Source organism: Pseudomonas sp. MF08817 (genome assembly GCF_059862705.1).
In genome coordinates this window covers 55,031-112,701 of record NZ_JCBCUY010000017.1, presented here as the reverse complement: position 1 = coordinate 112,701, position 57,671 = coordinate 55,031, and the positions used below count along the sequence as shown (strand labels likewise).

At 62.3% G+C, this 57,671-nt stretch carries 50 protein-coding genes (2 of these 50 running past the window's edge); 34 read left to right on the top strand and 16 right to left on the bottom strand.

Annotated elements, in window-relative coordinates; genetic code table 11:
* The 14 genes from AC19YR_RS12865 to AC19YR_RS12800 all read left to right on the top strand — a co-directional run.
* Positions 1–13, top strand: the final stretch of a protein-coding gene (locus AC19YR_RS12865) for an NAD(P) transhydrogenase subunit alpha part 2 (protein WP_003187010.1). It extends 311 nt beyond the left edge of the window; the window shows 13 of its 324 coding nt (coding positions 312–324); the start codon falls outside the window, past its left edge; it ends in the stop codon at positions 11–13.
* Positions 13–1,449, top strand: a complete 1,437-nt coding sequence (locus AC19YR_RS12860) for an NAD(P)(+) transhydrogenase (Re/Si-specific) subunit beta (protein ID WP_095110349.1) — start codon at positions 13–15, stop codon at positions 1,447–1,449. The genes AC19YR_RS12865 and AC19YR_RS12860 overlap by 1 nt, the downstream gene beginning before the upstream one ends.
* Before the next feature lie 181 nt (positions 1,450–1,630).
* Positions 1,631–3,124, top strand: coding sequence for a succinyl-CoA:acetate CoA-transferase ScpC (gene scpC / locus AC19YR_RS12855; protein WP_095110347.1), 1,494 nt, complete (start codon positions 1,631–1,633; stop codon positions 3,122–3,124).
* 319 nt (positions 3,125–3,443) lie between these two features.
* Positions 3,444–3,659, top strand: a complete 216-nt coding sequence (locus AC19YR_RS12850) for a DUF1127 domain-containing protein (protein WP_095110346.1) — start codon at positions 3,444–3,446, stop codon at positions 3,657–3,659.
* 369 nt (positions 3,660–4,028) lie between these two features.
* Entirely contained in the window at positions 4,029–4,346 is a 318-nt protein-coding gene (locus AC19YR_RS12845) for a DUF2388 domain-containing protein (RefSeq protein WP_095110344.1), read from the top strand.
* Positions 4,347–4,439: 93 nt separating this feature from the next.
* Entirely contained in the window at positions 4,440–4,748 is a 309-nt protein-coding gene (locus AC19YR_RS12840; protein WP_095110343.1) for a DUF2388 domain-containing protein, read from the top strand.
* A 27-nt stretch (positions 4,749–4,775) separates the two neighbouring features.
* Positions 4,776–5,096: a DUF2388 domain-containing protein gene (locus AC19YR_RS12835; RefSeq protein ID WP_095110341.1), complete on the top strand. Its 321-nt coding sequence runs from the start codon at positions 4,776–4,778 to the stop codon at positions 5,094–5,096.
* Positions 5,093–7,054, top strand: a complete 1,962-nt coding sequence (locus tag AC19YR_RS12830; RefSeq protein WP_500598710.1) for a DUF7844 domain-containing protein — start codon at positions 5,093–5,095, stop codon at positions 7,052–7,054. Before AC19YR_RS12835 ends, AC19YR_RS12830 begins: the two co-directional genes overlap by 4 nt.
* A gap of 230 nt (positions 7,055–7,284) precedes the next feature.
* Positions 7,285–8,748 (top strand): hypothetical protein, encoded by a 1,464-nt coding sequence (locus tag AC19YR_RS12825; RefSeq protein WP_500598708.1) that lies wholly within the window; start codon positions 7,285–7,287, stop codon positions 8,746–8,748.
* Positions 8,736–10,211, top strand: coding sequence for a hypothetical protein (locus AC19YR_RS12820; protein WP_500598707.1), 1,476 nt, complete (start codon positions 8,736–8,738; stop codon positions 10,209–10,211). The genes AC19YR_RS12825 and AC19YR_RS12820 overlap by 13 nt, the downstream gene beginning before the upstream one ends.
* Before the next feature lie 30 nt (positions 10,212–10,241).
* Entirely contained in the window at positions 10,242–10,655 is a 414-nt protein-coding gene (locus AC19YR_RS12815; RefSeq protein WP_095110333.1) for a hypothetical protein, read from the top strand.
* Positions 10,656–10,748: 93 nt separating this feature from the next.
* Positions 10,749–14,435, top strand: coding sequence for a tubulin-like doman-containing protein (locus AC19YR_RS12810; RefSeq protein ID WP_500598706.1), 3,687 nt, complete (start codon positions 10,749–10,751; stop codon positions 14,433–14,435).
* 17 nt (positions 14,436–14,452) lie between these two features.
* Positions 14,453–15,454 carry a hypothetical protein gene (locus AC19YR_RS12805; RefSeq protein ID WP_095110328.1) on the top strand — a complete coding sequence of 334 codons (1,002 nt, stop codon included), beginning with the start codon at positions 14,453–14,455 and terminating at the stop codon, positions 15,452–15,454.
* Positions 15,455–15,502: 48 nt separating this feature from the next.
* Entirely contained in the window at positions 15,503–16,207 is a 705-nt protein-coding gene (locus AC19YR_RS12800; protein ID WP_095110325.1) for a hypothetical protein, read from the top strand.
* A gap of 271 nt (positions 16,208–16,478) precedes the next feature.
* On the opposite strand, the gene AC19YR_RS12795 is transcribed toward AC19YR_RS12800, so the two are convergent.
* Positions 16,479–16,880, bottom strand: coding sequence for a GFA family protein (locus tag AC19YR_RS12795; protein WP_095110376.1), 402 nt, complete (start codon positions 16,878–16,880; stop codon positions 16,479–16,481).
* A gap of 323 nt (positions 16,881–17,203) precedes the next feature.
* On the opposite strand from AC19YR_RS12795, the gene AC19YR_RS12790 reads away from it, so the two are divergent.
* From AC19YR_RS12790 to AC19YR_RS12750, 9 genes are all read left to right on the top strand, one after another.
* Positions 17,204–18,511, top strand: a complete 1,308-nt coding sequence (locus AC19YR_RS12790; RefSeq protein ID WP_095110321.1) for a CitMHS family transporter — start codon at positions 17,204–17,206, stop codon at positions 18,509–18,511.
* A gap of 86 nt (positions 18,512–18,597) precedes the next feature.
* Positions 18,598–19,365: a TerC family protein gene (locus AC19YR_RS12785; protein ID WP_095110319.1), complete on the top strand. Its 768-nt coding sequence runs from the start codon at positions 18,598–18,600 to the stop codon at positions 19,363–19,365.
* Positions 19,366–19,605: 240 nt separating this feature from the next.
* The gene (locus AC19YR_RS12780) at positions 19,606–21,264 is read left to right on the top strand and encodes a Na/Pi cotransporter family protein (RefSeq protein ID WP_500598704.1); all 1,659 of its coding nucleotides are present in this window, start codon (positions 19,606–19,608) and stop codon (positions 21,262–21,264) included.
* A gap of 44 nt (positions 21,265–21,308) precedes the next feature.
* Complete coding sequence (locus AC19YR_RS12775) at positions 21,309–22,691, top strand: M16 family metallopeptidase (RefSeq protein WP_500598703.1); 1,383 nt, start codon at positions 21,309–21,311, stop codon at positions 22,689–22,691.
* A gap of 263 nt (positions 22,692–22,954) precedes the next feature.
* A complete protein-coding gene (locus AC19YR_RS12770; protein WP_095110315.1) occupies positions 22,955–23,998 on the top strand; it encodes a DUF5924 family protein in 1,044 nt (347 codons plus the stop codon).
* 56 nt (positions 23,999–24,054) lie between these two features.
* Positions 24,055–25,200: an ABC transporter permease gene (locus tag AC19YR_RS12765; RefSeq protein ID WP_095110313.1), complete on the top strand. Its 1,146-nt coding sequence runs from the start codon at positions 24,055–24,057 to the stop codon at positions 25,198–25,200.
* Positions 25,194–25,994, top strand: coding sequence for an ABC transporter ATP-binding protein (locus tag AC19YR_RS12760; protein ID WP_500598716.1), 801 nt, complete (start codon positions 25,194–25,196; stop codon positions 25,992–25,994). The genes AC19YR_RS12765 and AC19YR_RS12760 overlap by 7 nt, the downstream gene beginning before the upstream one ends.
* Before the next feature lies 1 nt (position 25,995).
* A complete protein-coding gene (locus AC19YR_RS12755) occupies positions 25,996–26,934 on the top strand; it encodes an MlaD family protein (protein WP_095110311.1) in 939 nt (312 codons plus the stop codon).
* Positions 26,931–27,569 (top strand): ABC-type transport auxiliary lipoprotein family protein, encoded by a 639-nt coding sequence (locus AC19YR_RS12750; protein WP_500598700.1) that lies wholly within the window; start codon positions 26,931–26,933, stop codon positions 27,567–27,569. The genes AC19YR_RS12755 and AC19YR_RS12750 overlap by 4 nt, the downstream gene beginning before the upstream one ends.
* 99 nt (positions 27,570–27,668) lie before the next feature.
* Here the strand turns inward: AC19YR_RS12750 and AC19YR_RS12745 are convergent, their stop codons facing one another.
* From AC19YR_RS12745 to AC19YR_RS12725, 5 genes are all read right to left on the bottom strand, one after another.
* Positions 27,669–28,898, bottom strand: coding sequence for a nucleoside recognition domain-containing protein (locus AC19YR_RS12745; RefSeq protein ID WP_500598698.1), 1,230 nt, complete (start codon positions 28,896–28,898; stop codon positions 27,669–27,671).
* Between the two features lie 107 nt (positions 28,899–29,005).
* A complete protein-coding gene (gltP, locus tag AC19YR_RS12740; RefSeq protein ID WP_095110306.1) occupies positions 29,006–30,337 on the bottom strand; it encodes a glutamate/aspartate:proton symporter GltP in 1,332 nt (443 codons plus the stop codon).
* 660 nt (positions 30,338–30,997) lie between these two features.
* The gene (locus AC19YR_RS12735) at positions 30,998–31,462 is read right to left on the bottom strand and encodes an inhibitor of vertebrate lysozyme family protein (protein ID WP_500598696.1); all 465 of its coding nucleotides are present in this window, start codon (positions 31,460–31,462) and stop codon (positions 30,998–31,000) included.
* Positions 31,463–31,464: 2 nt separating this feature from the next.
* Positions 31,465–31,629: a DUF1328 domain-containing protein gene (locus AC19YR_RS12730; RefSeq protein WP_003170804.1), complete on the bottom strand. Its 165-nt coding sequence runs from the start codon at positions 31,627–31,629 to the stop codon at positions 31,465–31,467.
* Positions 31,630–31,701: 72 nt separating this feature from the next.
* A complete protein-coding gene (locus AC19YR_RS12725) occupies positions 31,702–31,989 on the bottom strand; it encodes a hypothetical protein (RefSeq protein ID WP_095110303.1) in 288 nt (95 codons plus the stop codon).
* A gap of 440 nt (positions 31,990–32,429) precedes the next feature.
* Here AC19YR_RS12725 and algB point away from each other — a divergent pair, with 440 nt between their 5' ends.
* Both algB and AC19YR_RS12715 read left to right on the top strand, forming a co-directional pair.
* Positions 32,430–33,776: a sigma-54-dependent response regulator transcription factor AlgB gene (gene algB / locus AC19YR_RS12720; RefSeq protein ID WP_095110301.1), complete on the top strand. Its 1,347-nt coding sequence runs from the start codon at positions 32,430–32,432 to the stop codon at positions 33,774–33,776.
* Positions 33,777–33,786: 10 nt separating this feature from the next.
* A complete protein-coding gene (locus AC19YR_RS12715) occupies positions 33,787–35,577 on the top strand; it encodes a KinB sensor domain-containing domain (protein ID WP_500598695.1) in 1,791 nt (596 codons plus the stop codon).
* A gap of 3 nt (positions 35,578–35,580) precedes the next feature.
* On the opposite strand, the gene AC19YR_RS12710 is transcribed toward AC19YR_RS12715, so the two are convergent.
* The 7 genes from AC19YR_RS12710 to AC19YR_RS12680 form a co-directional block, all read right to left on the bottom strand.
* Entirely contained in the window at positions 35,581–37,200 is a 1,620-nt protein-coding gene (locus tag AC19YR_RS12710; RefSeq protein WP_500598693.1) for an EAL domain-containing protein, read from the bottom strand.
* Positions 37,201–37,272: 72 nt separating this feature from the next.
* On the bottom strand, positions 37,273–38,055 hold the full coding sequence (locus AC19YR_RS12705; RefSeq protein ID WP_095110297.1) for an N-acetylmuramoyl-L-alanine amidase: 783 nt from the start codon (positions 38,053–38,055) through the stop codon (positions 37,273–37,275).
* Positions 38,056–38,157: 102 nt separating this feature from the next.
* The gene (locus tag AC19YR_RS12700; protein ID WP_500598691.1) at positions 38,158–40,197 is read right to left on the bottom strand and encodes a GGDEF domain-containing protein; all 2,040 of its coding nucleotides are present in this window, start codon (positions 40,195–40,197) and stop codon (positions 38,158–38,160) included.
* Positions 40,194–41,072 (bottom strand): endonuclease/exonuclease/phosphatase family protein, encoded by an 879-nt coding sequence (locus AC19YR_RS12695; RefSeq protein ID WP_095110294.1) that lies wholly within the window; start codon positions 41,070–41,072, stop codon positions 40,194–40,196. The genes AC19YR_RS12700 and AC19YR_RS12695 overlap by 4 nt, the downstream gene beginning before the upstream one ends.
* A gap of 12 nt (positions 41,073–41,084) precedes the next feature.
* Entirely contained in the window at positions 41,085–41,720 is a 636-nt protein-coding gene (gene dsbA / locus AC19YR_RS12690) for a thiol:disulfide interchange protein DsbA (protein WP_095110292.1), read from the bottom strand.
* Positions 41,721–41,912: 192 nt separating this feature from the next.
* Positions 41,913–42,539 (bottom strand): c-type cytochrome, encoded by a 627-nt coding sequence (locus AC19YR_RS12685; protein ID WP_095110291.1) that lies wholly within the window; start codon positions 42,537–42,539, stop codon positions 41,913–41,915.
* 47 nt (positions 42,540–42,586) lie between these two features.
* Positions 42,587–42,877, bottom strand: a complete 291-nt coding sequence (locus AC19YR_RS12680; RefSeq protein ID WP_095110289.1) for a c-type cytochrome — start codon at positions 42,875–42,877, stop codon at positions 42,587–42,589.
* Positions 42,878–43,067: 190 nt separating this feature from the next.
* Here AC19YR_RS12680 and yihA point away from each other — a divergent pair, with 190 nt between their 5' ends.
* Positions 43,068–43,709, top strand: a complete 642-nt coding sequence (yihA, locus tag AC19YR_RS12675; RefSeq protein WP_095110288.1) for a ribosome biogenesis GTP-binding protein YihA/YsxC — start codon at positions 43,068–43,070, stop codon at positions 43,707–43,709.
* 414 nt (positions 43,710–44,123) lie between these two features.
* On the opposite strand, the gene polA is transcribed toward yihA, so the two are convergent.
* Positions 44,124–46,928, bottom strand: a complete 2,805-nt coding sequence (gene polA / locus AC19YR_RS12670; protein WP_095110286.1) for a DNA polymerase I — start codon at positions 46,926–46,928, stop codon at positions 44,124–44,126.
* 74 nt (positions 46,929–47,002) lie between these two features.
* Between polA and AC19YR_RS12665 the strand changes: the two genes are divergently transcribed.
* Entirely contained in the window at positions 47,003–47,293 is a 291-nt protein-coding gene (locus AC19YR_RS12665) for a DUF2782 domain-containing protein (protein WP_095110284.1), read from the top strand.
* A 60-nt stretch (positions 47,294–47,353) separates the two neighbouring features.
* Complete coding sequence (locus tag AC19YR_RS12660; protein WP_500598688.1) at positions 47,354–48,304, top strand: homoserine kinase; 951 nt, start codon at positions 47,354–47,356, stop codon at positions 48,302–48,304.
* Between the two features lie 97 nt (positions 48,305–48,401).
* On the opposite strand, the gene AC19YR_RS12655 is transcribed toward AC19YR_RS12660, so the two are convergent.
* The gene (locus AC19YR_RS12655) at positions 48,402–49,331 is read right to left on the bottom strand and encodes a zinc ABC transporter substrate-binding protein (protein WP_500598687.1); all 930 of its coding nucleotides are present in this window, start codon (positions 49,329–49,331) and stop codon (positions 48,402–48,404) included.
* Between the two features lie 57 nt (positions 49,332–49,388).
* Between AC19YR_RS12655 and AC19YR_RS12650 the strand changes: the two genes are divergently transcribed.
* The 5 genes from AC19YR_RS12650 to AC19YR_RS12630 all read left to right on the top strand — a co-directional run bounded on the left by AC19YR_RS12650 (position 49,389) and on the right by AC19YR_RS12630 (position 54,432).
* Entirely contained in the window at positions 49,389–49,871 is a 483-nt protein-coding gene (locus tag AC19YR_RS12650; RefSeq protein WP_095110279.1) for a Fur family transcriptional regulator, read from the top strand.
* Positions 49,871–50,644, top strand: coding sequence for a zinc ABC transporter ATP-binding protein ZnuC (gene znuC / locus AC19YR_RS12645; protein WP_095110278.1), 774 nt, complete (start codon positions 49,871–49,873; stop codon positions 50,642–50,644). The genes AC19YR_RS12650 and znuC overlap by 1 nt, the downstream gene beginning before the upstream one ends.
* Positions 50,637–51,425, top strand: a complete 789-nt coding sequence (gene znuB, locus AC19YR_RS12640; protein ID WP_095110276.1) for a zinc ABC transporter permease subunit ZnuB — start codon at positions 50,637–50,639, stop codon at positions 51,423–51,425. The genes znuC and znuB overlap by 8 nt, the downstream gene beginning before the upstream one ends.
* Before the next feature lie 37 nt (positions 51,426–51,462).
* Entirely contained in the window at positions 51,463–52,182 is a 720-nt protein-coding gene (locus tag AC19YR_RS12635; protein WP_095110275.1) for a PA5502 family lipoprotein, read from the top strand.
* A 306-nt stretch (positions 52,183–52,488) separates the two neighbouring features.
* Positions 52,489–54,432, top strand: a complete 1,944-nt coding sequence (locus tag AC19YR_RS12630) for an RICIN domain-containing protein (protein WP_500598683.1) — start codon at positions 52,489–52,491, stop codon at positions 54,430–54,432.
* Positions 54,433–54,497: 65 nt separating this feature from the next.
* Here the strand turns inward: AC19YR_RS12630 and katE are convergent, their stop codons facing one another.
* Positions 54,498–56,639, bottom strand: a complete 2,142-nt coding sequence (katE, locus tag AC19YR_RS12625) for a catalase HPII (protein ID WP_500598682.1) — start codon at positions 56,637–56,639, stop codon at positions 54,498–54,500.
* Positions 56,640–56,902: 263 nt separating this feature from the next.
* Here katE and AC19YR_RS12620 point away from each other — a divergent pair, with 263 nt between their 5' ends.
* Positions 56,903–57,671, top strand: the 5' portion of a protein-coding gene (locus AC19YR_RS12620) for a methionine ABC transporter ATP-binding protein (protein ID WP_095110270.1). It continues 239 nt past the right edge of the window; the window shows 769 of its 1,008 coding nt (coding positions 1–769); the start codon lies at positions 56,903–56,905; its stop codon lies off the right edge, out of view.

The window sequence follows — 57,671 nt, the reverse complement described above, 5'->3', positions numbered from 1 at the left end:
GGCGCCCAAGTAATGAGCATGAACCTTGTCACGACGCTCTACCTGATCGCGTCGATCTGCTTCATCCAAGCCCTCAAGGGCCTGTCGCACCCCACCACGTCGCGGCGCGGCAACCTGTTCGGCATGCTGGGCATGGCGCTGGCGGTGTTCACCACCGTGGGCCTCATTTATAAGCTGGGCGCTGAACTGGCGACGGCCGGCATCGGCTATGTGATCGTCGGCCTGCTGGTCGGCGGGACTGCTGGCTCGATCATGGCCAAGCGCGTGGAAATGACCAAGATGCCGGAGCTGGTGGCGTTCATGCACAGCATGATCGGCCTGGCGGCAGTGTTCATCGCCATCGCGGCGGTGGTCGAGCCGCAGTCCCTGGGCATCGTCAAACAGTTGGGCGACGCGATCCCGGCGGGCAACCGCTTGGAGCTGTTCCTCGGCGCGGCGATTGGTGCCATTACCTTCTCAGGCTCCGTGATCGCCTTCGGCAAGCTGTCGGGCAAGTACAAGTTCCGCCTGTTCCAAGGCGCACCGGTACAGTTTGGCGGCCAGCACAAGCTCAATCTGCTGTTGGGCCTGACCACCCTGGGCCTGGGCCTGGTGTTCATGTTCACCGGCAACCTCACCGCGTTCGCCGTGATGCTGGCCCTGGCCTTCGTGCTGGGCGTGCTGATTATCATCCCGATCGGCGGCGCAGACATGCCGGTCGTGGTGTCGATGCTCAACAGCTACTCGGGCTGGGCGGCGGCGGGTATCGGCTTCTCGCTGAACAACTCGATGCTCATTATTGCCGGCTCCCTGGTGGGCTCCAGCGGCGCGATCCTGTCGTACATCATGTGCAAGGCCATGAACCGCTCGTTCTTCAACGTGCTGCTGGGCGGCTTTGGCAACACCGCCGAGGCGGCAGGCCCGGCGGGCTCGCAAGAAGCGCGGCCGGTGAAATCCGGCTCGGCGGACGACGCCACGTTCCTGCTGACCAACGCTGACACCGTCATCATCGTCCCCGGCTATGGCTTGGCGGTCGCCCGGGCGCAGCACGCGCTCAAGGAACTGACCGAGAAGCTGACCCACCGTGGCGTGACCGTGAAGTACGCGATCCACCCGGTGGCGGGCCGCATGCCCGGGCACATGAACGTGCTACTGGCCGAGGCCGAAGTGCCTTACGACCAGGTGTTCGAGATGGAAGACATCAACTCCGAGTTCGGCCAGGCCGACGTGGTGCTGGTGCTGGGCGCCAACGACGTGGTCAACCCGGCCGCCAAGAACGATCCAAAATCGCCGATTGCCGGCATGCCGATCCTCGAAGCGTTCAAGGCCAAAACCATCATCGTCAACAAGCGCTCTATGGCCAGCGGCTATGCCGGCCTGGATAACGAACTGTTCTACCTGGACAAAACCATGATGGTTTTCGGCGACGCCAAGAAAGTCATCGAAGACATGGTCAAGGCTGTCGAGTAAAACCCTGCTCCAGCGCAACACAAAAAACCCCGGCCTTGGATAGGCTGGGGTTTTTTATGCGTGTTGAAAACCCGACAAAAGGCTCTAAATGGCGGCCCTGCATTCGACCATGGTAGCGGGACGAACCGGGCACAAATCACTAGACTGCGCATCTTGCTTTCGATGCCCGAGATAATAATCCATGTACCGTGATCGTATTCGCTTGCCTTCCTTGTTCAGTAAGGTCATGAGCGCGGCTGATGCCGCCGCCCTGATCGAAGACGGCATGACCGTCGGCATGAGCGGTTTCACCCGCGCCGGCGAAGCCAAGGCCGTGCCCCATGCGCTGGCCGAGCGCGCCAAGAAATCACCCCTGAAAATCACCCTGATGACCGGTGCCAGCCTGGGCAACGACCTGGACAAAGAACTCACCGAAGCCGGCGTACTGTCGCGGCGCATGCCATTCCAGGTAGATAGCACCCTGCGCAAGGCCATCAACGCCGGCCAGGTAATGTTCATCGACCAGCACCTGTCCGAAACCGTGGAACAGCTGCGCAACAACCAGCTCAAGCTGCCGGACATCGCGGTCATCGAAGCCGTGGCCATCACCGAGCAAGGCCACATCGTGCCCACCACCTCCGTGGGCAACTCGGCCAGCTTCGCGATCTTCGCCAAGCAAGTCATCATCGAGATCAACATGGCGCACAACCCCAATCTGGAAGGGTTGCACGACATCTATATCCCCACTTACCGGCCCACCCGCACACCGATTCCGCTGGTCAAGGTCGACGACCGTATCGGTAGCACCGCGATCCCGATCCCGCCGGAAAAAATCGTCGCCATCGTCATCACCAACCAGGCCGACTCTTCATCCACGGTGTCGACGCCGGACAGCGAGACCCAAGCCATCGCCAACCACCTGATCGAGTTCTTCAAGCAAGAAGTGGCTGCCGAGCGCATGACCAACAAGCTGGGCCCACTGCAGGCCGGCATCGGCAACATCGCCAACTCGGTGATGTGCGGCCTGATCGACTCGCCGTTTGAAGACCTGACCATGTACTCCGAAGTCCTCCAGGACTCCACCTTCGACCTGATCGACGCCGGCAAGCTGGTCTTCGCTTCCGGCAGCTCGATCACCCTGTCGAACCGCCGTAACGCGGACGTGTTCGGCAACCTGGAGCGCTACAAGGACAAACTCGTACTGCGCCCGCAGGAAATCTCCAACCACCCCGAAGTGGTGCGGCGCCTGGGCATTATCGGCATCAACACCGCCCTGGAGTTCGACATCTATGGCAACGTCAACTCCACCCACGTCTGCGGCACGCGGATGATGAACGGCATTGGCGGCTCGGGTGACTTCGCGCGCAACGCGCACCTGGCGATCTTCGTCACCAAGTCGATTGCCAAGGGCGGCGCGATTTCCAGCGTGGTGCCGATGGTCAGCCACGTGGACCACACCGAACACGACGTCGACATCCTCGTCACCGAGATCGGCCTGGCCGACCTACGCGGCCTGGCGCCACGGGAGCGGGCGCGGGTCATCATCGACAACTGTGTGCACCCAGACTATCGCCAGGCGCTGAACGACTACTTCGAAGCCGCGTGCGCCCTGGGCGGGCACACCCCGCATATCCTGCGCCAAGCTCTGCAGTGGCACATCAACCTGGACGAAACGGGGCGGATGCTCGCGGTGTAGTTCACACAGTTGGCGGCTGATGCAAAAACACTTTCATCAGCCGCCGGCATCAACCCCTTTGATTGACGAAAACTGTACTGCTGTACTGGTATTTTCCTACCGAAACGTCCTACCAAAACTACCCATCCGTGCAAAAACGCACCAAATAGGTGCCGACAGGTACAGTTGCCTCATTTGCGAGCAGTACAGCCCCTATAAACAGTTAACTGGCCCCTCACAATACAGGTGAACTGTATCTAGAGAGACTTGTGCAACGAGAGGATCATTGGCATCAGTTAAACCACTACCTAATCCCGCCACAAGCGGAAGGATGTCAATCATGGAACGTACACTCAGTTCCGAACTGTTTTTTGAAGACAACGCTGTAAAAACCCAGGCTTCCATGCCTTTGCGCGTTCTCGCCAACCTGATGCTGTGGCAGCGCCGCATCTCCAGCCGCCATCAACTGGCTCGTCTGGATTCGCGTCTGCTGGCTGACGCCGGGATTAGCGAAGCACAACGCTACGAAGAGCTGAGCAAGCCGTTCTGGCGCTAACTTAGCGCTGCTGGCCCTGACCCACCGGGTCCACCGCCAGCACTGAATTGAATACACAAAGCCCGTCGCAGATCACTGCGGCGGGCTTTGTCGTTTCCGGGCTCGCAAAACCACCTGACGAATACAGTTTTAAATATCTTAAAATTGACCAGTACAATTTAATCGAACGTTCTCGTACGCCTTACGCCGTGCCGCGCGCAGAGCAAGAGGCGCTCGCTATAAATCTGCGGCCAGCCCTATCGGGCCGCCCAGACCCGGCCTAATATCCGACAAGTACGTGGCGAACGCGGCCTGGTGTGCGTCAGAGGCTCTACTCACCGCGCTAACGGCAGTGAACGTCTTTTCGGCTTATCCACAGGAGTCACCCCCATGTCCCGTCTTCGCCTGCTCAGCGCCGCAGCCTTGCTGGCTGTGGCCGCCAACGCCAGTGCCAGCAGCTTTATCGTCACCACTGACTCGATCGTCGGCGCGCTCAAGGCCACGTCCGATGCCACTTCCGATGTGTCGTCTTCGTTTCGCGATAACAAGATCGTGCAAGCGGCCCGCGACGACGCCGCCAGTTTCGTCGCCAGCGAAGGCGCCATTCGGGGGGCGAAGCTGGAAAGCGCCTTCGCCTACATCCGCCAGCAAGCGCCGCAACTGGGTGCCAGCGACGCACAATTGGCCCAGGCCATCCTGGTGATCTGAGCGCCCCGTTCGGATCGCGGCTAGCGCGATGCGGCCTGGCTCTGGCCCGGGCATTGCGCTAGCCTTGGCGCTCGCTTTTAACTGTCGAGTCCCATGCGCTTTTTCTCACCTTCGCTGATCGCTCCCGTATTGATTGCCGCCTGCTGGGCAACCTCGGCCCCCGCCCTGGACCTGACCACGCAGAACCTCGTGGTCACCGCTTACGCTTCAAGCAAAGTGACGTCAGCGCCCTTCGACCATAAACTGCTGCTCGCCGCCCAAGATGACGCTGCGGCCTTCATTGCCAGCGATGGCCAACTGCGAGGAGCGCAACTGGAGTCTGCCCTGGCCCACCTGCGGCACACCCACGCAAAACTTCGTGCCAGCGACCTTGAACTGGCACAGGCAATCCTCGTCCAATGACCACCTACGTTTTTCCGGAGCTGTTCCATGCGTAACCCGCTGATCGCTGCCACCCTTGGCCTACTCTTGTTGGCCGACGTGGCCCAGGCACAAACACTGGTAGCCACCAGTAACATCATTGTTCGCGCCTTTGGCCGCGCAATCGATTTCACCTCCGACACCACCACCTCGATCCGCGATTCGAAAGTGGTGCGCGAAGCCCACGATGACGCCGCCAGTTTCGTCGCCACCAACGGCGACATTCGCGGCGCGCACCTGGAAGCGGCCTTCGACACCCTGCGCACCCGCGTGCCCGAAGCCCGTGGTGCCAGCGACCAGGACCTCGCGCAAGCCATCCTCGCCCTGTGAGGCGGGTTGGCACCTGGCTGCTGGCCGCGGCGCTGTTGCTCCTGGGCAACAGCGCCCACGCTGCCCTGCAATTACAGCTCAAGGCCGAAGGCCTAAGCCCTGCCGAGCAGCACGCCAGCCAGGCGCTGATCGATGAAGCGATGCAGGCCCTGCCGCCGCGCTTCATCGCTCAACTCGATCGCACCATTGCTGTTGGCTGGACCGACAAGATGCCCGCTAACGCCTACGGCCAGGCGTCGCTGGTGTCAGAGCTGGACCTGAACCGCAACCTCCTGGCCACCCTCACCGATGGCAGCGCCGCCACCCGCAAGACCCAACGCCCCCACGCCACCGTGCGCCGCGAAATGCTCGCCACCGTGGTGCATGAGCTGACCCACATTTATGACCGCTCGCGCCTGTGGCCCGACGCCGAGCGGCACCTGATCCAACGCTGCACCCGCCAGAGCGACAGCGCCGGGCTGGTCGGCCTGCCGGACCAATGCCGGGGCCAGAACGCCCGGCGCTTCACCCTGAGCGACGACCCGCGCCTGCTGGACCTGGCCGGGTGGCAGCAGTACGTCGGCCGGCGCGGCGAGCGCGAGCAGCACAACCGCCAGATCGCCCGCAGCCCCGACCTCTACGAAACCAGCAGCCCCAAGGAATTCGTCGCGGTCAACCTGGAATACTTCCTCCTCGACCCCAGCTACGCCTGTCGGCGCCCGGCGCTGTACCGCTATTTCAAGGAACACTTCGGCTGGGCACCGCCCGCCAAGGCCGAATGCGCCAAGGCGTTCGCCTTCCTCAATGCCGGCAACGACTTCGCCAAGCAGCCACTGGGCCAGGTGGACCCGGAGCGCGTCTACGCCGTCGATTACCTGTTGGCCGAGGCCAACCAGAACTGGGTCAGCCGCTGGGGCCACAGCATGCTGCGCCTGGTGATCTGCGCCCCCGGCCGCCCGCGCGGGCCGGACTGCCGCCTCGACCTCGACCAACACCTGGTGCTGTCGTACCGCGCCTTCGTCGGCGACGTGCAACTATCGAGCTGGGACGGCCTCACCGGAGCCTACCCCTCGCGCCTGTTCGTCCTGCCGCTGGCGCAGGTGATCGATGAATACACCAAGACCGAACTGCGCAGCCTCGCCTCCGTGCCGCTGAACCTGTCGCGCCGCGAAGTCGAAGAAACGGTCGAGCGCGCCGCCGAGATGCACTGGAGCTACGACGGCAACTACTACTTCCTGTCCAACAACTGCGCCGTAGAGAACCTCAAGCTGCTGCGCACCGGCAGCAACAACCCTGAGCTCACCGGCCTGGACAGCATCCTGCCCAACGGCTTGCTGGAAGTGCTCAAGGGCCGCGGCCTAGCCGACACCAGCGTGCTCGACGACCCACGCGAAGCCTTGCGCCTGGGTTATCGCTTCGACTCTTTCCGCGACCGCTACCAGGCGATGTTCGAGGTGCTGAAAAAACACCTGCCCATCCCCCAGGGCACGGTCGAAGACTGGCTCTCCCTCAGCGCCGCCGAACGCCGCCCCTGGTTCGACCGCGCCGACCTGCGCACCAGCGCCGCGCTGTTGCTACTGGAACAGGCGAGTTTCCGCCGCCAATTGCTGCTGGCCCAGGACGAGGTCAAGCAGCGTTACCTGGGCGCCCGCGACCTGAAAAACGGCGGCATGGAGAAGGCCAACCAGACCTTGCAGCAGATCCTCGCCAACAGCGGCTTTCTCAGCCGCCCAGCGGAACTGCTCGACAGCAGCGGCTACGGTTTGCCGCAACCGAGCGAGTGGCAACGCCTGGAATCCCAGAGCAGCCTGCGCCAGAAGCAACTACAAGCCCTGACCGGCGATCTGGACAAGGAAGTGCGCGCCTTGCTCGAACCCAGCCGCGCCGCCGAAATCGCCGCCAACGAGGCCAACGTCAAGTACGTGGGCGAGCATTTGCGCGCACTGCACAAGGCTGCCGGTGGCCTGGAACTGCCCTGATCCTACAGCGCAAGAAACCTCCTACAGCCTTGAGCGGCAAAGGTTGACAACATTTATCAGTGTGCCACTATTCCGCCGTTATTTAGCGGGCTTTACGCCAGCAGTTTGGCGCCTGTCACCGGGTTTCGCCCCGGCAGCGCCGCCAAGCACTCACCCTCTTTTTGAAGTGGTTGCCTGACCCCTCCAGGCAATGGCCAGCACGCATGTTTTATGGGTTTCGGTAGGTATATATGGATGTAGCCGGTGACGACCGTGCGTACGCGTGGCAACTCGACGAACAGCTCTGGGCGCAAACAGGCGACAGCACCTTCACCCTGGTGAAGGTCGCTGGGGTGACGCCTGACGCCGATCTGGTCGATCTGGACTACGCCGTCGGGGCCAAACGCGCCCCGTCGAGCAGTACAGATACCTACTTGCCTGCCGATTTTGCCTTCTGCCCCCTTACTGGCCAGAAGCTCACCCCCGTGGCCTATCAGAAAGACCGCCGCTGGCTGCCGCCCTATGGCAATGGCAGCGGCCGCCGGGTGGTCGATGACGAATGCGACCTGGACAGCGCCGAGCGCACCCTGGCCAGCCTCTACCAGCACTTGCTCGCCAGCCCCGGCCGCGACCTGGACAGCAGCAAACAAGCCCTCGCTGCGCCACGCAAGAACGGCCTGAATTTCTTTGTCGGCCAATTGGGCGGGCACCGCGACGCCTTGTTCAGCCTGAGCCGGGAAGGGGGCCTGTTCCTCTGGCAGCGCGGCTCGCACAAATGGCTGGCGGTATTGCCGCGCACCACGCCCATCGGCCGCACCAGCCTGGAAAACTGGGCCTGGGGTGTGGCGCTGCAAGGCGAAGGGCGCGAGCAAAAACTGATTGTGGCCGGTGACGAAGGCGCGACGCGGGTCAGCGTCGATCCGCTGGCCCTCAGCTACCAAGTGGACCGCTGCGCCGGCCGTGCCCTCGGCGCGCCAGGGGATTTGGCCGAGCACACCTTCGTGCCGCTGGCCCTGGCCGACGGCAGCGTGTGCCTGGCCAGCCCCGGCGCCGAGGGCGGCTGGACCCAGCACCCGGTAGCCAACGCCACGGCAGCGCAGATGAACCGCCTCTCGGCGCCGCTGCGCGACCCGGCCTCGCGGCGCCTGCTATGGATCGGCGAGCAGGGCTACCTGGTGGCGCAACTGGGCGAAAGCGTGCAGGCCCAATGGCTGCCGTGGCCCATCGGCGCCACGGCCAAACCCGAACTCGGCCCGCCGTTCCTCGACGGCTACGGCTGGTGGCAACTGCTGTTCGACGCCGACGGCCAGAGCTACCTACGACTGGGCTCGCAGGAACGCCGCACGATCAAAGGCACACGCCTTGGCACCGGCCATTTGAACTACATGTTCAACGTGCGCCTGGACCAGCCCTGGGACGAGCACGACGAACACAACAACCCGATGACACGGGAAGTGCGCTACCCGTTCATCGAGTTCAGCCGCGACAGGCTGCTGCTGTCGTTGCGGGTCAACCGTGACAGCGGCAGCGTGCAGAGCCTGTTTGACAGCGATGCCGCCGTCGATAGCGAATTTTGCCTGGAACGCATCGGCGAAGTGGCCCTGCGCCTGCCGCTCAAAGTCAGCAAACCCTGGAACGCCCAGTGGTTCTTTTTCGATCAGGCCTTGTGGCTGTACATCGACTCATCCGGAGCACTTTTTCGATGGAAGGCATAAGCCTGTTGCTACGCCGTGGCCTGTTGATCGTCCTGAGCCTGGCCAGTGGCCTGGTTGCCGCCGAGCCTGTGCGCCAGGTGTTTTTGGTGCAGAACTCCGGCTGGATGGAGCCCTTCTACCTGGACCCGGCGTCGCCCTTCAAACCCCTGGTGATCCAACTGGCCGCTGCCGCCGCCGGCAGCAGCGAAGTGGTGATCGGCGGCTTCAACCAGGCCGACGCCCAGCACCCTTCGCCGGACTGGAAATTCCGCGGCCCGGGCACCCACGCCAAGTTGGCCGAGAGCGTCAACAACCTGGCCCTGGCGCGCAAAGCCAGCGGCGCCTACGCCGACACCGACTTCAAGGAAGCGCTGATGGCGGCGATCACCACCGGCCTGGAAGGGCGCGAAGGGATCGTCTGGATCATCACCAACAACAAGAACAGCCCCAACAACAGCGGCGAAACCCAGGCCAAGAACCGCGAGTTCTACGACCTGCTGCACAAAGAAGCGGTGATTAGCCGCATCGCCGCGTTCCCGCAGAAAATGCCGGTCAAGGGCACTAACTACGAAGCCAACGGCCTGATGATCTACGCCCTGGCCTACGGCGCGAAGGCCGGCGTGGCCTTGGAGCAAGTGCTGGCCCAACCGGCCCTGGCCACGTTGCTCAACGACGACCGCGTGCGCCTCAAGCCGTTGACCGAAGCCGCCGTGCGCTTCATCCCCACGGGCGTGAAAGACACCCCCGACGTCAGCGCCGAACTGGCCGGCGACCAACAAACCGTGATCCTCAACGTCAAGGTCGATGGCTCGGCGAAAACCGCCGTGCTGCTGGGTAAGTTCGAGAACCAGTTCAACCCCTACCAGATCCACGACGCCAAGATCGACATGCGCCTGGACATGCCCGGCGAAGCCTTGCAGTCGAGCATTTCCCTGGATCGCCTGACCGACCTTGAGCCCGGCGCCCGTTCACCGGAGCTGGCCATCAGCCTGCAATTGCCGCCGCTGCCGTCCCAGTGGTCCAGCGAAGTGCTGTTCTCCAGCGGCTATTCACGCGCCGGGGCGATTGAAGTGCGCCTGAGCGAGCAGCAACTGCGCATTTCCCAGCAATTCGTCGCGCGCATGAACGAACTCTTCCCCGGCGACGCCTTGCCCGACGTGTTCGTGCCGTCCAACGAAGCCGGCGCCTCGGCCACCCGCCTGCCCATCGAACTGCGCATCAGCTACCCGCTGGGGCCGGTGTTGCTGCTGTTCGGCCTGTTCGTGCTATTGCTCGCCGGCCTGTTGCTGGCCAAGGCCCTGATCGCCGGCAAGAAGTCCTTCACCGTGATCGTCGAAGGCCTGGCCCAGAATTACCCGCTCAAACCGTTCAGCAGCGCCAGCGTCTACGACGCGCAGCAGAACAAAGTGGCGACCCTCAAGCGCGGCCTGTTCGGCGCCAAGCTCGAGAACAAATCGCCCGACATTGCCGTACGCCTCAAGTAACCCCTATCAGCACCCAAGGAAAATTCACCGATGGCCCAAACCAGCGCATTGCCAGCCCCGATTGAAAGCGAAGCCCCCGCGGCCGCCGTCACCACGACCACCACCCTGAGCGTGCCGACGCCGGGCGGGCTGGACCTGGGCCCGAAAAAAGTCGATAGCCGCGATGCGCTGATCGGTGTGGCCGTGCTGGTGGTGCTGGCAATCGTCTTCTTCGTCATCAAAAACGCCTACGCCAACTGGCGCGTGCGCGAGCGCGTCGCGCCAAGCCGCGCCAACGCCTCGGGCTGGTTCCTGTTCCTGGGCCTGCTGATGGTTTCGGCGATGGCGGTGCTGGCGGTCATCAATTCCGGGCAGTTCCTGGTGCCGCTGTACCTGGCCCCGCTGGGCGGCGTGGCGCTGCTGTCGCTGATTGCCTGGTTAATGACCTTTTCGGCCAAGCGCTAAGCCCCCTGTGGGCGCCTGGCTTGCCGGGCGCCTGCCAGAAACAGATAAACGCCGAGAACAAGGCCAGCCCAACGTGGGCTCATGGAGTTTCAGATGAACGAGAACGAACAGGTCAACGGCCAGGCAACCGCCGCCAAACAGGTCAGCGAGAAAATCCATCCCACGTTGTTCATCGCCCTCGGCGGCACCGGCATGAAGATCAACATCCGTCTGCGCCGGCGCATCCTCAACGCCATCTGGGGCGGTAATACCCAGATCCAGAACATCTCCGATTTCCCCTTGGTGCAGTTCATCAACCTGGACCTCGATTCCGGCGAAGTGACCCAGGACGGCAAGTCGATCAAGACCGACGTGCTGGCCGAGCAAGTGGCCTTCACCGCCGAAGAAAAAATCATCGAACAGCTCAACCTGAGCAAATACACCCACTCCCTGGACGAGCTGAACAAGCACCGCGAAGTGGCCGAGTGGTTCCCGCTGACGCCGGAGAAAATCCGCGAACTGGGCATCGACCCCTCCAAGGGCGCCGGGCAGATCCGCGCCCTGTCGCGCCTGTACTTCTATGACAAGTACCCGCTGATCCGTAACAAGCTGCGCGACAAGGTCAGCCGCCTGCTGAGCAACATCGGCAGCGGCGCCGACAAACTGAAAAAACTGGGCCTGGAGATCGACCCCGGCAAGATCCGCATCGTCATCGCCGGCTCCATCGCCGGCGGCACCGGCTCCGGTGCGTTCCTGGACATGGGTTACCTGGCCAAGGCGATCCTCAAGGAAAACAACATCACCGGTAAGGTTGACCTGTTCAGCGTGATGCCGGGCGGCTTCCTCAGGCACAACAGCGACCGCGTCCAGGCCAACGGCTACGCGGCGCTGATGGAGCTGGAAACCTGCATGCGCGGCGCGCCGCTGCTCAAGCACTGGGACGCCAAGGACAACCTGTTCATCGACTCGCGGCCCTTCGATGACGTGTACTTCATCGACAACACCAACCTGTGCCTGTCCAAGACCGAGAACCAGGAAGACATCTACGAGATGCTCTCGGACGTGCTGTTCACCGACTTCACCTCCCAGGATTTCGCCAACAAGAAGCGCTCCATCGCCGTCAACCAGAACCAGTTCAAGATCCGCAACTACATCGTCGGCTTGCCCCAGGACTACGGCGACGACATCCAACTGACTTTCCCCTGCGCCTACTCCTCCGTGGGCCAGGCTGTGCTGGACACCCAGATCGACGCGCGCAAGAACGTGCGCCTCAATCGCCAGGTGCAGCAGATGCTCAAGGCGTTCTTCGGCGTGGCCAACGCCAGTGCCAACGGCAACCGCCCCACCGACAAAGAGCGCGACGAGTTCCTCAAGGAACAGCTCAACGTCACCCCGCGCACCTTCACCGAGCTGCCGGACTTCCTCTCCAAGGTCGAACTGACCCTGGCCACAGGCGAGTTCACCCACTACCAGATCGCCGACGATCTGCTGCAAGTCGAGGGCGATAACAGCGTTACCGCGCAGATCGAGCACAAGGTCGAAACCCTGTTCGAGCGCCTGCAAAACGGCGGCGCCGACAAGGACCAGTGGCTGACCCACGTGCGGGAAATCCAGCAGCAACTGGAACGCGACACCAAGGGCAGCAGCATCGACAGCGCCGAGCGCAACCACGAAGTGCGCATCAAGGAAAACCGCCAGAAACGCCTGGCCGCCCTGGTGCAAGAAGACGCCTTGCCGGAAAAACTCTTCCGCCGCCTCGACGACGACGAACGCGGTGGCCTGGATTACACCCTGGCGCTGGTGGAGATGCTCAAGGATCGCCTGGAAAACGGCAGCAACGGCATCATCCCGGCCCTGGAAAAGAACGCCGCGCGCTTCAAGGAGCTGTCCGAGAAGCTGGAATCCTCGGAACTGGCCCGCGAATTCGAACGCCTCAAGGAAACCACCGGCAAAGGCCTGCTGGCACGCCTGAGCGGCAAGGAAAAACAAGCCGAGACGGTGCTCACCCAGGTCAAGGACACCCTGCGCGAAAGCCTGCTGTTCTACGTGCGCCACGTCGCGGCCCGCGAAGCGGCGCAACTGCTGCGTGAGATCTCCGAGTGGCTGGGCAACAAAGCCTCGGTGGACCACAACGGCCGCGCCATCTGGAACGGCTTCGTCGGCCGCCTGCAAGACGGGCGCAACGCGGTGGACAGCCTGCTGCGGCGCATCGACACCGACATCGCGAAGATCGACGCCAGCATCAAGGAAGAACACGCCACCCTGATCCAGCTCAAACTGGTGCAGGGCGGCGAGGAAGAGCCGGTGGACGGCCCGCAGGTACGCGAATGGGCCAAAGACGCCTTCAAGGATTTCGGCGGCTCCAAGACCCTGTTCGACAAACTGCAAACCGACAAAGGCCAGGAAGAACTGCTGGGCAAGCTGCGCAACAAAGCCGTGCAGCAGATGCCGCCGCAAAAAGTCGGCACCGACCCGCTGCTGGTGGCCCTCAGCGCCCTGACCCCGGACGAGCAACGCGAGAAGTTCCGCCTGCTGCTGCAACGCGCCATGCCGTGGGTGCCACTGAGCGGCAATGGCGGCTTTGAGACCGACAAGGACAGCTTCACCTGCCTGATCGGGGTGAATGACGCCGGCGAGTTCAAGCGTATGTACGGCGCCATGATTGGCCAGTGCCTGCCCACCGGCACCGGCATGACCGCCGGGCAGATCGACTTCGTGGAGTCGGGCACCCCCGGCAAGTTGATCTGCTACACCGAACTGAGCGGCTTCCCGGTGCCGGCGCTGACGCCGATGTCCACCTACGAGGCCTGCTACAGCAAGGAAAGCGAACGCATCCCGCTGCATGTGCACAAGCGCATCAGCCAATTCGTGCAGCCGATCCAGTTCAGCCAGGAGGATTACCGCAAGTTCGCCGAGGACTTCAAACTCTACCTGCACTGCGTCGGCCTGGGCGTGCTGAGCCGCGCCAAGAACGGGCGCTACGAGTTCGTGCTCGACCAGGACTACTTCTCGGTGGGCGACGAATTCGCCATCCGCCAGAGCGGCATCAGCTCTAACCAGCACCGCGACATCGAAGAGCAACTGCGCAAACGCGTAGCGGCCCTGAGCACGCCGCTGCAAATGGCTGCGCTGCATGTGCTGTTCGACGATTACGCCCGCAACGCCTACCGCGCCAACATGCGCCTGGACATCAAGGGCCGCTCCACCCTGGCGCGCACCTTCCCGAACAAAATCGCCGAACTGCTGAAAAAAGAATACGAACAGCGCCTCAAGCGCCTGGCGCCGGACACCGCTGAGCAACTGATCCAACAGGCCAAGGGCCTACTGGCGCAGTTCGCCGAGCCGATCGACGGCTCCCTGGGCGATGTCTATGTCGACGAAGTGCACAAAGAGCACGGCGAGAAAATCGCCCTGCGCAAAGAGTTCTTCACTGCCGGTTGGCTCGAAAGCCTGCTCAACCCGGTAGCGGCGGCGCCTGCCCAGGCTCCGGGCATGCCTGCCGCACCGGGCGCGGCCGTACCGCCACCGCCGGGCGGCCCGGGCATGGCCCCGCCACCGCTCAACGTGCCGCAGTTCAACTACCACCTGAGCGTCAGCGGCACCAACTACGGGCCGTACACCGTCGCGCAGTTGCAGCAATACGTGCAGACCGGGCAAATCACCCGCGACAGCCAGTTGTGGCGTGAAGGCATGGCCGCATGGGCGAGCGCCGGGCAGATGCCTGAGCTGGCGCACCTGTTCGCCCCGGCTGTCGGCGGCCCGCCCGTCGCCTTCGGTGCCGCACCGCCGCCCGCTATCTGAACCGAGACCTGAGCCCTATGTCCGTGTCTGCAAAAACCGCCGGGTTCCCCGCCACCTGCGCCAACAGCGCCTGTGGCAAGGCGCTCTGCGGCCCGGTGAAACACTGCCCGTTCTGCGGTGTGGCCGCTGTCGTGGCGCCCACGCCCAAGGCACCGCCCGCAGTGGCGCCAGTGGTCAAGCCTGCCGCGCCGGTGGCCAAGGCCGAAACGCCGGCACCGGCGTTGGAATTCGATATCAAGCAGGTGGAAAAACCGCCCGCCGCCAAGCCAGTGCCAGCGGCGAAAGCCCCTGCACCCGAGCGGCCGCCCACCGCCAACGTGCAACCCTTGCCGCCCTCCGGGCGCGGCATGAAGAAAGTGCTACTGGGCGTGATGGTGCTCGGTGCTGTGAGCAGCTATTGGCTTTACCAAACCGGCGCCCGCCAAACCCAGCAGCAGTTCGAGCAGCACGTGCAGGCCGCCAATGATTGCCTGCGCAGCAACCAGTACAGCTGCGCCCTGGAAAACGCCGAACAGGCCCTGCAAAAGGACAGCAAAGACCCCCGCGCCGTGAGCCTGCTGCAACGGGCCCAGGCTGGGCTTGAGCGCGAGCAGCAAGCGCAACAGGCGCAAAAAGCCGCCGAAGCCGCGCGGCTGGCCGCACAAGAACAGGCCAAGCGCGACAAACTGGCCAAGGACGCCGACCGCGAGCGCGAACAACAACAGCGCGAGTTGGACAAGCGCCTGCAAGAACAGCAAAAAATGCTCGCCGACAAACTGCGCGAACAACAGCAGCAAAACTCCCTGCCGACCACCCGGCCCGTCGCCCCGCGCCAGAACAACAGCGGCGCCAACCCCGGTGTGCTCGGCCAATCCCTGGAGCAGGCCAAACGGGCCCTGGGGCGCAAGGATTACCAATCGGCTATTGCCGTGGCCAACGTGGTGCTGACCATGGACCCAGGCAACCGCCAGGCGCTCAACATCATCCGCCAGGCCGAACAACAGCGTACCCAGGCCCTGAACCGGACCACCATCGAATGATGAGCCGGACCGTGCCTGCCCCTTTTCGCCCCTTAAGGAAGTGACTCGATGACCGCTACCCGCCGCCCTTCAAACAAGCGTCTTCTCGTCCTCGGACTGGTTTCCCTGTTCGGCCTGCAAAGCTGTGCCAACGTCGATATGGACCCAACCAAGTGGAGCGGCGGTGACTGGGTCAAATGTGGCTTGGCCATCGCCGGCGCCGCCGCTGCGGGTGCCGCCGTGAGCGGCAAGAAGGATCGCGGCACAGGCGCAGCCCTGGGCGGCGCGGCAGGGCTGGCGGTGTGCTTTGTCATCAACGCCAAAACCGTGCAGACCCAGAGCAGCCAGCAAGTCGAAGACCAATACAAGGCCGCCGGCAAGCGTGTGACCAGCGACCCGCAACTGGTCAGCTACCAGACCAGCATCAAACCCGGCGCCACCGTCAAGCGCGGCCAGCCGATCCAGATCGTCTCCAACATCGTTGCCATCAACGGCAGCCAGCAGGCGGTCAACGAGATCAAGGAACAAGTGCGCCTCTACGAACCGGGCGCCACCACGCCGTTCAAGGAAGGCACCAAAGTCGCCAACCAGACCACCGGCAGCGGCGGCTACGAGAACACCTTCACCGTCAACCTCGACGACCAGGTGCCCCAAGGCGTCTACCGCGTCGAAACCTCGGTGCTGCTCAACGGCAAAGCCGTCAACACCCGCAGCAATGACCTGCAATTGGTAATGATCGACGCGGATACCTACCAGTTCGCGTACCTGGACTGATAATCGGCACCAGCACCTCTGTGGGAGCGGGCTTCTGTGGGAGCGGGCCTTGACCGCGATGGCAGTGGGCCAGGCAGTAGAGGTGTGTGGGGTGTACCGGCGCCATCGCGGGCGGGCCCGCTCCCACCGTTGAACGGTGGTGCGGGTGAGGCTTTCATTTTTCCGCTGTGGGACCGGGCCTGCTCGCAATGGCGGCACGGAATGGCGGTGACGAGTGGTAGAGGTAAGACCGTTGCCCCTACAAAAGCAGCGGGCTGAGCCCTACCGTTTGCTACAACACTTCCTGCGCTTCCCTGGGCAAATGTTCATCCAGGTGCAGCCAAGGCAAACGGCTTTGCGTCCAGATATGGCGGTCGGCGGGGGCCAGTTGGGGGTGGTCGAGGGTGGCGACGGTCACGTCGATGCTGTCCGGGCTCAGTTGGGTCACCAACGCCACATGGGCGCCACAGCGTGCACAGAAGTACCGCACACACCCCGGCGAAGATTCGTACCGCGCCGGCGTGCCCGTCAGCCATTCAAAGGCGCGGCCGGGCAGGGTGATCCAAGTGGTCACGATGCCACCACTGACCCGCCGGCAAATCGAACAGTGGCAATGGGCAATGTCCTTGAGCGGCCCCATAAACCGATACCGCAACCCGCCGCACTGGCAGCCACCGGTGTGAAGCTCAGCAATCTCCATATCTCCGATCTCCAATAGAAAATTTTCCTACTCAAATAATGGATGCTATCCGACAGACAGCCGTCCACTCCTTTGCTCCGCGAAAGCTGGCTGAAAGCTTGCCCTATTAGGATCGCCTCCACTACCGGCACCAGACCGGTTGGCCAAACGCGCCATTGCAGCGCACGCGGCCCAATTAACAACAACAATGGTGATTCTGATGTTCACTCCTATGCGCCTGACCCCTACTCCCCCCGTAAGCCCCGTGCTCGCCGTTCTGCGCTGACCGCCCCCCCGGTTCGCCTTTCCCCTAGCCGCGCTACGCCTGGAGTATTCCTATGCTGACTTTCCTTGGCTTTGCCATGGTCATCACGTTCATGTTCCTCATCATGACCAAGCGCCTCTCCGCGCTGATCGCCCTGATTATCATCCCGATCGTTTTCGCCCTGTTCGGCGGTTTTGCGCCCAAGATCGGCCCGATGATGCTCGAAGGCATCACCAAACTCGCCCCGACCGGGGTGATGCTGATGTTCGCCATCCTCTATTTCGCCCTGATGATCGACTCGGGCCTGTTCGACCCGGCCGTGCGCAAGATCCTCAAACTGGTCAAGGGCGACCCGCTCAAGGTTTCGGTGGGCACCGCGGTGCTGGCCCTGGTGGTGTCGCTGGACGGTGACGGCGCCACCACTTACATGATCTGCGTGGCCGCCATGCTGCCGCTGTACAGCCGCATCGGCATGAGCCCGCGGATCATGGCCGGGCTGATTATTCTCGCCGGCGGGGTGATGAACATGACGCCCTGGGGCGGCCCCACGGCGCGGGCGGCCAGTGCGCTGCATGTCGACCCGTCGGATATTTTCGTGCCGATGATCCCGGCGATGCTGGCCGGTGTGGTGGCAATCCTGGCGATTGCCTACTTCTACGGTAAGCGCGAGCGCGCGCGCCTGGGCGAATTGCACCTGGTGGGCGACGAAGTGGACCACAGCGAAATCAGCGTTTCCCAGTTCCCGGACGCCCGCCGGCCGAAGTTGATCTGGTTCAACGGCGCCCTGACCCTGGGCCTGATGGGCACCCTGATCGCCGGCCTGCTGCCGCTGCCGGTGCTGTTCATGGTGGCCTTCAGTATCGCGATGATCGTCAACTACCCCTGCCTGCAACAGCAGAAGGACCGCGTCGCGGCCCATGCCGGCAGCGTGCTGGCGGTGGTCGGGCTGATTTTCGCTGCGGGCATTTTCACCGGAATTCTGTCGGGCACAGGCATGGTCGATGCCATGTCCAAGAGCCTGTTGGCGGTGATCCCGGAGTTCCTCGGCCCGTACCTGGCGGTCATCACGGCGCTGGTGAGCATGCCGTTTACTTTTTTCATGTCTAACGACGCTTTTTATTACGGCGTATTACCGGTTTTGGCCGAAGCCGCCAGCCATTACGGCATCAGCGCCGTGGAAATGGCCCGCGCGTCCATCGTCGGCCAACCCGTGCACCTGCTCAGCCCCTTGGTACCGTCCACGTATTTGCTGGTGGCACTGGCCGGAATCGAGTTTGGCGACCATCAACGCTTCACCTTGAAGTGGGCAGTGCTGGTTTGCCTGTGCATAATGTTTGCCGCTTTGCTGATGGGGATTTTTCCGCTGTTCAGCACTCTATAAGCCCTACATTCACTACGCCGGGTCTAGACTTTGGGTTCTCAAGGTTCAGGCCCGTCGCGGTTTAACACTCGCTCAAAGGAATACACATGGAATGGCTGACCAACCCGGAGATCTGGGTTGCCTTCTTCACACTGACCGCCCTGGAAATCGTCCTGGGCATCGACAACATCATCATGATCTCGATCCTGGTCAGCCGTATGCCCAAGCATATGCAGGCCCGCACGCGGATCTTCGGCCTGGCGCTGGCGATGGTCACGCGCATCCTGCTGCTGTTGTCGATCACCTGGGTCATGCGCCTGACCGCCGACCTGTTCCACGTCGCCGGCCACGGTATCTCCGGGCGCGACCTGATCCTGTTCTTCGGTGGCCTGTTCCTGCTGTGGAAAAGCTCCCAGGAGATGTACCACGCCCTGGAAGGTGAAGACGAAACCCACGACGAGCCGACCGGCAAGGGTGGCAACTTCATCTACACCATCATCCAGATCGCCATCATCGACATCGTGTTCTCCCTGGACTCGGTCATCACCGCCGTGGGCATGGTGTCCCATGTGCCGGTCATGGTCGCCGCGATCGTCGTCGCCGTGCTGGTGATGATGTTGGCCGCGGGCACCATCAGTAACTTCATCGACAAGCACCCGTCGCTGAAGATGCTGGCGCTGTCGTTCCTGCTGGTGGTGGGTACGGTGCTGATCGCCGAAGCCTTTGCAGTGCATGTGCCAAAAGGCTACGTCTACTTCGCCATGGCGTTCTCCCTGGCCGTTGAAGCGGTGAACATCAAAATGCGCACCGCCATCGCCAAGAAGAAAAAGCAGACCGACCCGGTGAAACTGCGCAAGGACATTCCGGGCCAGTAAGGGCTGGCGGGCAAAGCCTTGAAACCCTGTGGGAGCGCCGCCCGGCCCGCTCCCACAGGGGGCTTGCCTAACAGCTTTTTCACCCGCCCCCACATGACACTTTTGTTTCAAACCCTTCTTTAGCTATGCAATGCTGGCGCCTCGCCGGTAAGCCGACTACAGCTTAAATACACAATGTAGATCTTGCGCTGCACCGTTCACTTAGCCCCGTTGGGGCATTCCGCCACAGGGGGCCTGAACATGCTGACCCTGCTCAATCTGCTTTCCGCCGTGACTTTGCTGATCTGGGGCACGCACATCGTGCGCACCGGCATCCTGCGGGTCTACGGCTCCAACCTGCGCCACGTGATCGGCCAGAACATGGCCAGCCGCCCGTTGGCCTTTGTCGCCGGCATCCTCGTCACCGCCATGGTGCAAAGCAGCAACGCCACGGCGATGCTGGTGACTTCGTTCGTCGGCCAAGGCCTGATGGCGTTGACGCCCGCCCTGGCCACCATGCTCGGCGCCGACGTCGGCACCGCGTTGATGGCGCGGGTACTGACCCTGGACCTGTCGTGGCTGTCGCCGCTGCTGATTTTCCTCGGGGTGATTTTCTTCCTGTCGCGCAAGCAGACCCGCGTCGGCCAGATGGGCCGCGTGGGCATTGGCCTGGGCCTGATAATCCTGGCCCTGCAACTGATCGTCGAAGCCGCCGCGCCCATCACCCAGGCCCAAGGTGTGAAGGTGGTGTTCGCCTCGCTGACCGGCGACCTGCTGCTCGATGCCCTGGTGGGCGCACTGTTCGCGATGGTCTCGTATTCCAGCCTGGCCGCCGTGCTGCTCACCGCCACCCTGGCCGGCGCCGCCGTTATCAGCCTGCCCGTCGCCATTGGCCTGGTGATCGGCGCCAACATCGGCAGCGGCATATTGGCGTTCCTGAGCACCAGCATGCAGAACGCGGCCGGGCGCCAAGTGGCCCTGGGCAGCCTGTTGTACAAACTGATCGGCCTGCTGCTCATCATCCCGGTGCTCGACCCCCTGGTGAACTGGATGGACAGCCTGGACCTGAGTACCCAAGGCCTGGTGATCGGGTTTCACCTGCTCTACAACACCACCCGCTGCCTGCTGCTATTGCCCACCGTCGGGCCGATGGCGCGGCTATGCGCCTGGCTGCTGCCCGAGCGCCCGGAGGCCAATGGCCTGGCCCGCCCGCGCCACCTCGACCCAACTGCGCTGGCCACCCCCAGCCTGGCCCTGGCCAATGCCGCGCGGGAAACCCTGCGCATGGGCGATTTGATCGACAACATGCTCGAAGCCATGCTCGACGTGCTGCGCGGCAAACACACCGCTGTGACCCAAGAAGTACGGCGCCTGGGCGAGGACGTCGAGGCGCTGTACAGCGCGATCAAGCTGTACCTGGCGCAAATGCCCCGCGAAGACCTCAGCGAAAATGACAGCCGGCGCTGGGCCGAGACGATCGAACTGGCGATCAATCTCAAGCTGGCGGGGGATTTGATCGAACGCATGCTGCGTAAGCTCCAGCAGCAGAAAACCGCCCAGCGCCGCTCGTTTTCCGACGTGGGCCTGGAGGAGTTGGCCGACCTGCACAGCCAATTGATGGCCAACCTGCGCCTGGGCCTGTCGGTGTTCCTCAGCGCCGACAAGGAAAGCGCCCGCCAATTGCTGCGCGAAAAACGCCGCTTTCGCGCCCAGGAACGGCGCCTTGCCCACGCCCATGTCAGCCGCTTGCAACGTAAAATCGTGCAAAGCCTGGAGACCAGCTCGCTTCATTTGGAACTGATCGCCGACATGAAACGTCTCAACTCACTCTTCTGCAGCAGCGCCTACGTGGTGCTGGAAACCGCCGACACTGGAGCACTGGCGGTGGACGAGGTGAGTGACGTCACTCATTCACCTTGATCGTCTAGGCTGTAGCCGCTTATGTAGCCGCCAGGAACCCTTTCATGCGCTGTCTGCTGTTCGCTTGCCTGTTGCTCGCCACCACCCCAAGCCTTGCCCTTGACCGCTTCCAGGTCGAGGGCTACATGCTGCCCAACGGCCTGCAAGTGCTGCTTAAACCGGGCACGCAAAAGGGCCACGTGGCGATTCGCCTGGTGGTGGGCGTGGGCATGGACGACTTCAGTTGCGCCGACAAAGAGCTGCCGCACCTGCTGGAGCACTTGTTGTTCAGCGGCATCGACGCCAGCGGCGAAGGCGGCCTGGAAGAACGCATGCAAGCCCTGGGCGGCGAGTGGAACGCCTACACCAGCAACGCCGATACCACCTTCGTGATCGAAGCCCCGGCGAAAAACCAGCGCAAGGTCCTCGACCTGCTGCTGGCGCTGCTCACCGAAACCCGCCTCGACGACCCGGCGGTGGCAGCCGCCAAGCAAGTGGTCGAGCGCGAGGACGGCGGCCATTACTCGCACTTGCAGCGCTGGCTCGACCGCCAGGACATCGGCCACAAGGCCAGCAATCAACTGGCGGTGGAACTGGGCCTCAAGTGCGCCGAGCGCGCCGAGGTCCACGACCTGAGCCGCGAACAACTGGAGCAGGTGCGCCAGCACTGGTATGCGCCCAACAACATGACCCTTATCGTGGTCGGTGACCTCGATCGCCTGCTGCCGGCCTACTTGGAGCGCACCTTCGCCGAACTGGACCCGGTGGACCCCAGCGAGCACCCGCCTCTGGCACAGATCGAGCATAACGCCGCCGCCCAGCGCACCTTGTTGCGAGGCTGGGTCGGCAATGGCGCCAAGCTGCACTGGCTGTTCCCCGAGCCGGCCCTGGACGACCAACCCTACGAAACCCTCGACCTGCTCAAGGACTACCTGGGCTGGGCGCTGTACCGCCAATTGCGCCTGGCCCACGGCTTGTCCTATGGGCCGTGGAGCGAGCGGGAAGTGTTTGGCGACACGGTGTTCCTCAGCCTGGGCGCCGACCTCGCGCGCGATGACGTGCCCAAGGCCCGGCAAGTGCTCAAGGCGCTGCAAGCCGACTTGTTGCAAAACGGCCTCGACCCGGCCACCTTCGCCCGCCTGCAACAAGCCGCCGTCGCCCGCCAGGCCTGGGCGGTGCAGGGCAATAGTGCGTTGGCCGACTACTACTGGAGCGCCCTGGGCGACTACGAAGACGGCCACTTCTCCAACCCCGCCAAGCGCCTGCAAGCGGTCAGCCTGGACCAGGCCAACCAAGTCCTGCGCCAATTGCTTAGCCAACCGGGGTATGTGCGCATCGAGCAACCGCTGATGAGTGACGACACCCTGATGTGGGCGGGCGGGGGCTCGGGGCTGCTGCTGATCGGCTTGATGGGGGCGGGGCTGCGCCGTAAGCGCCGTACCCGCTAACCAAACACCCCCGGTGGCTCAGACAACCCTGCAATAACAGGCAGTCCGCCATCGCGGGCAAGGCCCGCTCCCACAGTTGAACGGGGGTGCGGGTAAGGTTTCATTTTTCCTTTGTGGGAGCGAGCCTGCTCGCGAGGGCGGCACTGAGTGGCAGTGACGACGAAGGGTAGGGGCCATGGGCGAGGTGTTTTCGACCTCGCCACCCCACACCACCGGCGGTACTCTGTTAGAGATTTTTCCTACATCAAACTGTGAACAGCCCAATGCCTAACTGGAACCTATACGTACAGCGCCTTCTGGAATTGATGAAGCGCTATCCAGGGGTGATTGCGCTTGGCGGTTTTGTCTCCGGTGTGGGCAGTTTCATTCTGGTGGACCGCCAGCAAGGCCTGGCCACCTGGATTGCCGTCATCATGCTGGTCAGTTGGGTCTGGCTGATGCTGGAAAACACCCTGACCCAGTTGTTCACCAAGGTGTTCAACAAGGAAATCCCCCAGCCGCTGTTGCGTTACGCGACGCAGATGATCCACCAGGAAAGCCTGTTCTTCGTCCTGCCGTTTTTCTTCATCACCACCACCTGGAACAGCGGCCAGTTGATTTTCACCGGGCTGCTGGGCGCGGCGGCGCTGATTTCCATCATCGACCCGCTCTACTACAAGTGGCTGGCGCCGCGCCGCTGGCTGTTTCTGGCGCTGCACACCCTGACCCTGTTCGCGGTGCTGCTCACGGCGCTGCCGATCATCCTGCACCTGACCACCGCGCAAAGTTTCAAACTGGCCCTGGGCATCGCCATGCTGCTGTCGTTTCCCAGCCTGGCGTCGAGTTTTCCGATCCGCCATTGGCGTGGCGCGGTGATGCTGCTGGGCATGACCCTGGCCATCGGCGCCGCCGGGTGGTTGCTGCGCTCCTGGGTGCCACCGGCGACGCTGTGGATGACCGAGGTGGCCATCAGCACCGAACTGCAAGACCGCACCCCTGGCGACAGCCTCGATGAGGTCAGCGCCAGCCAGTTGCGCGGCACGGGCCTGTACGCCTTCACCGCCATCAACGCGCCCCGGGGCCTGAACGAGCGCATCTATCATGTGTGGAAGCTCAACGGCAAAGAGGTCGACCGCATCGCGCTGGATATCCGCGGCGGGCGCAAGGAGGGTTACCGCGCCTGGACCCACAAGCAGAACTTCCCACCCAACCCAGTGGGCCGCTGGCAGGTGCGCGTGCTCACCGAAGACGGCCAGGTAATCGGCGTGCTGCGCTTTAACGTGACCGACCCAGGTCAAGGCAGCGTGGCCGCGAGCCAGGCAAAGTAATGGGTAACGTGCTATTACGTAGGCTCGCGTAATAGCCAAATACAAGCACGGAGCTTATGACCCCCACGACGCCCGGCAGCGCCCAACTGGATACCACGGTCACCCCGGCGCAACTGCGCGTGGCGGGAGACTGGACGCTGGCCCACTACACGGCGCTCAAACAGTTGAGCGACGCGCTGCACGGCCAGTACGACGCCAGCACCCGGGTCGATCTCAATGGCCTCGGCGCCCTCGACACCGCCGGGGCCTCGCTCCTGGTGGAATTGCTCGGTAGCGAGCGCCTCGGCCAGTCCACCGAACACCCCGACTGCACCTTGCCCGCCGCCGACCGGGCGCTGCTCAAGACCGTGTATGGCGCGCTCACCGACTTCTGCGTGCCGGTCAAGGCACCGCAGGCCAACGTCGGCATCCAGTTGCTCAGCCGCATTGGCCGGGCGGTGGATGCGGTCTGGCAAGACACCCTGCAACTGCTCGGCTTTATCGGCCTGATCCTCGAAACCCTGGTGCGCGGCGCCTTGCGCCCCAAACGCTGGCGCCTGACCCCGGTGGTGGCGCACATCGAGCAGACCGGCCTGGACGCCGCGCCCATCGTCGCCTTGCTGACCTTTTTGGTGGGTGCGGTGGTGGCTTTCCTCGGCGCCACGGTGCTCAAAAGCTTCGGTGCCAGCATCTTTACCGTCGATTTGGTGGCGTTCTCCTTTCTGCGCGAATTCGGCGTGCTGCTCACCGCCATCCTCATGGCCGGGCGCACCGCCAGTGCCTTTACCGCGCAAATCGGCTCGATGAAGGCCAACGAGGAAATCGACGCGATCCGCACCCTGGGCCTGGACCCGATGGAGCTGTTGGTGCTGCCGCGGGTGCTGGCCCTGCTGGTGGCCCTGCCGATGCTGACGTTTTTGGCGATGCTCTCGGGGATCATCGGCGGCGCCGTGGTTTGCGCGCTGTCGCTGGATATCTCGCCGGCCATGTTCCTCTCGCTGCTGCAAGCGGACATTGGCGTGCAGCACTTTCTGGTGGGCATGGTCAAAGCGCCCATCTTCGCCTTCCTCATCGCCGCCGTCGGCTGCCTGGAAGGCTTCAAGGTCAGCGGCAGCGCCGAGTCGGTGGGCGCCCACACCACCTCCAGCGTGGTGCAGTCGATTTTCGTGGTGATCGTGCTCGACGCCGTGGCGGCGTTGTTCTTTATGGAGATGGGCTGGTGAGTACCCCTGAGCCCGCCGAGGCGGTGATTGAAGTGCGCGGCCTGTGCAACCGCTTCGGCCCGCAGAGCGTGCATGAAAACCTCGACCTGGACCTGTACCAGGGCGAGATCCTCGCCGTGGTCGGCGGTTCGGGCAGCGGCAAGTCGGTATTGCTGCGCAGCATCATCGGCCTGCGCCAGCCCAGCGACGGCTCGGTGCGGGTGTTCGGGCAGAACCTGCCCAGCCTGGGGGAGCATGAGCGTTCGTTGCTCGAACGGCGCTTCGGTGTGCTGTTCCAGAAGGGCGCGCTGTTTTCCTCGCTGACGGTCACCGAGAACGTCGCCCTGCCGCTGATCGAGCACGCCGGCCTGAGCCGCGCCGACGCCGAGCACCTGGCGGCGGTGAAACTGGCCCTGGCTGGGTTGCCGCTGTCGGCCGCCGACAAATACCCCGCGTCGCTGTCCGGCGGCATGATTAAGCGCGCCGCCCTGGCCCGGGCGCTGGCCCTGGACCCGGACATCCTGTTTCTCGACGAACCCACCGCCGGCCTGGACCCCATCGGCGCGGCCGCGTTCGACCAACTGATTCTGACCCTGCGCGATGCCCTGGGCCTGAGCGTGTTGCTGATTACCCACGACCTGGACACGCTCTACACCATCACCGACCGAGTGGCGGTGCTGGCGCAGAAAAAGGTGTTGGTGGCCGATGCCATCGACAAGGTCGCCGACACCGACGACGCTTGGATTCACGAATACTTCCATGGCCCTCGCGGCCGCGCGGCGTACCAAGCCGCTACATTGCTCAACGAGGTCTGACATGGAAACCCGAGCCCATCACGTCTTGATTGGCCTGTTCACCGTTCTGGTGGTGGTCGGCGCCTTGCTGTTCGGCCTGTGGCTGACCAAATCCAGCGTGGACAGCGAATTCAAGGACTACGAAATCGTCTTCAACGAGGCGGTCAGCGGCCTGTCCAAGGGCAGCGCGGTGCAGTACAGCGGGATCAAGGTCGGCGATGTGGTCACCCTGCGCCTGGACCCCAAGGACCCGCGCCGGGTGCTGGCCCGCATCCGCCTGAGCGGCGAGACGCCGATCAAGGAAGACACCCAGGCCAAACTGGCCCTGACCGGCATCACCGGCACCTCGATCATCCAGCTCAGCGGCGGCACCCCGCAAAGCCCGACGCTGCGCGGCAAGGGCGGCAAGTTGCCCGTGATCGTCGCCTCGCCGTCGCCCATCGCGCGCCTGCTCAACAACAGCAATGACTTGATGAGCAGCGTCAACCTGCTGCTGCACAACGCCAACCGCATGTTCTCGGCCGAGAACGTCGATCGCGTCAGCAGCACCCTGGCGCATCTGGAGCAGACTACCGGGACCATCGCCGAGCAAAAGGACGATATCCGCCAGGCCATGCAGCAACTGGCCGCCATCGGCAAGCAAGCCACCGCCGCGCTGGAGCAGACCACCGCGCTGATGCGCAACGCCAACGGCCTGCTCAACGACCAGGGCAAGCAGATGTTCGGCAGCGCCGAGCACGCCATGGCTTCGCTGGAGCAAAGCACCGCGACCATCAACAAGCTGCTGACCGACAACCAGGACTCCCTGAACAACGGCATGCAGGGCCTCAATGGCCTGGCGCCAGCGGTGCGCGAACTGCGCGACACCTTGAGTTCACTGCGCGCCATCTCCCGTCGCCTGGAAGCCAACCCCAGCGGTTACCTGCTGGGCAGCGACACGAACAAGGAATTCACCCCATGAGACTCGCCTACCGCATCGCCGGCCATTGGGCCCTGCTCGCCAGTTTTGCCTTGACCGGCGCTTGCTCGATCCTGCCCAAGGCGCCGCCCGCCGACGTCTACCGCTTGCCCTCGGCCCAGGCTGGCGCGGCGGCCCAGGCTCAGGCGCAGCCCTGGTCGCTGCGCCTGGCCAAGCCCCAGGCCAGCGACGCGCTCAACAGCACGAAAATCGCGGTCATCCCCCAAGGGGACGTGCTGAGCAGCTACAAGGCCTCGCGCTGGAGCGACCCGGCACCGGTGCTGCTGCGCAACCGCCTGCTGGACGCCTTCGCCCGCGACGGTCGCGTGCCGCTGCTGAGCATCGACGACAGCAACCTGCAAGCCGACTTCGAGCTGGGCGGGGTGTTGCAGGCGTTCCAGACCGAGTACCAGGGCACGGCCGCGAGCGTGGTGATCCGCCTCGATGCGCTGCTGGTGGGCGGCAAAGACCAACGCATCCTCGCCAGCCGCCGCTTTGAAGTGCGCCAGCCGTTGAGCGACGTGCAAGTGCCCGCGGTGGTGGCCGGGTTCGGCCAGGCCAGCGACAAACTGACCGCGCAAGTGGTGGCGTGGGCGGTGGCGCAGGGGCAGAAGCAGCCCAAGCCTGGGAATAACTAACGCCTGTGCAGCCACCTCCCTGAGGAAGCGGTGCCTAACGCTCATCTCAACTACACCAGCGATCCACTGTGGGAGCGGGAGGGTGGTTCTGCGCCTGACTCAACCAAAAAACCAATAACAAACCCCAATCGCCGCCACCACACCGGCGAACTCCGCCAGCAGGGCGCAGCCCACGGCGTGGCGGGCGCGTTGGATGCCGACGGCGCCGAAGTACACCGCCAGCACATAGAACGTCGTCTCGGTGCTGCCCTGAATCACCGCTGCCACCAATGCCGGGAAGCTGTCCACGCCTTGGGTTTGCATGGTTTCGATCAACATCGCCCGCGCCGCACTGCCGGAGAACGGCTTGACCAACGCAGTCGGCAGGGCATCGACGAAGCGGGTGTCCCAACCGGCCCACTCCACCAGGTGGCGAATGCCGTCCAAGCCAAAATCCAGCGCCCCGGACGCCCGCAGCACGCCCACCGCGCAGAGCATCGCCACCAGGTACGGCAGCAGGCTCTTGGCCACGTCGAAACCTTCCTTCGCACCCTCGACGAACGCCTCGTAGACCTTGACCTTGCGCAGCGCGCCCACCAGCAAGAACAGCATGATGAGGCCGAACAACGTCAGGTTGCCGAGGATCGAGCTCAACGCCGCCAGGGCCGTGGCCGACATAGTCGCCAGCACCGCCATGAAGCCGCCCAGCAGCAAGGCGCCGGGAATCAGGTAGGCCAGCACCACCGGGTCCCACAGGCGCAGGCGCTGCATCACCGCCACCGAGAGCAGGCCCACCAGGGTGGAGGCGCTGGTGGCCAGAAGGATCGGCAGGAACACCAGGGTCGGGTCCGGCGCGCCTTGCTGGGCGCGGTACATGAAGATCGTCACCGGCAGCAGGGTCAGGGACGAGGCGTTGAGCACCAGGAACAGGATCTGCGCGTTGCTCGCGGTGGTGGGGCTGGGGTTGAGTTCTTGCAGGGCGCGCATGGCCTTGAGGCCGATGGGCGTGGCCGCGTTGTCCAGGCCCAGGCCATTGGCGGCGAAGTTCAGGGTAATCAGGCCGATGGCCGGGTGGCCGGGCGGCACGTCCGGCATCAGGCGCAGGAACAACGGCCCCAGGGCCTTGGCCAGCCAATCGACGATGCCGGCCTTCTCCGCGATGCGCAGAAAGCCCAGCCACAGGGTCAGGGTGCCGAACAGCAGCACCATCACCTCCACCGAGAGCTTGGCCATGGCGAAAATGCTTTCCACCATCGCCGCGAAGATCCCGGCGTTACCGCCGATCAGCCACTGCGCCATGGCCGAAACGGCTGCAACGATGAAAAAGCCAAGCCATAGGCCGTTGAGCATCAGTTAAGTCCCCCGAAAGATGCCGCGAATGATAGCGGGGCGGGCAGAAACGACAAACCCCGGAATCACCGGGGTTTGAGGTTCAACTGTTGTAGCAAGCGGGCGGCTCAGTGGCTGGAGGGTTCGCCCGCCGGCAGCGGCTCTTTGCTGCGCCAGTGCGGCAGGGAATTCCAGTAGCGCTCGCCCTTGGCGTCGTCGTACATGCCTTCCCAACGTGCGATGACCAGCACGGCCAAGGCATTGCCGATTACGTTCAATGCGGTACGGGCCATGTCCATGATGCGGTCGACACCGGCGATGAACGCCAGGCCTTCGAGCGGGATGCCCACGCTGCCCAGGGTCGCCAGCAGTACCACGAAGGACACACCCGGCACGCCGGCGATGCCTTTGGAGGTGACCATCAGGGTCAGCACCAGCAACAGTTGCTGGCTGATGGACAGGTCGATGCCGTAGAGCTGGGCAATGAAGATCGCCGCGATGCTCTGGTACAGGGTCGAACCGTCGAGGTTGAAGGAGTAACCGGTAGGCACCACGAAGCTGCAAATGGCTTTCGGCGCGCCGTAGGCTTCCATCTTCTCGATCACACGCGGCAGCACGGTTTCGGAACTGGCGGTGGAGTAGGCCAGCACCAGCTCATCCTTGAAGATGCGCATCAGCTTGACGACCGAGAAGCCGAACAGGCGTGCGATCAGGCCCAACACCACGAAGGCGAAGAACAGAATGGCCGCGTAGACCAGAACCACCAGCTTGGCCAATGGCAGCAGCGAGGCGAAACCGAAGTTGGCGACCGTCACCGCGATCAGGGCAAAAACGCCGATCGGGGCGTAATTCATAATCATGTGGGTGACTTTGAACATGCTTTCCGAGACGCCCTGGAACATCTTCACCAGCGGGTCGCGCAGGTCGGCTTGCAGGCTCGACAGACCGAGGCCGAACAGTACCGAGAAGAAGATGATCGGCAGCATTTCGCCACGGGCCATGGCGGCAAAGATGTTCGACGGGATCAGGTTGAGGATGGTTTGAATGAACGCGTGTTCATGCTGCACCTCGGCCGCGGTGGCCTGGTACTTGGAGATATCCACCGTACCCAGGGTGCTCATGTCGATGCCGGTGCCTGGGTGGAACACGTTGGCCAACACCAGGCCCACCAAAATGGCGATGGTGGTGACGATCTCGAAGTAGATGATGGTCTTGAGGCCGATGCGCCCCAGCTTCTTGGCGTCCCCGACCCCGGCAATGCCGACGATCAGCGACGAGATCACGATGGGAATCACGATCATCTTAATCAGGCGGATAAAGATATCGCCCGCAGGTTGCAAGACGTTGGTGATCCACCAGGCTTTCTCGGCACTGAAATGGTTGAGCAACGCACCAATTGCAATCCCCAGGACCAGACCGATGAGGATCTGCCAGGCGAGGCTAAGCTTTGCCTTCTTCATATCGTTACCCTTACTTCAGTTTGACTCGGGCGGATGCACGAACTGGAACGCTCGATAGCGTAAAAGTCTCGGCATCTGCCCCCGTATAAGGTGCCCCGGAGCGCGTATTTACGGCTCTCTGGCAGGCGAAAAAAGGCGCAACTATTCCGATGCAAGGGAGCGCCGTCTAATGCCGTAAACGCCTACCCTATGCCGAATCGGCATGAGATTTCCCAAACAAAACCATAGTCCCAGCAGGTTCGGATACGACATTTCGGCAGTCGAAAGTACCGTGAACCGGCCATCTGCGGTGAATGCGGGGGGTTTCGGGTTTGGGAGTGCCTTCATAAAAACCGGGCGACAGCCTACATCCAGAGGCAAAAACAAAACCCTGATCGAAGACAAGTTTCTCGATATACGGTCGCAAAGAAACACCGCGAAACGGTTAAGTCCGACGCAGCGTGGGGATTTTTCGATGGCAGCGGCGAGAACCGCTCTAGGACGAGGCTTTCAACAAATCATCGGGCAGCCACTGGCCGCCCGTCATTTGTAAGCAAGTTTTATGTGAGAGTGAGCCGCTCGCCCGCGATAGCGGTGCATCAGCCAAATCGCACAGCGCCTGGCAGATGGCTATCGCGAGCAGGCTCGCTCCCACATAAGTGGCTATTAACCCTCAAGCTTTTAATACCAATTCGGGTCTTTCTTCAGTTGCTCGTTAAGCAACGCCTGCATTCCTGCATCCGGCTCACCGAGGAAGCGCTTGTCAGCATGGCGGGTCGGCGACTTGTCGGACGGCAACCCGGCCGGCACCTGCACCCACATGGCATAGGCGTTTTTCTTATCCAGGCTGAACGCCACGATCAGGCGATTGTTCAGGCAGCTCTGCTGGTTTTCGCACAGCGGGCCGACCAGATACGGGTCACCGTCCTCGGTCACAGCATTCATTTGTTCGGCGTAACCGGAGAGGTTCATCACCCATTCCGGCAACCGCTCTTCTTTTTGCACGACGCCTTGCCAGGTCTGGCGGTATTGCGGGTCGGCGCTCAACAGTTCGTTGGCCCGCGACTGGCCGTCATTGGCCGCCATGGCCACGGCACTGCCGCCCAGCAACAGGGCGGCGGCCAGTGTGTTTATAGAGGTACGCATGTTCAGCCTCGACCGCGACGGCCAAAGAAGAAGGAAGCGATGAACATCACCAGGAACACGACGAAGAGAATCTTGGCGATACCCGTGGCGGTGCCCGCGATACCACCGAAACCCAGGACAGCAGCGACGATGGCGATAATCAGGAATGTGATAGCCCAGCTCAACATGGTGATTCTCCTTAACGCACGGCGGCGTTTTTTGCGTTTCCTGGCGCGGTCGATCCGCACCAAGCCTTATGCCTAGAACACCCAGCGTTCCTGCCCGGCAACCCCGTCTAGCGACTGGATCTGTTCAACTTCGAGCATCTGCGGGGGCGCGCTGTCAGCCAAACGGCTGCTGACGGCACTGAAATGGGTCTGGGTGGTGTGCTGCACCGGCAGCAGCGGCGCCGACACTTGGGGGCTCTGGTCCATGCGTTGCAGCAATTGACCGGCCACCAGCGTCACCAGCAATGCCAGGAGGGCAAACAGCCCTTGCTGTACATGCAGTGGCGAAATATGCACTTGGGCGAGACGTTGGCGATTCATCCTGAAACTCCTCTCACACAGGTTGTTGACTCAAGGAGCGGCGCCGGTAACTGCGCTGCTGACAAACAGACTATTGCAGCCTGCATGCCAGTTTTTATCAGGAATTTAATTCAATAAAATCAACAAGTTACAAACAAATAGAAATCACTGGCAGACGCATCTTGCACGATGGGCCTTCCGGCATCGTGCGCAATGCACGATACAAGCGAAGAAAAATGTAAAGTTTTTGGATCGCAGACGCCGGCGCACTGTCAGAAACTGTGAGCGAACGCTGGCCAATGGCCTGACAATTTCAAAAAACTCATTAAATTCATAAAGTTAGCTATTAGTTCGGCAGAGAACTAACCTGCGCCCCGCGTAAACGCGCAGAATCGACCATGCAACTTGCCCGATTTGCGCGGGACTAACGCCATTCATTCATTAATAAGGAGCACGGGACAATGGAATCAGCCACGGAGAATCAGGGCCGTATTCTGCTGGTGGACGACGAGTCCGCCATCCTGCGCACCTTCCGCTACTGCCTCGAAGACGAGGGCTACAGCGTCGCCACCGCCAACAGCGCGGCCCAGGCCGATACGCTGCTGCAACGCCAGGTGTTCGACCTGTGCTTCCTGGACCTGCGCCTGGGCGAAGACAACGGCTTGGATGTGCTGGCGCAAATGCGTATCCAGGCGCCATGGATGCGCGTGGTCATCGTCACCGCGCACTCGGCGGTCGATACCGCGGTCGATGCGATCCAGGCCGGCGCGGCCGATTACCTGGTCAAGCCGTGCAGCCCCGACCAGTTGCGCCTGGCCACGGCCAAGCAACTGGAAGTGCGCCAGCTCTCGGCGCGCCTGGAGGCCCTTGAAGGCGAAGTGCGCAAACCCCGCGACGGCCTCGACTCCCACAGCCCGGCGATGAAAGTGGTGCTCGAAACCGCCCGCCAGGTGGCCGGCACCGACGCCAACATCCTGATCCTCGGCGAGTCGGGCACCGGTAAGGGTGAGCTGTCCCAGGCGATCCACGGCTGGAGCAAACGGGCGAAAAAATCCTGCGTGACCATCAACTGCCCATCCCTGACCGCCGAACTGATGGAAAGCGAACTGTTCGGCCACAGCCGCGGGGCCTTTACCGGCGCCAGCGAAAGCACCCTGGGGCGGGTCAACCAGGCCGACGGCGGCACACTGTTTCTCGATGAAATCGGCGACTTCCCGCTGACCCTGCAACCCAAGCTGCTGCGTTTTATCCAGGACAAGGAATACGAACGCGTGGGCGACCCGGTGACCCGCCGCGCCGACGTGCGCATCCTCGCCGCCACCAACCTCAACCTCGAAGACATGGTGCGCGACGGGCGCTTTCGCGAAGACCTGCTCTATCGCCTGAACGTCATCACCCTGCACCTGCCGCCCCTGCGCGAGCGCCGCGAAGACATCCTGACCCTGGCCGACCGCTTCCTGGCGCGCTTCGTCAAGGATTACGCGCGCCCCGCCCGGGGCTTCAGCGACGAGGCCCGCGAAGCGCTGCTCAACTATCGCTGGCCGGGCAACATCCGCGAGCTGCGCAACGTGGTGGAACGGGCGAGCATCATCTGCCCCCAGGAATGGGTGGAAATCAGCCACCTGGGCATGGCCCCGGCCAGCACCTCCAACGTCCCGCGCATCGGCGCCGCCCTAAGCCTGGACGAACTGGAAAAAGCCCACATCGGTGCCGTGCTGGCGACTGCCGAGACCCTCGACCAAGCGGCCAAAACCCTGGGCATCGACGCCTCGACGCTTTACCGCAAACGCAAGCAATACAACCTGTGAGCCGCGCCCGATGAAACTCGCGATGAAATTGCGCACCCGCTTGTTCCTGAGCATCTCTGCGCTGATTACCGTCGCCTTGCTGGGCCTGCTGCTGGGGCTGGTCAGCGTGATGCAGATGGCCAACAACCAGGAAGCCCTGATCCGGCACAACTTCGTCACCCTCGACCTGGGCCTCAAGCTGCGCCAGACCCTGGGCGATCAACTGGTCATGATGCTGCGCGATACTCCCGACCTGCCGGCGCTCGAAGCCTCCAAGAAACATTACTTCGAGCTGCTGGATGAGGGCATCGCCCACGAACAGACCGGCGAAAAGCCCAGCCTCGGGTTCGAGCAGGCCCGGCGCGACTACCTCAGCTTCCTCCAGGCCTTCGACCAGTCCCACGGCGCACCCAACAAACTCACCGCCAGCCAGGAAGTCAGCGACAAATTCAACGTGCTGCGCAACGGCTTGATCGTAGAGCACAAGCAGGCCCTGAAGAACATCAGCGACACCCAGAACCAATCCCGCGCGCGGGCCTTGCTGATCGCCACCCTGCTGGGCTTGGTGGGCCTGGCGGTGCTGATAATCGGCTTTATCACCGCCCATGGCATCGCCCAGCGCTTCGGCGCACCCATCGAGGCCCTGGCCAAAGCGGCGGACAAGATCGGCCAAGGCAACTTCGAGGTGACCCTGCCGATTTCCTCGGCTGCGGAAATGAACCTGCTGACCCGGCGTTTCGGCATCATGGCCGAGGCCTTGCGCCAGCATCAGGCGACCAACGTCGACGAACTGCTCGCCGGCCAACAACGCCTGCAAGCGGTGCTCGACAGCATCGACGACGGCTTGCTGATGATCGACCGCCAAGGACGCCTGGAGCACCTCAACCCCGTAGCACAACGGCAACTGGGCTGGGACGAGGAACGCCTGGGCCAAGGCCTGGGCGCGGCACTGGAGCGCCCCGACTTGGACGAAGAGCTGCAACTGGTGCTGCGCGGCGGCAGCCTGGAGCGGGCCCCGGAAGACTTGAGCGTGGAGGTCGACGGCGAGTCGCGCCTACTGACCTACAGCCTCACGCCGGTCAGCCATACCCAGGGCCACATCCTCGGTGCGGTGATGGTGCTGCACGACGTCACCGAGCAGCGGGCGTTCGAGCGGGTGCGCAGCGAGTTCGTCCTGCGCGCCTCCCATGAATTGCGCACCCCGGTCACGGGCATGCACATGGCCTTCGGCCTGCTGCAAGAGCGCGTGCATTTCGCCGAGGACTCGCGCGAGGCCGACCTGCTCAATACCGTCAATGAAGAAATGCAGCGCCTGATGCAGTTGATAAACGACTTGCTGAATTTCTCGCGCTATCAAAATGGCCTGCAAAAACTCACCCTGGCACCGTGCGACCTCGAAGAGTTGCTGGAGCAGGCCAAGACCCGCTTCACCGCACCGGCCCAGGAAAAAGGCGTGGAGCTGTTGATCGAGGTGCAGGCGCCTTTGCCGCGCCTGCAAGCCGACCAGGCGCAACTGGAGCGGGTGCTCGACAACCTGATCGATAACGCCCTGCGCCACACCGCCAGCAACGGCCAGATCCGCCTCCAGGCACGGCGCCATGGCGAGCGTGTCATCGTCAGCGTCGAGGACAATGGCGAAGGCATCGCCTACGGCCAGCAGGGGCGGATTTTCGAGCCGTTCGTGCAGGTCGGGCGCAAGAAGGGCGGCGCCGGGCTGGGCCTGGCCCTGTGCAAGGAAATCGTGCAACTGCACGGCGGGCGCATGGGCGTTTACTCGCGGCCGGGGCAGGGCACCCAGTTCTACATGGCGTTGCCGCTGTAGGGTTCAGATCTCATCCGCCACACGCCGGGCGCCCACGCGCCGGCCCCGGGTCATCAACTCCACTAACTGCATCGCACTCAGGGCATGGGAAAACAGCCAGCCCTGGCCGAACTTCACCCCCTCGCTGTGCAGCAACTGGGCCTGGGACTCGAGCTCGATGCCTTCGGCGATCACCTTGAGCTGCAACGCGTGGGCCATGCGGATGATATGGGGCGCCACGCCACTGCTGGCCGCGTCATGGCCCAGGGCGTCGATGAATGCCTTGTCGATTTTCAGGCAGTCGACCGGCAGGGTTTGCAAGTACGCCAGGCTGCAATAGCCGGTGCCGAAGTCATCGATCAGCACCTGATGGCCCAAATCCCGCAGCGCTTGCAGGTTGCTGCGCGCGACCACCACATCAATCAGCCCCCGCTCGGTCACCTCGAAGGCGATCTGCCGGGCCTGCACCCGATGCTGGTCCAGCAACTTGGCCATCACCTCGCCCACCCGCGGCACCATCACATCGCACGCCGCCAGGTTGACCGAAATATAGAAGTGCGGATTGGCCCGCAACACATGGCCCAGTTGCTCCAAAAGGCGCTGAAGGACGAAATCGGTGATCTGGCGGATTTGCCCACTGTCCTCGGCCATGGGGATGAACAGGTCCGGGCTGGTCAGGGTGCCGTCCGGGTGCCGCCAGCGCAGCAACGCCTCGGCGCCCACACAGTGGCGGCTGCGCAGGTCGAAGATCGGCTGATACAACACCTGCAACTCCCCCCGGCGCAGCGCGCCCTGTAACTCGCCGCCCATTGATTGGCGCTGGCGCGCCAACTGCAACACCAGTACGCCGATGAACAGCGCCAAAGTCAGGCTTACCGGCAGCAACCAGCGCCAGGACTCGGCCACCTGCAACGTCAGGCGCGCACGCGGGGCGATCAGCACCAGTTGGTATTCCTGATTGTCGGTGGGCATGCGGTAGATCAACTGGTTCGGCGTCACCAGCAACGGCTCGCTGGCTTGCGGCGGCCAGGGCTCGAAGGGTGGCCAGGATTGGGCCGCCCCCAACACCGGTATCGCGCGCATGCCGCGATCGAGCACCACCATCAGGCTGCTGCCCTCGGGCAAATCCACCACATCGGTCAAATGCCCGCGCGAGGTCGCCACGCGGAAATTACCCCGGCCCAGCATCAGCGCGGCCAGGTTTTCATTGGGTTCGGCGGAGGTGTTGAGCCAGTAGCTGTAGGTCGGGCCGCGAAAGTCGGCGGGGCGGGTGGCGGGCAGGCCATTACGTGGCGGGCCGCTGGAGCAGATGCGGTCCGCCTCGATGTAGGCGGCCTCATAGATGAAGCGATAACTGAAACCGACCTTTTGCAGGGTTGCCACCATTTGCTCGCTACAACCGCGCAGGGGCTGGGCCTGCAACTCGTCCAGGCCCTGGCGCAACTGGCCGAACAACTGCTCCAGACGCTCAAGGAAGCGCTCACCCTGGGCGTTCATCTGCTGGCTTTCGCGCAACTGCACCTGATGCATCGCCACGCCCAGGCTGCCCAACAGCAGCAACCCCGCACTCAGGACAGCCGCCAGCGTCGCCAAAAACCAGGGGCGATGAAACCAACTGCGCAGGGTCTCGCGAGCGGCCGGCATCTTGGGACATCCAAAGAATTACCAATGAGTTATAGCAACAGTTTGAAAAAATGCGCCAACCGCCGGGCAGCGTCAGTTTTTTGTCTGGCTGAGCACCTGGAGGATCGCCGCGCTCTCGGCATCCGGCGAACCGTCGAAACGCGCCGGGCGGAAACGCATCTGGAACGCCGCCAGCACATGGCGGGTCGCCACATCCATCTCACCCGTCTGCGGCGTGCTGTAGCCCAGGCGTGCCAGGCCTTGCTGGAACCAAGTGGCGCTGGGCATCTGGGCCGCGAACCGCGCTTGCTCACGGGCTACGGCCCCGGCATCCGGCCAGATCGCCAGGCCCGCATCGGCGAGGCGCTTCCACGGGAACAGCGGCCCCGGGTCGAGTTTGCGCAGCGGCGCGATGTCGCTGTGGCCGATGATGTGCTGCGGGGCGATCCTGTACCGCGCGCTGATGTCCTTGAGCAAAGCGATCAGCGCCTGCACCTGAGCCTCGCTGTACGGGTACCAGACCCGCCCGGTGGGTGTATCGCGGAACCCCGGGTTGACGATTTCAATCCCGATGGAGCTGGAGTTCAGCCAGGTACGGCCCTGCCACTCGCTTTCCCCGGCGTGCCAGGCCCGCAGGTTCTCATCCACCAATTGGTAAACCGTGGCGTTGCGGTCATCGCCAATCAAGTAGTGGCTGCTGACTTCACCGTGGGTCAGCAGGGCCAGGGAACGCTCCAGCGACGCAGAGGTGTAGTGCACCACCACAAACTGGATACGGCTGTCGAAATTGACCGAAGGATGGCTTTTATCGATGCGCGGGCCGCTGGCGCAACCGGCCAACACAACGAACGACAGAACGAGCAGGAAAGACTTCATGGCGGCAGGGGTACGCATGGGAAAAGAACGCAACAGTGTAACGTAGCGCCCAGTCAGATCCGGCAAAAAGCGCCGTTTTAAACAAAATGGAACAAATGCTGGTCAGCCCATTTCAACCCGATTGCGCCCTGCATCTTTGGCTCTGTAGAGCGCCTGATCGGCTCTTTTGAGCACAATTTCGCTGCGTTCGCCGGTTTTGAACGCACTGAGGCCGATGGACACCGTAATCGTCACGCGCTCGCCCTTGAAGTGGAACGGGCAAGCCTCGATGGCCGCGCGCAGGCTTTCCATCAGGCTCATGCCCACGGCGGGTGAGGTGTCGGGCAACAGCAGCACAAACTCTTCGCCGCCAAAACGGGCGATGAAATCCGCGCCGCGCAGGCGTTTGCGCAGGACGGTGGCGATGATTTTCAACACTTTATCGCCGGCCAGGTGGCCGTAGTTGTCGTTGATGCGCTTGAAGTGGTCGAGGTCGAGCATCGCCAACAACAGGGTATTGCCGTGCTGCTGCCACTGGCCGATTTCATGCTCTAGGCGTTCGCTCCACGCGGCACGGTTGGGCAGCCCGGTGAGGGGGTCGATCAAGGCTTTCTGGCGCTGTTCTTCAAGGTGTTCGCGGTAGCCCTGGGCTTCCTGCTCCATGTGCGCCACGCGCTCGGCCAAGCCTTGCAGGCGTTCGGCAACTTCCTGCTCGCGCTGGTCACGCTGCTTCTGATGCTCATCCATGGTGCCGAGCAGGCCTTCGAGGTGGTTCTCCAGCACGTGCTTGAGGCCTTCCAGGTCCGCGGCGTCCTGCACACTGCTCTGCAAACCATCGACCTGCTCGCGAATCTGCGTGTCCAGCTCACGCGCCGCCGAGCGGCTGTCGTCGTGGCCGGCGCTGGCGGCTTGCAGGTTGCTCTGGAACGACTCCAAGCGCTCGTTGAGTTGCTTGAGGTAAACCTCGAACTCATGCTGACCGCTGTCGGTGATTGCCAACATCAAGACCGCAAGATCGTCGAGGATCGGCAGCAATTCGTACCAGTTCAGCCCATGTTGCAGCCGTTCGCGCATGGCTTCGGCTTGCGGGCGATGGCGCTCGGGCAGGGACAGGTCGTCCAACAGGCCGAGCAAGGTGTCTTCGATGTGCTTGGCCACCGAGCTATACGACGGCTCGGGGCTGTCCGGCAGGGTGTACTGCGGGTCTTCCTGGTCCGGCAGAGGCGCGTCGCTGGCGGGTTGCGCGTCGGGGTCGGCGGGCGGTGGCTCGGCAACAACCGGCTCGGCCTCAGCCAGAGGCAGGTCGGCCGGGGGCTGTTGCAAAGCCTCCTGCGGCGCTTCAACCACGGGTTCAATACGAGGTTGCGCCGGCTCTGCCAACACGACCGGCGGAACGAAGGCCACGACCTCAGGCTCAGGCTCAGACTGCGGCGCGGGTTCTGCTACAGGAACGGGCGGCAGCGCTTCGATTTTCAGGCTGGCGGGCTCAATGACGACCTCGGCAGGCGGCGCGGCGGGGACCGCCACAGCGGCAGGCGCCGGGGGGGAGTGCACAACGGGCGCCACCACCACGGAGGCAGGCATCGGGCGCTGGCCCGCCGTGGCGGCCTCTTCAGCTTGCGCCAATTCCGAATCGTCGTCCTTGCCGCCAAACAAGCGTTGCAACAGCCCGGGACGGCTCGGCTCGGCTGGGGTTTCCAGGGCACTAAGGGCCTTGCTCTGCAAACCGCTGAGCTCACCCAGCAATAGCGGAATCTCCCGCGCCTGGCTGACGCGGCCATCGAGTTGCTTGGCGAAAGCTTTGAGCGGGCGGCTGACGTCGCGGGGCAGGGGCAGGGTTTGCAGCTGCGCCACCAGCGAGGTCAGCGCAGTGCTGATTTGCTCCACACGGGTTTCGCGGCGTTGCTCGGAGTCGAGTACGGCTTTTTCAAGACGCGGCAGCAACGCCGCCAAACGGGCATCCATGTCGTCGGTGCGCACCACTTCGCGCATTTCCTTCATGCATTGGTCGACCACGCGGTCGGTGCCTTCGGCCGCCAGGGTGCTACGCACCAGGCCACGGCGCAGCAGGTCGAGACGGGCGTTCCAACGCCGCTCTAGCTTTTCCTGTTGTTCGATGCTTTTGAGGTATTTCTCTTTCCAGCGCTGGGCGTCGTCGCTCATGCAAGGGGTCCGCGAGGGGCAGGGCGCAACGCGGGCAATGCATCGGCCGTGAGCGAACCCGGCAAACGAATCTCTACCGCGACCGGCAGGTGATCGGAAATAGGTTGCGCCAGCACTTCGACTTTTTCGAGGGTCAGGCTGGGGCTGAGCAGAATGTGGTCAAGACAGCGTTGCGGGCGCCAACTGGGGAAGGTCGCCTCAACTTGCGGTGCGAGCAAGCCCAGGTCCCGCAGCGGCGAGCTTTGCAGCAGGTCACTGGCGTGGGTGTTCATGTCGCCCATCAGGACTTGGTGCTTATAGTCGCCGATCAGGTCGCGAATGTACGCCAGTTGCAGGGTACGCGCGCGCGCCCCCAAGGCCAGGTGCATCATCACCACCACCAGCGCGTCGGCACCTTCGCCAAAGCGCACCAAGATCGCGCCGCGACCTTTGGGGCCGGGCAATGGGTGGTCTTCGATGACCCACGGCCGCATACGGCTGAGCACACCATTGCTGTGCTGGCCGAGGCGACCGAGGTTGCGATTGAGTTGCTGATACCAATAGGGGAAGGCACCGAGCTGGGCCAGGTGCTCGACCTGATTGACGTAGCCCGAGCGCAGGCTGCCACCATCGGCCTCCTGCAGGGCCACCAGGTCGAAATCCCCCAGCAGGTTGCCGATCTTCTGCAGGTTATCGGCACGCCCGGTGTGCGGCAGCAGGTGCTGCCAGCCCCGGGTCAGGTAGTGCCGATACCGCTCGGTACTGATGCCCACCTGAATATTGAAACTGAGCAAACGCAGACGGCTGCCCGCGGGCATGCCCGTTTCTTCCAAGTGATGTTCGTTGACCTTCGGGTCGTGATGGCCAACGACCCGATCAGTACTCCAGCGGCGCATGGTAGGCGCCGCTTACTTAGCGGCGCGCTCCTTGACGATCAACTGGTCGGCCACGTTCAGCACACCCTCCGGACCACCAGCGGTGCCCAGGTCAAAGCGATACTTGCCGTTGACGACCAGGCTCGGTACACCGGTGATTTCATACTTCTTGGCCAGTTCCTTGGCTTGGTTGACCTGACCTTTGATCGCGAAGGAGTTGAAGGTCGCCAGGAACTTGTCTTTATCGACGCCTTGGGTGGCCAGGAAGTCAGCCATGTCGTCAGGCTTGGTCAGTGGCTTGCGTTGTTTCTGAATGGCTTCGAACACGGCAGCGTGCACCTTGTGCTCCACACCCATGGCTTCCAGGGTCAGGAACATCTGGCCGTGCGCGTCCCAAGGACCGCCGAACATCGCCGGGATGCGCTTGAAGTTCACATCCTTAGGCAGCTTCTCAACCCACGGATTGATGACCGGCTCGAACGAATAGCAGTGCGGGCAGCCATACCAGAACAACTCGACCACTTCGATCTTGCCCGGAACAGAGACAGGAACCGCATTGCTCAGCTCCATGTATTGCTTACCGGCTTCAAGCGGCTCTTGGGCCGCTTGGACGTTCATGCCCAGCAGGCTGGCACCGACGAGCGCGGCGCTGAGAATCAGATTACGCATGCTTTACTCCTGGAAAATTGGGTCGCCTCGCAGGCCTGTACTCAGACAGGTCCCGGCGGGCATGAGTTCGCTAGTGTAACGGCAGCGGCCACAAAAAAGGGCGGCCAGGGCCGCCCTTTTTATGCTCGATGGATTAATCGAGCGTTAACGCGGCAAAGGCCTCAAGCCCGCGCCGCGCGAACCGATCCGGCCTTAGTGCAGGCCCTGGATGTAGCTCGACACTGCGGCGATGTCTTCATCGCTGAGCTTCTTGGCGATGGTCTGCATGGTTTTGAGGTCGCCATCGTTGGTGCGCCCGCCTTCTTCTTTGCGGAAGTCAGTCAGCTGCTTGGCGATGTAAGCCGCGTGCTGGCCACCCATGTGTGGGAAACCTGCGGCAGCATTGCCGGCGCCATTTGGCGAGTGGCAACCGGTGCAGGCTGGCAGGCCTTTTTCCAGATTGCCGCCACGGAACAAGGCTTCACCACGCGCCACGAGTTTGGGATCCGCCGCGCCGACGCTGCCTTTCTGGCTGGCGAAGTAAGCGGAGATATCGGCCATGTCCTGATCGCTCAGGTTGGTCAGCAGGCCCGTCATTTCCAGCACAGTGCGTTTGCCCGACTTGATGTCATGCAGTTGCTTGGTCAGGTACTTCTCGCCCTGGCCGGCCAGCTTTGGAAAGTTTGGCGCCATGCTGTTGCCATCAGGGCCATGGCAAGCACCACAAACGGCAGCTTTCGCCTGGCCGGCGGCGGCATCGCCTTTCACGTTCTCGCCTGCAGCATTGGCGATACCTGTGATGCCCAAGGTCAACAGCAGACTCACGATCAGTTTGTTCATCAGCTAATCCAACTACGGCTAAGGGTTAAAAGAGTTATGGGCCGGGCTTACTCGCTCATCCAGTGGATGATTGCTTGGTAATCCTCGGCACTGCAGTCCATGCACAAACCACGCGGCGGCATCGCCTTGAAACCCTGGGTCACGTGTTGCACCAGCGTCTCCATACCTTGCGCCAATCGTGGCGCCCAAGCTTCCCGATCGCCCTTGCGGGGCGCCATGGGGAGTTGGCCGGAATGACAGGCTCCACAAACACGGTTGTACACAGCTTCCGGATCCTGTGTAGCCTGAGCGCTGTAAAGCGGCATCAAGACACCGGCAGCTAGCAGCCATTTCGTCATAAAACGACCTATTCAGGGTTGAGAGCGTGCTGCGTTCTAAGTGCGCAATCAAGGTCAACGCTCCCGTGACTTCATCCTACGCCGGGACAAAGCACACACAAAATCTGCGACATTATATACTGGCGCTACTGAAACGGAAACGACACTGCTTGCCGCACCCATTCCCGGCACCGCCCACATCGGAAATCCCATGCAACTCAAGAACCCCATTCTCGGCCTGTGCCAACAGTCCACCTTCATGCTTAGCGCCGCCAAAGTCGACCAATGCCCCGACGACGAAGGCTTTGAAGTGGCCTTCGCCGGGCGTTCCAACGCCGGCAAATCCAGTGCCCTGAATACCCTGACCCACGCCAGCCTGGCCCGCACCTCGAAAACCCCCGGGCGTACGCAACTGCTGAACTTTTTCAAGCTGGACGACGAGCGACGCCTGGTGGACCTACCCGGCTACGGCTACGCCAAGGTGCCAATCCCGCTGAAGCTGCACTGGCAGCGCCACCTGGAAGCCTACCTGGGCGGGCGTGAAAGCCTGAAAGGGTTGATTCTGATGATGGACATCCGTCATCCCATGACCGACTTCGACCTGTTGATGCTCGACTGGGCCGTGGCCAGCGGCATGCCCATGCACATCCTGCTGACCAAGGCCGACAAACTGACCTACGGCGCCGCCAAGAACACCTTGCTCAAAGTACAGGCCGACATCCGCAGGGGCTGGGGCGACGCAATCACCATCCAACTCTTCTCCGCCCCCAAACGCATGGGCCTGGAAGACGCCTACACCGTACTGGCGGGCTGGATGGAACTGGCCGACAAAGGCACAGAAACCCCGGCGTGAGCGCAGGACAAAAACTTTCTGTGGGATGAGCAGGCAAGGCAAAAGCGCGGGTCGAAAGCGGAGCTTACTGGCTGTAAATGAGCATTTCGGCCCGCGCTTTTAGCGCAGCGTGCTCATTTCATAGGAAGTTTTCACGCAAAAAAAACCCCGGACTTCGTATGGGGAGGGGAAGTTCGGGGTCCAAGTTCCAGACCGCTAGGGCGCAATCCGGATATCTGCCAACACTTAACACAACATAGGAGCATTGAAGGGCTTCACCACCCATTCAAGATACTCTGAGTGGTGGTTCACGGTTTTAGTTCCGACGCCCTTCAAAAACAGTTGGCGATAGCCGAAAGACTTTTCTGAACTAATAGCCATTTGCCTACTTTTGCCGCGGCACTATGCCGCAGCAAAAAAACGCTTCAGATGGCCTTAATGGGCCTCATCCCAGTTGTTTCCCACCCCGACTTCCACCAAAAGCGGCACATCCAGGCTCGCTGCTGCGCTCATGTGCCCGCGAATCTGCTCGCTGACTTGCTCCACCAAGTCCTCGCGCACTTCCAGCACCAATTCGTCGTGCACTTGCAGGATGACTTTGGCGTCCAGGCCGGATTCGGCCAGCCAGTTATCCACCGCCACCATGGCGATCTTGATGATATCGGCCGCAGTACCCTGCATCGGCGCATTGATCGCCGTGCGTTCAGCACCCGCGCGCTCTTGCGGTTTATTGGAGTGAATCTCGGGCAGGTATAGGCGCCGCCCGAAGAGCGTCTCCACGTAGCCCTGCTCCGAGGCCTGGGCGCGGGTGCGCTCCATGTAGTCGCGAACACCGGGGTAGCGGGCAAAGTAGGTGTCGATGTAGGCCTTGGCCTGCTTGGTATCGACGCCAATGCTCTTGCCCAGTTTCTGCGCGCCCATGCCATAGATCAGCCCGAAGTTGATCGCCTTCGCGCTGCGCCGCTGGTCGGAGGTGACGGCCGCTAGGTCTACCTTGAACACTTCCGCCGCCGTCGCGGTGTGCACGTCCAGGTTATTGCGAAAGGCACTGAGCAAACCCGCATCCTTGGCCAGGTGCGCCATGATGCGCAGCTCGATCTGCGAGTAGTCCGCCGCCAGGAGCTTGTAGCCCTTGGGCGCAACGAAGGCCTGGCGAATGCGCCGCCCTTCGGCGGTGCGCACGGGGATGTTTTGCAGGTTTGGGTCGCTGGAAGACAGGCGCCCCGTGGCCGCCACGGCCTGGTGATAGGACGTGTGGATGCGCCCGGTACGCGGGTTGATCTGCTCGGGCAAGCGGTCGGTGTAGGTGCTCTTGAGCTTGCTCATGGAGCGGTACTGCATCAGCACCTTGGGCAGCGGGTAGTCGTCTTCGGCCAGTTTCGCCAACACTTCCTCGGCAGTGGACGGCTGGCCCTTGGCGGTTTTCTTCAATACCGGCAGGCCAAGCTTCTCGTAGAGGATGACCCCCAGTTGCTTGGGTGAACCGAGGTTGAACTCCTCACCGGCGATCTCGAAGGCCTGGCGCTCCAGGGCGACCATCTTGTCCCCCAGCTCGATGCTTTGCACGCCCAGCAGCGCGGCATCGACCAATGCGCCCTGGCGTTCAATCCGCGCCAGCACGGGCACCAATGGCATTTCAATATCGGTCAATACTTTGGCCAGGCTCGGAATGGCCGCGAGCTGCTCATGCAGCGCCAGGTGCAGGCGCAGGGTCACGTCCGCGTCCTCGGCCGCATAGGGCCCAGCCTGTTCGAGGGCGATCTGGTCGAAGGTGAGCTGCTTGACCCCTTTGCCGGCGATGTCCTGGAAACTGGTGGTGGTGTAGCCCAGGTATTTTTGCGCCAGGCTGTCCATGTCATGACGGGTCGCGGTGGCGTTGAGCACGTAGGACTCGAGCATGGTGTCGAAGGCAATTCCGCGCACCATGATGCCGCAGGCTGGGTCGCCGCCAATGGCGCAGTTGGCGAGGATGTTCATGTCGAACTTGGCGTGCTGGCCGACCTTGAGCTTGCTCGGGTCTTCCAGCAACGGCTTGAGCGCACGCAACACGGTGTCGCGGTCCAACTGATCCGGCACACCGATGTAAGAGTGCGTCAGCGGAATATAAGCGGCTTCGTTAGCCTGCACGGCAAAAGAAAGCCCCACCAATTGCGCCTGCTGGGCATCGACGCCGGTGGTCTCCGTGTCGAAGGCAAACAGCTTGGCGTCGTTGAGCTTACGCAGCCACACGTCAAAACGTGCCTGGTCGAGGATGGTTTCGTACGCCGGGATGTCGGTTGCGGGCTCATCGGCCTCTGCCTCCGTCGCTTCGACAGGCTCAGCTTCGGCCACCTTGGCCTGGGCCTGCTGCTCGGCGCGCTTTACGTCGCGTTGCAGCTCATCGATCCAAGTCTTGAACTCCATCAAAGAGTAGAGTTCAGCGAGCTTATCGCGGTCCGGCTCGGCCAGGTGCAGGTCGTCCAGGCCAATGTCCAGCGGCACATCGACCTTGATGGTCGCCAAGCGGTAGGACAGGAACGCCATGTCCTTGTGTTCCAGCAACTTCGCCGGCAGGGTTTTGGCCCCACGGATCGGCAGCGTCGGCACTAGGTCGAGGTTGTCGTAAAGCTCTTTCAAGCCGCCATTGACGCCCACCAGCAGGCCGACCGCGGTCTTCTCGCCAACGCCTTTGACGCCTGGGATGTTGTCGGAGGAGTCGCCCATCAAGGCCAGCAAATCGATGATCTGCTCAGGAGCGACACCAAACTTCGCCTTCACGCCAGCCACGTCCATCGACGTTTCCGACATGGTGTTGACCAGCGTAATGTGGCCATCGACCAGTTGCGCCATGTCCTTGTCGCCGGTGGAGATCACCACCGGGCGGTCGGCGGCCGCACTACTGCGGGCCAGGGTGCCGATTACGTCATCGGCCTCGACACCTTCAACGCACAGCAGCGGGAAACCCAGGGCACGCACGCTGGCGTGCAGCGGTTCGATCTGCACCCGCATGTCGTCCGGCATGCTGGGGCGGTTGGCCTTGTAGTCAGCGAACATCTCATCGCGAAACGTACCGCCCTTGGCGTCGAATACCACCGCGAACGGGCTGTCCGGGTATTGCTTGCGCAGGCTTTTGAGCATGTTCAACACACCCTTGACCGCGCCGGTCGGCATGCCTTTGGAGGTGGTCAGCGGCGGCATCGCGTGGAAGGCGCGATAGAGGTAAGAAGAACCGTCCACCAGGACGAGGGGAGCTTGGCTCATGAGCACGATCAACCTTTTCGGCGGGTCCGGCGCTAGAATGGCGGGACCGTTGACAACAAAAGGACAAGGTTATCATGCGTTCACTAAATCGCTTGCTGCTCGCCGGCCTGATTGCAATCGTGCCATTGACCGTGATTGCGGCAGAGGATGCGCCATCAGCGGACCCGGAAGTTACCATCCGCACCGAAGGTAACAAGACCATCCAGGAATACCGCCAAAACGGTTTCCTGTACGCCATTAAAGTCACGCCCAAAGGTGGAAAGCCTTACTTTTTGGTGCGCGCCGATGGCACTGACGCGAACTTCATCCGCTCGGACCAGCCCGACATGTTGATTCCGTCGTGGAAAATCTTCGAGTGGAAGTAACTTCTTAACTTTAAATCGGCGTCGGCTCGACCGCGGCGCCCGTACTGGCAGTTTTAAACCATGTCTGTGTTCACCCCCCTGGCTCGGCCTGAGCTGGAAACCTTTCTCGCCCCCTATGGGCTTGGCCGCCTGCTCGACTTCCAGGGAATTGCCGCCGGTAGCGAAAACACCAATTTCTTTATCAGCCTGGAGCGTGGCGAATTCGTCCTGACCCTGGTTGAGCGCGGCCCTGTTCAGGAGATGCCGTTTTTCATCCAACTGCTCGATGTGCTCCACGACGCCGACCTGCCGGTGCCCTACGCGCTACGCACCACCGACGGCCAGGCGCTGCGCGAGCTGGCGGGCAAGCCTGCGCTGCTGCAACCACGCCTGGCGGGCAAGCACATCAAGCAGGCCAATGCCCAGCACTGCGCCCAAGTGGGCGAGTTGCTCGGCCACCTGCACCTGGCCACACGCGATAACGTGATCGAGCGCAAGACCGACCGGGGCCTGGATTGGATGCAGGCCGAAGGCATGCAGTTGATGCCCCACCTCGACGCCGTGCAGCAAGCCCTGTTGCAAGGCAGCCTGGAAGAAATCACACAGGGCAAGGCGAAAATCCCCGCGCTGCCGCAAGCCAACATCCACGCCGACCTGTTCCGCGACAACGCGATGTTCGAGGGCACTCACCTGACCGGGTTGATTGACTTCTATAACGCCTGTTCCGGACCAATGCTCTATGACGTGGCCATTGCCCTGAACGATTGGTGCTCGGATGACACCGGCGCCATCGATGGGCCGCGCGCGCGGGCCTTGCTCGGCGCCTATGCCGCGCTGCGGCCGTTCACTGCCGCCGAAGCCGAGCTATGGCCAACGATGCTGCGCATTGCCTGTGTGCGGTTCTGGCTGTCGCGCCTGATTGCCGCCGAGTCCTTCGCCGGCCAGGACGTGTTGATCCACGACCCGATGGAATTTCAACAACGCCTGGCCCAGCGCCAGCAGATCCAGACACCCTTACCCTTTGCCTTGTAACAAGCGGGCTCGCCCGCGCTGGGGCGCACGGCGGCCCTCATTTGCGTTTACCGCGTTTTAGGACTGCTGCGCAGCCCAGCGCGGGCAAGCCCGCTTCCTACAGCGACTCCAGGCATCCCGCCAGGTCAGTGCCCAGTTTCTCCAGCATCTGCTCATAACCCTGGGCAGCGGCCGGGGTATAGCCGCCCAGCGCATCCAGTTCCGCCAGTTTCACCGGCAGCCCGGCCACCAGCGTCTCGGCCAGCCGCGGGCGCAGGGGTGGCTCGCTGAAGACGCAGGTCTTGCCCACTTCCTGCAAACGCTTGCGCATCGCCGCCACATGCTGGGCACCGGGTTGCACCTCGGCTGCTACGCTGAAAACCCCGGCGTGCTTGAGGCCATAGCTGGCCTCGAAGTAGTCGAACGCCTCGTGGAACACGAAGTACGGCTTGCCCGCCACTGCGGCCAAACGCGCCTTCAAGCGCCCGTCCAACGCGTCGAGGCGCGCCTCAAAAGCCTTGAGGTTACTTTGATAGCGCGCGCTGTTGGCAGGGTCGGCAGCGCTCAGATCCGCCGCCATTTTTTCTGCGATCACCCGGGCGTTGACCGACGACAACCACAGATGCGCATCCAAACTGCCAGGGCGGTGATCGTGGTCATGCTCGTCGGCATCTTCGTCGTGGGAGTGGCTATCTTCGCCAAAATGGCGCAATTGCAACCCCGGCAGCTCTTGCACCGCCACGGCCGGCAGGGTGCGGTTTTTCAGGACACGCGGCAGAAAGCCTTCCATGTCCGGGCCGATCCAATACAGCAGGTCCGCCGACTGCACGCGCCTTACATCAGATGGGCGCAGCGCAAAGTTATGGGGCGACGCACCGGGCGGTAGCAACACCTCGGGCACCGCCACACCGTCCTGCACGGCAGCGGCAATCAGTTGTAGAGGCTTGATGCTGGTCAGGACGCTGACCTCGGCCTGGGCGCTGCCCAAGGCGAACAAACTGGCAGTAAATGTGACAAGGATGGCAAAAAGTCGGGACACGATGACCACTCACAGAGGCGAGAACGGGTAACATAATAACGTCTCTCACAAACATCGTCGCCGCTCATGCCTATTACACCGCTGGCCAGCCGTCCCCATGACCACTCCCATTGCGTCCACAGCGCGTTGTCGCAAGCCGATGCGCTTTGCGCCCGTAAAGGCCTGCGCCTGACCGCACTGCGCCGCCGAGTGCTGGAACTGGTCTGGCAAAGCCACAAACCGCTGGGCGCCTACGACATCCTCGCCGTACTCAGCGAGCAGGACGGTCGCCGCGCCGCGCCACCCACCGTGTACCGCGCCTTGGACTTTCTCCTGGAAAACGGCCTGGTCCATCGCATCTCGTCCCTCAACGCCTTTATCGGCTGCAATCACCCCGAGCACGCCCACCAGGGCCAGTTCCTGATTTGCCGCCAATGCCACGCCGCCATTGAGCTGGAGCAAAAATCCATCAGCGACGCGATTGTCAGCAGCGCCCGCGAGGTGGGCTTTGTGGTGGAAGGCCAAACCGTCGAAATTGTCGGCCTGTGTTCGGGCTGCCAGGAGGCTTGATGAGCACTGCGTTGATCCGTCTCGATCAGGTTGCGGTGACCTTCGCCGGGCAAACCGTGCTCGACAACATCCAACTGAGCGTCGAGCCCAGGCAAATCGTCACCCTGATCGGCCCCAACGGCGCTGGCAAGACCACCCTGGTGCGCGCCGTGCTCGGCCTGCTCAAGCCCGACAGCGGCACGGTGTGGCGCAAGCCGAAGCTGCGGGTCGGCTACATGCCGCAGAAACTCCATGTGGACCCGACGTTGCCCCTTTCGGTGCTACGTTTTCTGCGACTGGTGCCGGGGGTGGATCGCCCGCGCGCGCTGGCGGCCCTCAAGGAAGTGGGCGCCGAAAAGGTCATCGACAGCCCGGTACAGAGCGTTTCCGGCGGCGAGATGCAGCGCGTGTTGCTAGCCCGCGCCTTACTGCGCGAACCGGAACTGCTGGTGCTCGACGAACCGGTACAAGGCGTTGATGTCGCCGGGCAGGCCGAGCTGTATAGCCTGATTACACGCCTGCGCGACCGCCACGGCTGCGGCGTGCTGATGGTTTCCCACGACCTGCACCTGGTGATGAGCACCACCGACCAAGTGGTGTGCCTCAACCGTCACGTATGCTGCTCCGGCCACCCCGAGCAGGTCAGCGGCGACCCGGCGTTCGTCGAGCTGTTCGGCAAGAACGCCCAGAGCCTGGCGATCTACCACCACCATCACGACCACGCCCATGACCTGCATGGCGCGGTGGTCAGCGATACCCCACACGTTCACGGAGATGGCTGCAAGCATGGCTGATTTTCTGCTCTACGCCCTGCTGGCAGGCCTGGCCCTGGCGGTCGTTGCGGGCCCCCTGGGCTCGTTCGTGGTCTGGCGGCGCATGGCCTACTTTGGCGACACCCTGTCCCACGCGGCGCTGCTGGGCGTGGCCCTGGGCTTTTTACTGGATGTCAGCCCTGCCGTCGCCGTCACTGCCGGGTGCCTGCTGCTGGCGGTGTTGCTGGTGACCCTGCAACAGCGCCAATCCCTGGCATCCGACACGCTGCTGGGTATTCTTGCCCCTAGCACCCTCTCACTCGGCCTGGTCGTACTAAGCTTCATGCACGACGTTCGGATCGACCTGATGGCGTACCTGTTCGGCGATCTGCTAGCCATCAGCCCCGCCGACCTGGCCTGGATCCTGGGCGGCAGCGCAGCGGTCCTGGCGTTGCTGGTGGCCTTGTGGCGCCCCTTGCTGGCGGTCACCGTGCACGAAGAGCTGGCACGGGTCGAAGGCCTGCCGGTGGCGGCGCTGCGCTTGGTGCTGATGCTGTTGATCGCCGTGGTGATCGCGGTGGCGATGAAGATTGTCGGCGTGCTGCTGATTACCTCGCTGCTCATCATCCCGGCCGCTGCGGCACAACGCCACGCCCGCTCGCCGGAACAAATGGCCCTGGGCGCGAGCCTGTTGGGTATGCTCGCAGTCGTTGGTGGCCTGGCGCTGTCATGGTTCAAGGACACGCCGGCCGGTCCATCCATCGTGGTGACGGCCGCCGCCCTGTTTTTGCTGAGTTTTGTCCTGCCCCGCCGAGGGGTGTAGACTTGCTCGTTTTTTGCGCAATCAGAGAGTCGCAGGAATGAAGCCGTTCGCCTCCCGTTATCTGCTCCTTGTTGCATTCACCCTGTTGCTGGGCGCCTGCCAAAGCACCCCGCCAGCCGCCACCGAAGCCCCGGACGCCCGGGCTACGGCCATTGCACAACTGGAGCAAAGCATTGCCAGCAGCGAGCTGGCCACTGCCGAAGACCAACTCAACACCTTGCAGGCCCAGGCGCCGAACGACCCGGCCCTGGAGCAATACCAGCGCCAATTGGCCGAGGCGTACCTGCAACGCAGCCAGATCGTGCTGCAAAAGGGCGACGTCAACGCCGCCGCCACCGCCCTGAGCCGAGCCCGCGCGCTGATGCCCAAGGCCCCGGCGCTGACCGGCGGCGTCAACAGCGCCATCGCCCACGCCCGCAAGGCCGAGCTGGATAAAGTCGAAGCCGCCCTCAAAGCTGCCGAAGCCAAACCGGCCGCCAAGCTAATCGACCCGACCGCGCCGAGCACCACTATCGCGCTGAACATCGGCGATAGCCGGAAATTGCGCCGGCAACTCGACGCCATCGCCGCCGATGTGGTGAATTACCAGTGCGACGTCGCCATTCAAGCACCCCGCACCCAGGACTATCCTTGGCTGGCCACTCTGCTGACCAAACGGGTGAAAAAACTCGATGCTGGTTTCGACCTTAAGATTCAGCGCCAGATCTTGCGCCACGTCCCCGCGCAACTGGTCTTGAGCCCACGCAAGGCACCGTAACCCTCCTGCACAACGACGCAACGCCCTTTTTCTTCACCCTCCCGCATCGGGTTGGGGCTCGAAGGAAAAGGGTGTTTTCGTTTGAATGAAAAACCTCCGCCACTCATGTGAATACAATTAACCTGCATTAATCCAAATTACCCACTAGCAGTTCGAATAGTCCCAAGAGCGTGCTGGCCACAAGCAATAGTTACTCGGGATATTATTTCCTTTCATGTTTTATCATTGCGCTAGCGCTTTATCTTGCTAGCTTGAGTTTGTCGCCGCCTTTTTTATTTTTGAGTGTGCTCGGAAAACCTCTGCCTAGTGAGCCCTATCATTCAACAGGCGGCCAACGAATTTTATTTATTACAGAAAATATTGAACGACAAGGATGTAATAGTGAAAATAAGAACCTGCAGTAAAGTATTTATGTTCGGGCTTCTAACGATGGCTGTTGTGCGAGGTAGCCTGGCACAGGAGGGAGTATCGGGCAACGAACCCATCTTGATGTTTGGCACACCTTCCTCCGTCGTCAAATCAAACGTTCAAGGCGCAGACATTGGTAACCGGGAGTTGGAGCAATTCATTTCCAAGCATAAAACGAACTCCTTTGCCTTCCTCGATATTGCCGCCATTGCCGACGATGACCAGGCCCTCGAAAAAGTAAAGAAAGTATTCGCTTCCAACATGGCCGTGCTGTTGAAATCGGACAGCCGTTCCGCGGAACTTCGCAAAAAAGTCTCCAGCATCTTTGGCCTGTCCGGCCCCTTTGACTACGCGCTGTTCAAACGCGGTAAAAATGGCGCCATTGATGTTTATCGCCTTGATGGGCCGGCAGAAAGCGACTTGATCGCACAAGCCAAAACACTCGTACGCCGACCACTCCCGCTGCGTCATACAGGGGCGGAACCAAACCTCGCCGGTTTGCCCAAACTCACCTACAACATTCAACTGAGCAACCCCGATGGCCAGGTTTCATCCGTGGTCAATATTGATGTCATTCGCAGCGTGACCCTGAGCCAGGACAAGAAATTCGTCCTCATCAATGCGAGCCCAACCACCGTCAAGTCATCCCAAAATGGTGTGGTCATCGGAGGCGAAGGCAATAACCTGTGGGGGGCGTACTTGCCACACGCCTATACTTTCTCCCATGGCCTGAGCGCCAAAGGCGTGACGCCAGCGCTGGTGGATTTTTCCCCGGTGAGCGACTCTCGAACCGAGTTTGATTTTTCCGAAACGAAAAGGCAGGGGTTCGCCATTGGCGGCTCACTGGGCGGCGAAATCAGCGCCACGCCCAAGGAGCAACTTGAGTTCGCGGCAAAAACCCCCTTCAGTATCAACGCCAACATAACCCATGAAATCAGTAAGACCCTGGCCTACAAGTTCAAGGATTATTCTTTGATCGCCACGGACACTAAACAAGGTGTCGAATGGCAGGCTTTGATCGATACGAAGTTAAAGTCAGTGCTTTTTGAACGCAATACTGCGACCCTCCCTGTTCTGAATGAACACCGAATGACGCCGATGATGCGCTCCGCCTCGCTGGACTCTTATACATTATGGGAACTGCCTGGCACTTACACCGGCCCGGCAACCGTCATTATTGGCGGTGGCTATACCTTGGCCAAAAATGAATGGTGGTATAACCGCTCAAGCATTGAGTCAAAGGAAGACTTAGAAAACTTCCAAGATATACAAAACTACGAACTGGACCTGAACAGTCCTTACTTGACCCGAGAAATCACTGTGCTGATTCGATCCCAGTACGGCGAGGGCAAATGCTTGACCACGAACCCCGGCAAAGACACCACAATGGAATCTTGCTCCGGAACCAACCCTCACCAGCAGTGGGGATATGACGATCAAAAACGTTATGTGAATCGGGCAAGCGAATCGTGCCTGAACGTTGATGAGGATCGCGGCACCTTAATCACTGAGCAATGCAAAATTGACAACCGACAGCAGTGGTACTGGAGTGCGGACCGCCTGCATTCTAACTTCAATAAGAGCTGGCGTTTATATGTCGATCAAGACCAACTTAAAGTAATCCCCGACGATTCCATGGTGTTCCAGGACATCCCGTCCAACCCCTTCAACCCCCTGAATATTCCATGGACCAGTTATCCGAAGGCCCCCGCACTCAATGATGTAATTCCGCGCAGTGACAACAGTGTCGCGCCACCCATCAGCGAGGATTGGGTCAATACCTATGAGGCGGTGAACATCCGCCAGCGCTGGAAAGTAGAAGTCCTGCGCGACGGACTGTAAGACCTGCCGGCCCGTTCCCACATCACGGTGGGAACGGGCTTGACGCGGCGATCAGAGGCCGCGAGTCAGGCCGGTATGCCCTTGGCCTTCGCCTCGCGCGCCCAGACCCGATGCTGGGCGATTGCGGCAAAGAACGCCTTTAACGCCTTGGCGTCCGCGCCCACGATCAACCCCGCATCAGCCTCCAGGTGCAGCACTTGCAACAACTGCTTGGCCTCACCGGCCAAGGCAATCGCCTTCAAATGCTTGTAGGCCTCCAACAGGTAGTGCAGCGCCACCCCATCGGTGCTCAAAGCCTGTACCGATTTGGCACCACCGGGCACAAACACCGCGTCGAACGCCACCGAGGGCAGCCCCTCCATGGAGCCATCCACCGCGAGTACCTTGCCATCAGCAGTGGTGACCGGCGCCGAGGTCGGCCCCAGCAACTTGGCGTGGGCACCAGCGGCCTCAAGGGCTTTTTTCAGCGCACTGATTGCCGCCCCGTCCACACCGTTGGCGGCCAGTATCGCCACCTTGCGCGTCTTGATGTCTCCCGACAGCAGGTTTACCTGGCTCAGCGCCGGCGAACGCTCAGGCTTGGTCTTGCGTTCGACCTGCGTGCCCTGGGTCGGCGCCGGCAGGCCCAGGTTGTGCGCCACGCGGCGAGCCAGTTCCAGGTCGATATTGGCCAGGATCTCGTTGACCTGGCGCGCACGAATGAACTCGCGCTCGACCTTGCCCAGCTCAAAGCTGTACGCCGCGATGATGTGCTCTTGCTCGTGCTTGCTCATGCTGCGAAAAAACAGCCGCGCCTGGGAGAAGTGGTCGCTGAACGACTCGCTACGCTGGCGAATCTTGTGCGCGTCGATACGCTCTGGGTAGCTCTCGAAGCCGCCATCCCGTGCGGCCGCAGGGGTTTCCTTTGGCCAGCCGCCATCGATGGAGTTGGGCTCATACGAGGCCCGACCTTTGTCGATGGTGGTGCGGTGCATGGCGTCGCGCTGGCCATTGTGGAATGGCGCGACAGGGCGGTTGATGGGTAGCTCATGAAAATTCGGCCCGCCCAGCCGGCTGATCTGGGTATCTGTGTAGGAAAACAGCCGGCCTTGTAGCAACGGGTCATTGGAAAAGTCGATGCCCGGCACGATATGCCCAGGGCAGAACGCCACTTGCTCGGTTTCGGCGAAGAAGTTGTCCGGGTTGCGGTTGAGCACCATTTTGCCCAGGGGCGTGATGGGTACCAGCTCTTCGGGGATCAACTTGGTGGGGTCGAGAATGTCGAAGTCGAACGTGTGCTCGTCTTCTTCGGCGATGATCTGCACGCCGAATTCCCACTCCGGGTAATCCCCGCACTCGATGGCTTCCCACAGGTCCCGGCGATGGTAGTCGGTATCCTTGCCCGCCAGCTTCTGCGCTTCGTCCCACACCAGCGAACAGGTGCCGGCGGCCGGCCGCCAGTGGAACTTGACGAAGCTGGACCGGCCCTCAGCGTTAATCAGGCGAAAGCTGTGCACCCCAAAACCCTGCATGGTGCGTAGGCTTTTAGGAATGGCTCGGTCGGACATGGCCCAGATCACCATGTGTGCCGACTCCGGTTGCAGGGAGACAAAGTCCCAAAACGTGTCGTGAGCCGAGCCGCCGGTAGGTATTTCGTTGTGGGGCTCGGGTTTTACCGCGTGGACGAAGTCGGGAAACTTAATCGCGTCCTGTATGAAAAACACCGGCATGTTGTTGCCGACCAAATCGAAATTACCTTCGTCGGTAAAAAACTTCACCGCGAAACCCCGCACATCCCGCACGGTGTCCCCGGAACCACGGGGCCCCTGCACCGTGGAAAAGCGCACGAACACCGGGGTTTTCTTCTGCGGGTCGGTTAGGAACCCGACCTTGGTCAGGGCCGAGTGGTCGGCATAGCTCTGGAAGTAACCATGGGCGCCAGTTCCGCGGGCGTGGACGATGCGTTCGGGAATCCGCTCATGGTCAAAGTGCGTGATTTTCTCACGCATGATGAAGTCTTCCAGCAGCGAAGGCCCACGTGCGCCGACCTTCAGAGTGTTCTGGTTGTCGGCGATTTTCACGCCCTGGTTGGTGCGCAGGGCCTGGCCGGTGGCGTCGGAACGGAAGCGCTCCAGGCTCTGCAACTTGGCGTTGGTGTTGGCGCGGTCAGCGGTGTCGGTGCCCGCTAGCTCGCTCTTGGGCGGCGGGGCTGGTTTTTTCGTGCTCATCAGACAAAAACTCCTCGTTTGCGGGCCGCAACCATGGCGGCGCTGGGGGCAAAAACCCGGGCACGGCACCCGGGAGTTTCGAGTTGCTTAAGTAATGACTGGTGGTTGTAGGCGCCGTTCCTTTTTTATGACCTTTGCTCGCGTTATTGCCAAATCGTTGGTTCATTGCGAAATAAATGCTAAGAACCTCTATACGGACAGGCTAAAATGCGCGCCCGGCTTACCGCTGCCCCTTTTCTAACGCGCCCCACAAGGTTCGCTACGTGATCGAGTTTCAAAACATCCACAAAACCTACCGGGTTTCCGGCAAGGATATTCCCGCCCTGCACCCGACGAATTTGCGGGTGGAGAACGGTCAGGTCTTCGGCCTGATCGGCCATTCCGGTGCAGGAAAAAGCACCCTGCTGCGTCTGATAAACCGTCTGGAAGAGCCAAGCGGCGGCATCATCACGGTGGACGGTGAAGAAGTCACCGCCCTCGACGCCAAAGGCCTACGCCGCTTCCGCCAGCAGGTCGGGATGATTTTCCAACACTTCAACCTGTTGGCCTCCAAGACCGTGGCCGACAACGTCGCGCTGCCGCTGACCCTGGCCGGCGAACTGTCGCGCAGCGAGATCGAGCGCCGCGTCGCCGAGTTGCTGGCCCGGGTAGGCCTGCAGGACCACGCCAAGAAGTACCCGGCGCAGTTGTCCGGCGGCCAGAAGCAAAGGGTCGGCATCGCCCGCGCCCTGGCCACCAAGCCGAAAATCCTGCTGTGCGACGAAGCCACTAGCGCCCTTGACCCGCAAACCACGGCGTCTGTCCTGCAATTGCTGGCCGAGATCAACCGCGAACTGAACCTGACCATCGTGCTGATTACCCATGAAATGGACGTGATCCGCCGGGTTTGCGACCAAGTCGCGGTGATGGATGCTGGCGTGATCGTCGAGCAGGGTTCGGTGGCCGACGTGTTCCTGCACCCCAAGCACCCGACCACCAAGCGTTTTGTCCAGGAAGCTGAGCAGATCGACGAAAGCGAGCAACGCGACGACT

Coding starts and splice junctions, on each gene's coding strand:
- AC19YR_RS12860 (WP_095110349.1), top strand. CDS start 13: ATGAGCATGAACCTTGTCACGACGCTCTACCTGATCGCGTCGATCTGC.
- scpC (WP_095110347.1), top strand. CDS start 1,631: ATGTACCGTGATCGTATTCGCTTGCCTTCCTTGTTCAGTAAGGTCATG.
- AC19YR_RS12850 (WP_095110346.1), top strand. CDS start 3,444: ATGGAACGTACACTCAGTTCCGAACTGTTTTTTGAAGACAACGCTGTA.
- AC19YR_RS12845 (WP_095110344.1), top strand. CDS start 4,029: ATGTCCCGTCTTCGCCTGCTCAGCGCCGCAGCCTTGCTGGCTGTGGCC.
- AC19YR_RS12840 (WP_095110343.1), top strand. CDS start 4,440: ATGCGCTTTTTCTCACCTTCGCTGATCGCTCCCGTATTGATTGCCGCC.
- AC19YR_RS12835 (WP_095110341.1), top strand. CDS start 4,776: ATGCGTAACCCGCTGATCGCTGCCACCCTTGGCCTACTCTTGTTGGCC.
- AC19YR_RS12825 (WP_500598708.1), top strand. CDS start 7,285: ATGGATGTAGCCGGTGACGACCGTGCGTACGCGTGGCAACTCGACGAA.
- AC19YR_RS12820 (WP_500598707.1), top strand. CDS start 8,736: ATGGAAGGCATAAGCCTGTTGCTACGCCGTGGCCTGTTGATCGTCCTG.
- AC19YR_RS12815 (WP_095110333.1), top strand. CDS start 10,242: ATGGCCCAAACCAGCGCATTGCCAGCCCCGATTGAAAGCGAAGCCCCC.
- AC19YR_RS12810 (WP_500598706.1), top strand. CDS start 10,749: ATGAACGAGAACGAACAGGTCAACGGCCAGGCAACCGCCGCCAAACAG.
- AC19YR_RS12805 (WP_095110328.1), top strand. CDS start 14,453: ATGTCCGTGTCTGCAAAAACCGCCGGGTTCCCCGCCACCTGCGCCAAC.
- AC19YR_RS12800 (WP_095110325.1), top strand. CDS start 15,503: ATGACCGCTACCCGCCGCCCTTCAAACAAGCGTCTTCTCGTCCTCGGA.
- AC19YR_RS12790 (WP_095110321.1), top strand. CDS start 17,204: ATGCTGACTTTCCTTGGCTTTGCCATGGTCATCACGTTCATGTTCCTC.
- AC19YR_RS12785 (WP_095110319.1), top strand. CDS start 18,598: ATGGAATGGCTGACCAACCCGGAGATCTGGGTTGCCTTCTTCACACTG.
- AC19YR_RS12780 (WP_500598704.1), top strand. CDS start 19,606: ATGCTGACCCTGCTCAATCTGCTTTCCGCCGTGACTTTGCTGATCTGG.
- AC19YR_RS12775 (WP_500598703.1), top strand. CDS start 21,309: ATGCGCTGTCTGCTGTTCGCTTGCCTGTTGCTCGCCACCACCCCAAGC.
- AC19YR_RS12770 (WP_095110315.1), top strand. CDS start 22,955: ATGCCTAACTGGAACCTATACGTACAGCGCCTTCTGGAATTGATGAAG.
- AC19YR_RS12765 (WP_095110313.1), top strand. CDS start 24,055: ATGACCCCCACGACGCCCGGCAGCGCCCAACTGGATACCACGGTCACC.
- AC19YR_RS12755 (WP_095110311.1), top strand. CDS start 25,996: ATGGAAACCCGAGCCCATCACGTCTTGATTGGCCTGTTCACCGTTCTG.
- AC19YR_RS12750 (WP_500598700.1), top strand. CDS start 26,931: ATGAGACTCGCCTACCGCATCGCCGGCCATTGGGCCCTGCTCGCCAGT.
- AC19YR_RS12745 (WP_500598698.1), bottom strand. CDS start 28,898: ATGCTCAACGGCCTATGGCTTGGCTTTTTCATCGTTGCAGCCGTTTCG.
- gltP (WP_095110306.1), bottom strand. CDS start 30,337: ATGAAGAAGGCAAAGCTTAGCCTCGCCTGGCAGATCCTCATCGGTCTG.
- AC19YR_RS12735 (WP_500598696.1), bottom strand. CDS start 31,462: ATGCGTACCTCTATAAACACACTGGCCGCCGCCCTGTTGCTGGGCGGC.
- AC19YR_RS12730 (WP_003170804.1), bottom strand. CDS start 31,629: ATGTTGAGCTGGGCTATCACATTCCTGATTATCGCCATCGTCGCTGCT.
- AC19YR_RS12725 (WP_095110303.1), bottom strand. CDS start 31,989: ATGAATCGCCAACGTCTCGCCCAAGTGCATATTTCGCCACTGCATGTA.
- algB (WP_095110301.1), top strand. CDS start 32,430: ATGGAATCAGCCACGGAGAATCAGGGCCGTATTCTGCTGGTGGACGAC.
- AC19YR_RS12715 (WP_500598695.1), top strand. CDS start 33,787: ATGAAACTCGCGATGAAATTGCGCACCCGCTTGTTCCTGAGCATCTCT.
- AC19YR_RS12710 (WP_500598693.1), bottom strand. CDS start 37,200: ATGCCGGCCGCTCGCGAGACCCTGCGCAGTTGGTTTCATCGCCCCTGG.
- AC19YR_RS12705 (WP_095110297.1), bottom strand. CDS start 38,055: ATGAAGTCTTTCCTGCTCGTTCTGTCGTTCGTTGTGTTGGCCGGTTGC.
- AC19YR_RS12700 (WP_500598691.1), bottom strand. CDS start 40,197: ATGAGCGACGACGCCCAGCGCTGGAAAGAGAAATACCTCAAAAGCATC.
- AC19YR_RS12695 (WP_095110294.1), bottom strand. CDS start 41,072: ATGCGCCGCTGGAGTACTGATCGGGTCGTTGGCCATCACGACCCGAAG.
- dsbA (WP_095110292.1), bottom strand. CDS start 41,720: ATGCGTAATCTGATTCTCAGCGCCGCGCTCGTCGGTGCCAGCCTGCTG.
- AC19YR_RS12685 (WP_095110291.1), bottom strand. CDS start 42,539: ATGAACAAACTGATCGTGAGTCTGCTGTTGACCTTGGGCATCACAGGT.
- AC19YR_RS12680 (WP_095110289.1), bottom strand. CDS start 42,877: ATGACGAAATGGCTGCTAGCTGCCGGTGTCTTGATGCCGCTTTACAGC.
- yihA (WP_095110288.1), top strand. CDS start 43,068: ATGCAACTCAAGAACCCCATTCTCGGCCTGTGCCAACAGTCCACCTTC.
- polA (WP_095110286.1), bottom strand. CDS start 46,928: ATGAGCCAAGCTCCCCTCGTCCTGGTGGACGGTTCTTCTTACCTCTAT.
- AC19YR_RS12665 (WP_095110284.1), top strand. CDS start 47,003: ATGCGTTCACTAAATCGCTTGCTGCTCGCCGGCCTGATTGCAATCGTG.
- AC19YR_RS12660 (WP_500598688.1), top strand. CDS start 47,354: ATGTCTGTGTTCACCCCCCTGGCTCGGCCTGAGCTGGAAACCTTTCTC.
- AC19YR_RS12650 (WP_095110279.1), top strand. CDS start 49,389: ATGCCTATTACACCGCTGGCCAGCCGTCCCCATGACCACTCCCATTGC.
- znuC (WP_095110278.1), top strand. CDS start 49,871: ATGAGCACTGCGTTGATCCGTCTCGATCAGGTTGCGGTGACCTTCGCC.
- znuB (WP_095110276.1), top strand. CDS start 50,637: ATGGCTGATTTTCTGCTCTACGCCCTGCTGGCAGGCCTGGCCCTGGCG.
- AC19YR_RS12635 (WP_095110275.1), top strand. CDS start 51,463: ATGAAGCCGTTCGCCTCCCGTTATCTGCTCCTTGTTGCATTCACCCTG.
- katE (WP_500598682.1), bottom strand. CDS start 56,639: ATGAGCACGAAAAAACCAGCCCCGCCGCCCAAGAGCGAGCTAGCGGGC.